Origin of the sequence: Streptomyces sp. NPDC051018, assembly GCF_044456085.1 — a bacterium.
In the GTDB taxonomy this organism is placed as follows: domain Bacteria; phylum Actinomycetota; class Actinomycetes; order Streptomycetales; family Streptomycetaceae; genus Streptomyces.
In genome coordinates, this window is the sequence record NZ_JBITFN010000034.1 from 1 (window position 1) to 54,337 (window position 54,337).

Here is a 54,337-nt window from a genome sequence, read left to right on the forward strand (position 1 = left end):
GGGAACCCGAAATGGGCAGCTGCCACGCCCTCGCCTTCGACCCCGACGGCACCATCCACGCCGCCGCCGACCCCCGCCGCCTCGGCCGCGCCGCAGGCACATAGGGCACTTCTGAAACACCCCGGCGCGGGACCGGAAACGTACACCGGCGCCCGGCGCGGCACCGGCGGTGACCCGGACGTCCACCGGCTCCGCGGCGCCTGGCATCAGTCACCGCATTTCCTCACCCCGTACACCCAACCGCTCGAAAGGGCTGCTTCCATGACGACCGAACACATCCGTGACGACGGTACGCACCGGCCACTGACCGAACGGGTCCGGGTCCGCCGCCGAGCCGAGCGGGGCTCCTACGATCCCGCCCAGGTGAACGCCATCCTGGACGAGGCGCTGATCTGCCGTGTCGCCTTCGTCGACGACGGGCGGCCGTATGTGCTGCCGACCCTGCACACCCGTATCGACGACACCCTCTACTTCCACGCCTCCCAGCAGAACCGGATGTTCAAGCGGATGCTCGAAGCGCCGGTCTGCGTGGAGGCCACGGTGATCGACTCGCTCGTGCTGGGCCGTTCGCTGTTCCAGAACTCGATGAACTTCCGCTCCGTCGTCGCCCTCGGAAACCCGTACGAGGTGACCGGAGCGGACGCGAAGCTACGGGCGATGGTGGCCCTGATGGAGCGTGTGGTGCCCGGACGCGCCGATGAGGTGCGCCCGCTCACCGACGCGGAACTGCGCAGCGTACGCGTCCTCGCGCTGACGCTGGAGGAGTGCTCGGCGAAGATACGCAGCGGCCCGCCCGGCGACAAGGAGAGCGACTTCGGACTTCCGGTCTGGGCCGGTGAACTGCCGCTGAGGATCGTCCCGGGGGAACCGGTCGACGACCCCGACCTCAGGCCCGGAAACCCGGCGCGGGAGCACATCCGCTCCTGGGGAAGCAGCCGTTCGGGTGTCTGAGCGGGAAACCACCGGCGTCGGCACGCGCGGCGGCGCCCCGGCCCGGCAGAAGGAGACGACAGTGCACAGCTACGGAACCTACCCGTTCGGACTGACGGGGGATCAGGAGGCCCGCGCGGGGCGCCTGCACCGGGACAGCGTGGTCTGCGACCTGCTGTTCCAGGGGCCGTGCTCACCGGATGTGTGGACCGGGGAACTGATCGCCGAGATCGACGCCCTGGGATCGGACGACCTCTACTCGGTGGCCTTCTTCCTCAAGGAACGTGCCATCGCGGGCAGATACCCCGAGTACAAGGAACTCTTCGACGCCTCCGGTGTCACCACCGCGGTGACGGGCGGATACGTACTGAAGGACAAGGCGTCTGTGCTCGACGCGGCACATCTGCTCGCCCGTGAGCTGGAGGCGTTCCCCTGGCTGCGCCGGGCGCGTACGGCCGCCGACATCCGTGCCGCGCACGCGGCCGGCGAGCAGGCCGTGTGGGGTCTCGTACAGACGAACATGCTCGGCCCCGGCGATCTGGATCTCATCGACGCGGCCCATGCCCTGGGTGTCCTGCACACCCTGGACTGCGCCTACAACGTCATGAACTTCATCGGGGCCGGGTGCACCGAGCGCTACGACCCCGGGCTGAGCCATTTCGGCCAGCGGTTCGTCCGCCGGTGCAACGACGTCGGCGTCATCGTCGACACGGCCCACACCGGCCGCCGCACGACCCTCGACGTCTGCGAGGTGTCCACGGCCCCCGTCATCGCCACCCACACCTCCGCCGAGGCCGTGTACCGCCACGACCGCGCCAAGAGCGATGACGAGATCCGTGCGATCGCCGCCACGGGCGGGGTGATCGGTGTCTACGCCGTACCGTTCTTCCTCGCGTCCCCCGACGCGGCGAACCCCACGATCGAGCTGGTCCTGGACCATATGGAGCACATCAGCGCGCTCGTCGGCCCGGAGCATGTCGCCATCGGTACGGACTGGCCGCTGGCCCTTCCGTATCACGTCCAGGAAGCCGCCTTCTCGAACAAACTGGAGGAGTTCGGCTTCCGGCCGGAACACCAGATCGACAAGGTGACCCGGACCCTGGACGGTTTCCGCGATTACCGGGACATGATCAACATCACCCGGGGACTGGTCGCGAGGAACTGGACCGACGAGCAGATCCGGGGAGTCCTCGGCGAGAACTTCCTGCGGGTCTTCGAGGCCGTCAACGGCTGAGCGGCCACCCGGAAAGGGTGCCCCGGCTCCGTATCGCCGATCCGGCCCGCCGACCTGCCCGGCGGGGGAGCGGGATCCGCCGCCTCATCCGGCTGCGGCCGGGCCATGCGGCGGGCGGTCGCCCCGACGGCCGGCTCCCGTGACACGCCCCTGCGGCGCCGTGCTCCGGGCCCCGCGGGTGTGCCGGGAGCGATGCCCGGCGTGCGCGGAGACTCCGGACGTGTGGATCCCGGCGGTCCGGGACACGGGCCGTCCTGTGAAGGGGCCTCCGTACCGGGCCGTACATCTGCCCGGCCGCCCGGCTCGGCCACGGCTGCCCGGGCGGCCGTGGCCGAGCCGGGCGGAGGGGAGAGCGGGGAGCGCCGACGCCAGAGCACGGGGACGGCTCACCGGACGGAGGGAAGCCCCCCCCGGAGAGCGCGCCCGGTGGCGGCACGGGCCCGACCACGGAAGCGACGGCCGTGCGGAGGGACCGGCAAGGCCCGGTGACCCGGAGACGTACGTACGGATGACGCGCGCGGGCCGGGACTCAGGCCGCGCGGTCGCGCATCGGGGGCATCCGCAGCGGACGCGAGCCCGGACCACCGACGTGGGAGAAGGGCTGCATCCGCCAGTCCAGCCCCTGAGGGAGCGTCAGCAGCAGTCCCATCTCCTGCTCCTGGGCCTCCAGGCTGTCGTCCGCGGGCTGCGCCCGGGACGCGGGGCGCCCGGTGCCCGCGCACACGGTCAGCCCGAACGGATTCCACGGGGTGGGGCACAGCGCGTGCTCCGGCAGTACGTCCTCGTCGGCGAGCAGCGCGATCGGCTGCGCGCAGTCCGGGCAGATCACCCGGTACATCTCGAAGGTGTCGTACTCATTCAGCTCGTCCAACTCGGCAGACCTCGCAGACTCCGCCGGATCAACAGGCTCCGGTTCGGTACGGCCGGTGTTCTTGACACTCTGCATGGAGAATCTCCCCCTCAGGTGGGCCCATCAGGCTCATGTGGCCTCGACCACAGCAAGCACTTCCCGCTGGGCCCGGTGGGTAACCGTCAGGTCACGATGGAGGTGGCGTAGAGCCTGTGGTGTTCGTCACATGCCCGCCGCAGATGCCCCGCGGATGGCGTACGAGTGTGCCGGAAGGGGCCGGTGCAATTAAGTTGATCCGCATGGAGGAGCTGGATCGTCAGATCGTGGAGTTGCTCGTCGCGGACGGGCGGATGAGCTACACCGACCTGGGCAAGGCCACCGGCCTGTCCACCTCGGCGGTGCATCAGCGTGTCCGCCGTCTGGAGCAGCGCGGTGTCATCCGCGGTTACGCGGCCGTCGTCGACCCCGAGGCCGTCGGGCTGCCGCTCACCGCGTTCATCTCGGTCAAGCCGTTCGACCCCAGCGCCCCCGACGACATCTCCGACCGCCTCGCGGGCGTGCCCGAGATCGAGGCGTGCCACAGCGTCGCCGGCGACGAGAACTACATCCTCAAGGTGCGTGTCTCGACCCCGCTCGAACTGGAGAACCTGCTCACCCGTATCCGTACGCTCGCCGGAGTCTCCACCCGCACCACCGTGGTGCTCTCCACCCCCTACGAGGCCCGCCCCCCGCGCGTCTGAGGCACTCCCTAGGCTGGTGCCATGAGCCAGAGCACCGCCCCCGCCGCCCGCGCCGCGGACCGCACCACCCTGCTGCGCGGCGGGGAAGTCCACAGCCCCGCCGATCCCTTCGCCACGGCGATGGTCGTCGAACGGGGGCACATCGCCTGGGTGGGGTCCGAAGGGGCGGCCGACGCCTTCGCCGACGGAGTCGACGAGACCGTCGATCTCGACGGCGCTCTCGTCACCCCCGCGTTCACCGACGCACATGTGCACACCACGGCCACCGGCCTCGCCCTCACGGGGCTCGACCTGTCGGGCGCGCGCACTCTCGCCGAGGCCCTCGTCCTCGTACGGGAGCACAGCGCCGCCCGTCCCTCGGACCGGGTCCTGATGGGCGGCGGCTGGGACGCGGCGAGCTGGCCGGAGCGGCGGCACCCCTCCCGGGCCGAGCTGGACGAGGCGACCGGCGGCCGTCCGCTCTATCTGCCCCGGATCGACGTGCACTCGGCCGTCGTCACGACCGCCCTGCTCGACCTGGTGCCCGGGGTCACCGGGCTGAACGGCTACCACCCGGACCGGCCGCTCACCGACGCTGCCCACCACGCCGTACGCAGTACGGCCCAGGGCGCCCTGACCCCCGCCCAGCGCGACGAGGCCCAGCGCGCCGCCCTCGACCGCGCCGCGTCGCTCGGTATCGGCACCGTCCACGAATGCGCCGGGCCCGATATCTCCGGCGAGGACGACTTCCTCGCCCTGCTGGCGCTCGCCGGGGCCCGGCCGGGTCCTCGTGTGGTCGGCTACTGGGCCGAGCAGATCGCAGATGCGAAGGGTGCCCGGCGCATCAGCGAACTCGGTGCCAGGGGTGCGGCGGGCGATCTGTTCGCCGACGGCTCCCTCGGCTCGCACACCGCCCACCTCCACGACCCGTACGCCGACGCGGACCACCGGGGCGCCGCCCGCCTCGACGCGGCCGCCGTCGCCGCCCATGTCACCGCCTGTACCGAGGCGGGGCTCCAGGCCGGTTTCCACGCCATCGGCGACGCGGCCCTCACCGCCGTGACGGAGGGAGTCCGGGCGGCCGCGCAGACCCTGGGCCTCGCCCGGGTGCGTGCGGCCCGGCACCGGGTCGAGCACGCGGAGATGCTCACCCCCGAGACCATCGCCGCCTTCGCCGAACTCGGGCTCACCGCCTCCGTGCAGCCCGCGTTCGACGCCGCCTGGGGCGGTGACGAGGGCATGTACGCCGAACGCCTCGGCGTGGAGCGGGCCCGCACCCTGAACCCGTACGCGGCTCTGCTGCGCGCCGGGGTGCCGCTCGCCCTCGGCTCCGACAGCCCGGTCACCCCCCTCGATCCCTGGGGCACCGTCCGGGCGGCGGCCTTCCACCGCACCCCCGGGCACCGGGTGTCCGTACGCGCGGCCTTCACCGCCCACACCCGGGGCGGCTGGCGGGCCGTCGGCCGTGACGACGCGGGAATCCTGGTGCCCGGCGCCCCCGCCGACTATGCGGTGTGGCGCACCGGGGAACTCGTCGTCCAGGCGCCCGACGACCGGGTCGCCCGCTGGTCGACCGATCCGCGTTCGGGCACTCCCGGCCTGCCCGATCTCACCCCCGGCGCCGAACTCCCGTTCTGCCTGCGCACGGTGGTCTCTGGACAAACTATCTTTGATCGTCCAAACGGGTGACGTACGGACATTTCGTACCGTCGATCGGGGGCGGAACGGTTCCGCCGCGACCTGCGGATCTTCGGTACTGGTCCGGCGAATTGGGCAAACCGCGCAGATCGCACCACTGTTGACATGGAGCGCCCACGGGCGGGTAGGTTCGGCCGAGTCCACCACAGGACGTCCGACCGGTGAAACCTCCGAGCAAGTCGTCGAACGCCGCTGGGCCATGGGCAGTGCGCCGCACCGGAGCACTGCCACTGGGAGCCAGGTCCAGCGCCCGCGCCTCGGGGGCGAGGGAAGGTTTCAGCCGGACGGCAGGTGTGACCCGGGTGGGGCCCGGCGTTCAGTAGACAACGGCTCTCGGTCGATCCGCAGCCAGCGGATCCCAGGCCGGCCCGAAGGACGCTGGGCCCCGATCCGTAACAACGGCCATTTCTCGCATTCCATACCCTTCGCCGCCGTGCCGCCCGGGTGGCCGACACCCCCGGCACTCATCGGCACTTCCCCGTGCCCGGCGATCGCTAAGGTTGGGTCCCTGCGCACGACACGAAGGGGCTGCAGTGAACGACGGCGGTAAGGGCGGAGCCCTCAGGCGGTACGGCCCGCTCGGACGAGTTCTGGTGATCATCCCGACCTACAACGAGGCCGGGAACATCAAGAAGATCGTCGCCCGGGTGCGTGCCGCCGTGCCCGACGCGGCTGTCCTCATCGCCGACGACAACAGCCCCGACGGCACCGGAAAGCTCGCCGACGAACTGGCGGCCACGGACGAGCAGGTCCATGTGCTCCACCGCAAGGGCAAGGAGGGCCTCGGCGCCGCCTATCTCGCCGGTTTCGCCTGGGGCATGGAGCACGACTACGGCGTACTGGTCGAGATGGACGCCGACGGCTCCCACCGGCCCGAGGAACTGCCCCGGCTGCTGACCGCGCTCAAGGGCGCCGACCTGGTCATCGGCTCGCGCTGGGTCCCCGGCGGACGGGTCGTGAACTGGCCCAGGCGCCGCGAGTACCTCTCCCGCGGCGCCAGTACGTACTCCCGGCTGCTGCTCGGCCTCGACGTCCGCGATGTGACCGCGGGCTTCCGCGCCTTCCGCGCGGACACCCTGCGGGGACTCGGACTCTCCGAGGTCACCTCCCAGGGATACTGCTTCCAGGTCGACCTCACACGCCGCGCCGTGGGGCTCGGTTATCACGTGGTGGAGGTACCCATCACCTTCGTGGAGCGCGAACTCGGCGACTCCAAGATGAACCGGGACATCGCCGTGGAGGCGCTCTGGCGGATCGCGGGCTGGGGGGTCTCGGGCCGCGCGGGCCGCGTCCGCGGGCGCCGCGCCCCCTGACCCGTACGCTCCCGGCGATCACCCGCCCCCTCCGCTTCCACGGCCCTGCAGGCACACTGGGAACATGACGACCGGCACTCCGCCCCCGACGGCCCCCAAGCGCTCGCGTGCCCGCCGCTTTGTCCCGCTCGGACTGGCCGCCTGGCTGGTCCTGGAGATCTGGCTGCTGATCCTCGTCGGTGAGACCGCCGGGGGAGTGGCGGTCCTCGCCCTCCTCATCGGCGGCGCGGTGCTCGGCGGCACGGTCATCAAGCACGCGGGCCGCAATGCCTTCCGCACCCTGTCCGAGACGCTGCAACAGCAGCAGGACGGCCGGATGCCGTCCCCCGAGTCCTCCGGCAGCACCGGCAACGGCTTTCTGATGCTCGGCGGTCTGCTGCTGATGATCCCCGGCCTGATCTCGGACGCGGCGGGTCTGCTCCTGCTGATTCCGCCGGTCCGCACCCGGCTCGGCCGTTACGCCGAGCGCTCACTGGAGCGCCGTATGCGCGAAGCTCCTCCCGGCACCTTCGGGGACGCCTTCCAGCAGGCCCGTATCCACCGCCCGGACGGCAAGATCGTCCAAGGCGAGGTCATCCCCCAGGACCCCCCGCCCCCGCCGCCACCGGACGCCCCTCAGCGCCCGCTGCCGTAGCGCCCGCGGCCGGCTGGTCCCGTCCGCGATCGGCGCGGGGGAGCGCCTTGGGGCAGCCGGTCCCGTCGTCCCTTGTGCCCTGCGGCGGACGGGATCGCGCCGGAGAGCCTGGGCAGGACAGTCCCGCCTCCCCGACCGCCCCTGCCCGGTCTTTCCGGGGCCTCTCCCGAGCCTTTGGCCCGGACAGCCCGAGAACCTGCTGTTCATACGCGGAGAAGCCGAGGCAGGCTTCTCCGCGCCGCCCGATGGGATGCCGCACGCTCCGAGACCGGGCCCTCGCGGGGCTCCGCCCCGGACCCCGCTCCTCAAACGCCGGAGGGCCTGAAATGGGTCCCCCACGCCCGGAAGCCGGGGGTGCCACCGGTTCCGGAACACCCGCCCTCTGCGCCCGAAGCCCGAGACGCTGGACCGGCAGATCGCCCACCGAAGCCCGGGCGGCCGGATGCGGCCGGAGCCGGAGCCGGAGTGCGGGGCGCCCGCGAGCGTGGCAGGACGGGACGACCGTCTGCCCGAGGCGCGCCGTCGGGCGACTCGGCCCGCGTCCCCCACCGTGCTGCCCCGGGACCCCGCCCGGACATACCCGTGGGCCGCTCCACACCAGGTGTGAAGCGGCCCACGGCTTGGTCAGTCGCTCTGCTTTCGGCCGTCATCGCCCGCCCCGTGCCACGCACACGGTGACAGAAGATACGGCCGCGAGGGTCAGGCCGACTTGCGGCTGTCCCTCGGGTGCACGGCGATGTTCATGGCGCCGGAGCGCAGGACCGCCAGCCTCTCGGCCAGCACCTCCTCCAGCTCCTCGCGTGTGCGCCGCTCCATCAGCATGTCCCAGTGTGTGCGCGCCGGCTTGCCCTTCTTCTCCTCGGGGCCGTCCCCGTCCACCAGGAGTGCCTGGGCGCCGCACGCCTTGCACTCCCACTCCGGCGGAATTTCTGCCTCGACCGAGAACGGCATCTCAAACCGATGTCCGTTCTGGCATGCGTACTCCACCGCCTGGCGCGGGGCCAGATCGATGCCGCGGTCCGTCTCGTAGCTGGTAACCACGAGGCGCGTGCCGCGGAGAGCTCGCTCACTCATGAATCGTGCCTCCCGGGCTTGTCGCCCACAGGACAGGTGTCGCTGTCGTCGTCATCCGGTCAACGTCCGGTCGGCCGTAAAGATTCCCGTTCCGGGTCATGCGTCGCCCGTCGTGCCGCTGGTTTCCCATACGTGGGGGTACCCACCAGTGCCCGGTTTGTCACATCTGACAGAAAGTGTCACCCAGGGACTTCGCTTTCTTCGTGCGCAGTAACGGTCCGCCTGGCAGGCCAAACGCGTACACTACCGCCCTTTCACTTCGGCGTCTAAATTCGGTCCGGTACAGGATTGCCCGCCGCGGCCACCGCCCTCCGTACCGGGACCCGTGCGAGCAGCAGGAATCCCAGGGCGAAGAAGGCCACGAGGGAGATGATCGCGTCGCGATAGCTGCCGGTCAGCTGGTAGGCGAGGCCGAAAACGAGCGGTCCGAGCCAGCTGAGCCCGCGGTCGCTCATCTCGTACGCCGAGAAGTACTCCGCCTCCTTGCCGTGCGGCACCAGATGTGAGAAGAGCGACCGGGAGAGGGCCTGGCTCCCGCCGAGCACCAGCCCGATCGCCGACGCCAGCGCGAAGAACCAGAGGGGGGCCTCGGCCGGCAGGAAGTACCCCGCGACGAGGATCAGCGTCCAGACGGCGAGCGAGGCGAGGATCGTCCGCTTCGCGCCGTGGGTCCGGGCCAGCCGCCCCATGAGCAGCGCCCCCGCCACCGCGAGCACCTGCACCAGCAGGACCGCCACGATCAGGGTCGTCTGTCCGAGGCCCAGCTCCTTGGAGCCGTAGATCGACGCCTGGGAGATGACGGTCTGGATGCCGTCGTTGTAGACCAGGTACGCCAGCAGGAACGACAGCGTCAGCGGATGCCGCCGCATGTCCCTGATCGTCGCCGCCAGCTGCCGCCAGCCGGAACCGGCCGGGCTCCCGGCGCCGGGCGCGATCCGCCGGTCCCGCAGCCGCCGCAGCGGGATCAGCGTGAAAGCGCCCCACCACACGCCGGCCGACGCCAGACAGATCCGGACCGCCGCCGACTCGGACAGCCCGAACCCCTCGTGGTTCGTATAGAGGATCAGATTGAGCACCAGCACCAGGGCGCCGGAGGTGTACCCGAAGGCCCAGCCCCGCGAGGAGACCGCGTCCCGCTCGTCGGGCCCGGCGATCTGCGGCAGATAGGCGTTGTAGACGACCATCGACACCGACAGGGACGCGTTCGCGACGATCAGCAGAAACGCGCCCAGCAGATAGCGGTCGCCGCCGAGGAGGAACATCCCGGCCGTCGCGGCGGCCCCGGTGTACGCCGCTGCCGCCAGCATCGGCTTCTTGCGGCCCGTACGGTCCGCCCGCGCGCCCGCCAGGGGCATCAGCAGCACGGCCACCACCAGCGACGCCGAGACCGAGTAGGCGAAGACCGAACCCGCCCGCACCGGAATACCCAGCGGATGCACGAAGCCGTCCGCGTCCGCCGCGGCCTCGGCCACCGAGGTGAGATACGGCCCGAGGAAGACGGTGAGCACGCTCGTCGAGTACACGGAGCAGGCGAAGTCGTAGAAGTACCAGCCGTGCTGCTCGCGCCGGCGCTCCCCCGCGCCGGCCGCCGGCTCGGCGGTCTCGGCAGCCATCAGCGCCCCCCTCGCTCGTCCTGTGGTGCAGACGCGCGGGTCAGACCCAGTCTCCGCGGTCGGCGAGTACCGTGCGCAGCGTCTCCAGTTGATCGGTCATGATGCCATCCACGCCCAGTTCCAGAAGCCGGGTCATGCGATCCCGGTCGTTGACCGTCCAGACATGTACCTGAAGTCCCCTTTGGTGCGCTGCCCGGACGAATCCGCGGTCCACCACGCGGATGCCGTTCTGGGTCTCGGGGACCTGGGCGCACACCGCGCCAACCCGGACCGCCACCGGGATTCCGACCGAGCGCAGCCGCATGCCCAGCACCCCGCGCACCCCGTACGAGGTCGCCAGACGCGGGCCCGCGAGCCGAGCGGCCCGTGCCACCCGGCCCTCCGAGAACGAGCCCACGCACACCCGGTCCCACAGTCCCGCCCTGCGGACGAGGTCCACGAGGGGGATCAGCGCGGACTCCGCCTTGAGGTCCACGTTCCAGCGGGCGCCGGGGAACTCCTCCAGCAGCTCCTCGAAGAGCGGCAGCGGCTCCCGGCCCGCGATCCTGGCCCGGCGTATCTCGCTCCACGGCAGCTCCGCGATCCGGCCCCGCGCGTCCGTGACCCGGTCGAGGGTGGTGTCGTGGAAGGCGACCAGCCTGCCGTCGGCGGTGGTGTGCACATCCGTCTCGAAGTAGCGGTAGCCGAGGGAGGCGGCCCGCCGGAACGCGGCCACGGTGTTCTCCAGCCCGTCCGCCGTGCCGCCGCGATGGGCGAACGGCAGTACGGAGGGATGGTCCAGAAAGGGATGCCGGGGGCGCCGTACACGAGTCACCGCCGAAGTATCGCCCGCTTCGGTGTCGCGCGGGTGACCACCGTGCTGCGGCCGCCCTGATCGGGGATGGCGAAGACGCGCAGGAACAGCTGGGCCAGCGGTCCGATCGCGAGCGCGTACGCGATCGTGCCGACCCCCAGGGAGCCGCCCAGAACGAATCCGGTCGCCACCACGGCCACCTCGATCCCCGTACGCACCAGCCGGATCGAACGTCCCGTGAGCCGGTGCAGACCCGTCATCAGACCGTCGCGCGGGCCGGGACCGAAGCGCGCGGCGATGTAGAGGCCCGTCGCCACCCCGTTCAGCACGATGCCCGCGATCATCAGCGTGACGCGCAGGGCGATTCCCCGCGCGTCCGGGACCAGGGCGAGGGTGGCGTCCATCGCGATGCCGACGACGAAGACATTGGAGACCGTGCCGAGCCCCGGCCGCTGCCGGATCGGGATCCACAGCAGCAGTACGGCGGCGCCGACGACGATCGACACGACACCGATCGTCAGCCCGGTGCGTTCGGACAGCCCCTGGTGCAGGACGCCCCACGGCTCCAGACCGAGTTCCGCGCGGACCAGGAGCGCCGCGCTCACGCCGTAGAGCACCAGACCGACGGAGAGCTGTGACAGCCTGCGGGCGGTGCGGCCGGAGCCGCGTGTCTCCCCGGCTTCCTCCGGCGCCCCCGGTGTCAGAGGTTGCCCCTGTGCCGTCTGTGCCGTCTTCCCGGAATCCCGCGGACCCTGGTCGGTGGACGGGACCGCAGGGCCCGTGATCTCAGCGGAGCCGGCCGGGCCCGCGGACTCGGTGTCTGGCACAGCGATGGCTCCTCTGGCGGTGGTGGACTGACTCATGACACTCTGTGGCCATGGAACACAGTGCAACCATGGCCAATTCGAGGAAGGTGGACTGATTTCCATGAGTCGTTGGACCTCGGCGGTGGGTGCGGCGCAGCTCGCCCGGCAGCTCACCGCCCAGCAGCCCCGCCCGGCCGGGCCCGGCACCCGTAAGCCGCCCGCCTACCGCGCGCTCGCCGACGGCATCCGGCTGCTCGTCCTCGAAGGCCGTGTCCCGGTCGCCGCCCGGCTGCCCGCCGAACGCGAACTGGCGCTGGCACTGACCGTCAGCCGTACGACCGTCGCCGCCGCCTACGAAGCCCTGCGGACCGAGGGCTTCCTCGAATCCCGCAGGGGCGCCGGCAGCTGGACCGCCGTACCGGCCGGGAATCCCCTGCCCGCACGCGGTCTGGAACCCCTGCCGCCCGAATCCCTCGGTTCCATGATCGACCTCGGCTGCGCGGCGCTGCCGGCGCCCGAGCCCTGGCTCACCCGGGCCGTACAGGGCGCGCTGGAGGAACTGGCGCCGTACGCCCACACCCACGGCGACTATCCGGCGGGCATCCCGGCACTGCGGCAGATGCTCGCCGACCGCTACACCGAGCGCGGCATCCCCACCATGCCCGAGCAGATCATGGTTACCACGGGGGCCATGGGTGCCATGGACGCCATCTGCCATCTCTTCGCCGGACGCGGTGAGCGCATCGCCGTCGAGTCCCCCTCGTACGCCAATATCCTCCAGCTGATGCGTGAGGCCGGGGCCCGGCTGGTGCCGGTCGCCATGGAGGAGGGGCTCGGCGGCTGGGACCTGCCCCGCTGGCGCCAGGTGCTCAGGGACGCGGCTCCCCGGCTCGCGTACGTCGTCGCCGACTTCCACAACCCGACCGGGGCACTGGCCGACGACGACCGGCGCCGGCGGCTCGTCGACGCGGCACGTTCCGCCGGCACGGTCCTCGTCGTCGACGAGACCATGTCCGAGCTGTACTTCGACGACGACATCACGATGCCCCGGCCCGTCTGCGCCTTCGACCCGGCGGGCAGCACCGTCGTCACGGTCGGCTCGGCCAGCAAGGCGTTCTGGGCGGGCATGCGCATCGGCTGGGTCCGCGCGGCGCCCGATGTGATCCGCTCCCTGGTCGCCGCCCGCGCCTACGCGGACCTCGGCACGCCCGTCCTGGAACAGCTGGCGATCCACTGGCTGATGCGGACCGGGAGCTGGGAGGAGGCGGTCGCCATCCGCCGCGGCCAGGCCCGGGAGAACCGTGACGCGCTGGTGGCGGCGGTGCGCCGGGAGCTGCCCGGTTGGGAGTTCGCCGTTCCGGGCGGCGGGCTGACCCTGTGGGTCCGTACCGGAGGGCTGTCGGGCTCCCGGCTGGCGGAGGTCGGCGAGCGGGTGGGGGTACGGGTGCCGTCGGGGCCGCGCTTCGGGGTCGACGGCGCCTTCGAGGGCTTTGTACGGCTGCCGTTCACGGTCGGCGGGCCGGTCGCGGAGGAGGCGGCGGTCCGGCTGGCCGCGGCGGCACGGCTGGTGGAGACGGGAGCGACGACGGGGACCGAGGCGCCGCGCACCTTCGTCGCGTAACCGGGGTTTCCGGCAACCGGGCTTCCCGTCGTCGCAGCCTTCCGGGCGACCGGCCTTTCGCGTGGCCGGGCTCTTGTGCGACCGGGGCGCGTGCGCCGTTCGAGCCGTTGGAGCCGTTGAAGCCGCGCAAAGGGGCATGCGCGCCGGTGCATCTGAGGTCGAGGGGTACCACGGAACCGGCCGTCCCCCTGGAGGAACAGCCGGTTTCCGTACGGCGGGCGCCGGCGCGCCGGGCGTGAGCCCCCGGTCTCAGCCTTCCGCCGGCACCGGGTCCTGCGGCTCCGCCGGCGGCCCCACCGTCCCGCGCTGTTCCGGGGCCGTGGGGACACGCTCCGGCAGCAGCTCCAGTACGGCCCGCCGGTGCGCCTCGCTCGTGGCGTCGTCGTACGGGTCCGGGGTGGCCGGCACCTGGAGCCTGAGCACCGGTCCGGTGCCGAGCCGGGCGTAACCGCGCCCCGGCGGTACATCGGGAGTCGGTGTGGTGCCGGGGGCCGCCCCGAGCACGGCCTCGATCTCCCCGAAGCCCACCGGGCCGAGCGCCACCCGGGCGCGGGTGTGCGTGCGTACGGCCTCCGACAGGGTGTCCAGGCTGTCGAACTGCTCGGCCACCACCACCGTGACCTGCGCGGCCCGGCCGTGACGCAGCGGCACCTGGAGCAGCTCCTGGGGGTCGGGGTGCCCGTCGGCGGCGGCGAGATGGCCGAGGATGCCGGGCCGGTCCACCAGGATCCACAGCGGACGCCTGGTGTCGTCCGGGACGGGGAGGCCGCCCTGCCGGGCGCGGTTCGCGGCGATCAGCCGCCGCTCGGTCTCGTGCGCCGCCCATTCCAGGCTCGCCAGCGCCCCGCCCAGCGCGCATTCGACGGCCAGCACGCCCGAGCGGCCGGCCAGACAGGCGTACTCGCCGGTTCCGCTTCCCTCGATGATCAGCACATCCCCGTACGGGAGCGCCTGGAGGGCGATCGAGCGCAGCAGGGTCGTGGTGCCGCTCCCGGGATCGCCGACCGCGAGAAGATGCGGCTCGGTGGAGCGGTGTCCGGTGCGCCAGACCACCGGAGGCGCGTCCCGGGTCTCCTCACCGGTCGTCACGGGAATGGTCCGCTGCACCGCTCCGGCATCGGTGAAGCCCAGCACGGTCTCACCGGGGACGGTGACGAAGCGCTGGGCGGCGATGGAGGTCGGCAGGGCGGGCAGGACGCTCATCAGCAGCTGGTTCCCCTCCTCGTCCCAGGTGAAGCGGTACTCCCGGCCGCGGCCCGACTTGGCGTGCAGCAACTGCTCGATCCGGGACCTGGGCTCCTCCTCGCCGTCGGGGAAGTACGCGGGGTAGGCGATGCGCAGCGCGATGAGACGGCCGTTGCCGTCGAACACGGGGTCGCTGAAGGCGGCGGTCCACTCGCCGCCGTGGGTGAAGACCGAGGCAGGGTCCTCGGGTACCGAGAAGTAGGGCACCAGGGCGTCGTAGAGCGACTGGAGCCGCCCGGCCTCCGCCTCGTTCGGGCCGGTCGTGACCGGGGTGCGCACCCGCCCCTTCCAGGCGGCCGCGCCCATCAGCGCGATCAGGGCCATCAGGGGCCCGTACGGGATGAACGCGACCGCCACCAGGCCGGCCGCCACCATGAAGAGCGTGGGACCACGCTTCTCCTTGGGGGTGTCGGCCCATTTCCGGCGGGCGGTGCCCGTCAGCTCCCGCAGGCCACGGGAGACCGTGATCAGCGGATGGAGGACGTCTGTGGCGCTGTCGGCGGCCGTACGCGCGATCTCCCGGCCTCGGGTGATCTGCGCGGTTCCGCTGCTGAGAATGCGGGGGAGGGGTCGCCGACCCACATCGTTCTCCTGAAGGTGCCGGGGCTGGATGCGCGGGGAAGGGCGGAGGGGATCAGAACTTGATCCCGCCCAGAAGGCTGGCGAGGCTCTGGCTGCCTGCCGTGATGCTGGGGGCGATGGCGGTGCCCGCCAGGAAGAAACCGAAGAGGGCGCAGGCGAGGGCGTGGGACGCCTTGAGGCCGTCCTTCTTGAAGAAGAGGAAGACGATGATCGCGAGCAGGACCACGCCTGAGATGGACAGGATCATGAGGGGCTCTCCTGGGTGAGGGGACAGTCACCATCAGTACTTCCAACCTCACCGCATGTACATATGCGATTAAAGGTGCAAATGGGTGAAAATTTCGGCAATTCACTTGAACGGCGGATGAGAAATCAGCCTCCGAGGGGCACGCTCACCGGTCGCGAGGCACAGTTCCTCCCGGCCGCACGGACCGGGCCGACCGCGAGGACGCGAATCCCCTGGTCGGGTGGGAGAAGGCGCGGATCTCTCCATGTCGGTGGGATATGTCCCCTGCGCGGGCGGCGCCCGTCGAGGGCGGGCCTCACCCGTGGCGGGACCCGGGCAGTACCCTGTCCGTTGCCCGTACGGCCGATCCCGCCGTACGCCCAGGTCATGGCCGTGACCCTACGCACAGGTCATTGCCGTGAAACGTGCAGCGAAAGGCGGTCCGTCCATGAGCGAGGCCCCCGATCCCGAGGTGGTCGAACTCGCGACCAAGGTCTTCGACCTGGCGCGCCAGGGAGAGACCGAGGCCCTCGCCGCGTACGTCGACGCCGGAGTCCCCGCGAACCTCACCAATGACCGCGGCGACACCCTCCTGATGCTCGCCGCCTACCACGGTCACGCCGCCTCGGTCGCGGCCCTCGCCGTGCGCGGGGCCGATCCCGACCGCGCCAACGACCGCGGTCAGACACCCCTCGCCGGCGCGGTCTTCAAGGGCGAGGACGCCGTCGTCCGGGTCCTGCTGGAGCACGGGGCCGATCCCTCCGCGGGAACGCCCTCCGCCGTGGATACCGCCCGGATGTTCGGGAAGACGGAACTACTGGAGCTGTTCGGCGACGGCTGACGCCGGCGGGGCGGCACGGGGAGGAGCCCGTGTGCCCCCGCCGGCTCCGCACGGCCGCGGAGCGGTATCCGGCCGGTTCCGGCACCCTCCGGGACCCTTCCGGAGAGGCCCGGGACAGGGGCGTCGTAAATGTGGTCGCGGTGGCGATATGGGTGGGTCATCATGACGTCGGGCCTTGTCCTGGACATCACCGGGAGTTCCCCTGAGGCCCACCGACGAGAGGCAGGAAGATGGTCTACGCCGAGCGGAAGACGCGGACGACGACGGGCGGCTCCCCATGCAGCAGCGCGGCCTAGGCACTACCAGTCCCCGGTTGCGTCGAGAGCTTGATGTGAGGCTTTCCCCATGTTCGATCCAGTCATAGCGCCGAGCGGCACGCTGCTCGGCCTGCTGCAGCGGGGCCGCGGCGACGGCACCCTGCACGCGCTGGCAGCGCCACGCGCGGAAGCGCTCGCCGCCCTCAACCACTGCGTGCTCAACGACCCCCGCCACGACTGGCAGGTCGAGAACCGCTCCCTCTACTACGCACGTCTCTATCTGGACCTCCACGGCGGCCTGGAGGAGATCGAGCGGCACCTGAGCGATGTCGACGACCACCTCGACACCGACGAGGCCAGAACAGGCCTCGCGCTCGCGGTGCTCGGCCACCTCGCGTCCTACGGCAGACGGGACGCCCTGGCTCTGCTGCGGAACTACGCCGCCCGCGGCTCCAACTGGGCCTGGGCCCTGGACGAGCTGGCGCTGCGTGACGACGACGCGGGGCTGCGCTCCCTCGCCACCCCGATCCTCGCCCGCTTCCCGGCCACCCCCGAGGGCGAGGCCGAACTGGCCACCGCCGTGCGGGACGCCTTCGAGCCACGGCCGTGGCGGCTGTGGGCCGACGATCCGCGCGAGGCGGTCGGCGCCCGGGTGCGCGCCGCGCGCGAAGCGGGCTCCTTCGACCGCTGGCAGCGCCAGATGCGGCCGACCGGGCCACGGCCCGGCTGGAGTGTCCAGGCCGTCTTCGACTGGGCCGACCAGGCCGTCGAGCGCGGCACCGAACTCCATGTGCCGGCGGCCCGCTGTCTGTCGGCGGTCGCGGGCGAGGGTGACCGGCCCGCCATCGTGACCGCGGCACGCGAGGGCGGTGACGGGGCGCGCTGCGCCGCACTCCACTATCTCGCCGAGTCACAGGACCCCGTCGTCCTCGATCTGATCGAGGCCGCGGTCTCCTCGGGCTCGCGCACCGTCGCCGACGCGGCGATCTCCGCCTTCGAGCGGATGTGCGGCGAGGAGGCCGTCGACCGGGCCCGGGGCTGGGTGCACCGACCCGATCCGCTCGGGGCGTCCGCCGCCGCCGTGCTCGCCTGCCGGGGCGCCGCGGGCGACGCCCACCTCGTCCTCGGCGCGGTCCGTGAGACCGTACGCGCGGACGGACCCGACTCCCCTCTCCTCGGGACACTCGTGGACGGCACGGGGCGCCTCGGCATCGCCTGCGCGGCACCCGTCCTGCGCCATGTCTACCGGGAGACCACCTCCTCCGGGCTCAGAGGACGGGCGGCCCGCGCGCTGGCCGCCACCGACGCCTCCTTCGCCACCGGATTCGCCGTCGAATGCCTGTGGGACTGCGAGGAGACCACCCGCGAGATCGCCGCGTGGCACGCCGCGACGGGCGACATCCGCGTCGCCGAACGATTGCGCAGGCTCGCCGCGGACCCGGCCGAGGAGGCCGAGGTGCATGCGGCGGTACGCAGCAGGATGGGCCCGGACACCCCGGCCGTATGACGCGACCGGCCACCCCCGCTCCCGTGGGCGAGACATCGCCCACGGGGGGGGCGGGTCCGGGGACGGTGCAGGGCCCGGCACCCCCTGACGGAGGCCGGGATCCCCTGACGGCGCCCGGAGGCGGTTCCGGTCCTGCCTCCGTCGGCCCACTGGCTGAAGGTGCCGGGGGTGTTGGCTGTCTTGGGCTCGGCGGTCGGCGAGGGGTTTCTGAGGGCCTGGGGTGCGTGGCGGGTGCCGGCGCACTGGCCCGCTGCCGGGTCGGTGCGGTCCGTTGTCCGGTTGGGTGTCTGACGCAGGAGCCGGGTCCGGTGCCTTCGGGCTGGCCCGGCTGCGGTCCCGGGCCGCCGGGCGCCGGCACCCTCACCGAAGGCGCAGGGCACCTGGGCCCCTCCTCCTGGCCGGAGGCTCACGACAGGGCGGCCGATGGGGCCGATGCCGCTGGCCTGAGTACATGGCCCCGCTGCGTTTGGTGCGGACCCGGCGGTCGGCGGCGGGGGATCGGGGGCGGTCCGGGCCCGTACCGCATGCCGTCAGCGGTACGACATCGCCGCCGCCCTCCGTATTCGCTCAGGCGCGGTCGGCCGCCCGCGGACCACACGGCGCTCCGGGCGCGGCTGCGCCCAGGGGCGTACGGCACCGAGCCCGCCCTCGGCTCCGGTGGGACGAGCGGCCGCCGTGACGGAGGTGGTTCTCCGGTCCGGGACCGGCCGCTGACGCAGGGCACCCATGCGACCATCCCGACCATCCCCACCGGGCCACCGGGCCACCGGGACCGACCGGGCCACCGGGACCGCCGGGGCGAATGCGCGGCTCCGCTTCCGCCCGCCGCCGTGTCGTGCGGGGTTCCGCTTGCGAGAATGGGGCCATGAGCGGGCGCTGGGAGTTCTGGATCGACCGCGGCGGAACCTTCACCGACATCGTGGGCCGGCGCCCCGATGGCCGGCTCGTCACCCGCAAGCTGCTCTCGCACGACCCCGAGCGCTACCGGGACGCCGCCGTCGCCGGAATCCGCCTTCTGCTCGGTCTCGGCCCCGGTGAACCCGTACCGGCCGAGCGGGTCGCCTCCGTGAAGATGGGCACGACCGTCGCCACCAACGCGCTGCTGGAACGGCGGGGCGAGCCGACGGTCCTCGTCATCACGGAGGGCTTCGGCGACGCCCTCCGTATCGCCTACCAGAACCGGCCCGAAATCTTCGACCGCCGGATCGTACTTCCCGAGGCCGTGTACGAGCGGGTCGTCGAGGTCCCCGAACGCGTCGACGCCCGGGGCACCGTCGTCCGGCCCCTCGATCTGCCCGCCGTCGCGGAACGGCTCTCCCGGGCGTACGAGGACGGCTTCCGCAGCGCCGCCGTCGTCCTGATGCACGGCTACCGCCACCCCGGCCACGAGAGGCGTATCGCCGAGGCCGCCCATGACCTCGGATTCACCCAGGTCAGCTGTTCCCACGAGGTCAGCCCGCTGATCAAACTGATCCCGCGCGGGGACACCACCGTCGTCGACGCGTATCTCTCGCCGATCCTCCGGCGGTACGTCGACGAGGTCGCGGCCGAACTCCGGGGCATCCGGCTGATGTTCATGCAGTCCAACGGCGGGCTGCGGGAAGCCGCGCACTTCCGGGGCAAGGACGCCGTGCTCTCCGGACCCGCGGGCGGTGTCGTCGGTATGGCCCGCACCGCCGGACGGGCCGGATTCGGGCGGGTCGTCGGCTTCGACATGGGCGGCACCTCGACCGATGTCTCCCACTACGCGGGCGAGTTCGAGCGGGAACTCGGCACCCAGGTCGCGGGTGTACGGATGCGCGCGCCCATGATGAACATCCACACCGTCGCCGCGGGCGGCGGCTCCGTCCTCCACTTCGACGGCCGCCGCTACCGGGTGGGACCGGACTCGGCCGGGGCCGTCCCCGGACCGGCCTGCTACCGGCGCGGCGGACCGCTGACCGTGACCGACGCCAATGTGATGCTCGGCCGGATCCAGCCGGAGCACTTTCCCGCGGTCTTCGGCCCCGGCGGCGACCAGCCACTCGACGCCCGGATCGTCCATGAGCGCTTCACGGCGCTCGCCGCCCGCGTACGCGAGGAGACCGGGACCGACCGCACCCCCGAGGACGTCGCGGCGGGCTTCCTGGAGATCGCCGTCCTCAATATGGCCAACGCGGTCAAGAAGATCTCCGTCCAGCGCGGGCACGACATCACCCGCTACGCCCTCAACTCCTTCGGCGGCGCGGGCGGCCAGCACGCCTGCGCCGTCGCCGACGCGCTCGGTGTCGACTCGGTGATCGTCCCGCCGCTCGCCGGGGTGCTGTCCGCCTACGGCATCGGCCTCGCCGACGCGACCGCCATGCGCGAACAGTCCGTCGAGGCGGAGCTGGGCGAGGAGTCCATGACCCGGGTCCGCGACCTCTGCGACGGACTGGCCGGGCGCACCCGCTCCGAACTGCGCGCCGACGGCATCCCGGACACGGCGATCACCACCCGCGCGCGCGTACTGCTCCGCTACGCGGGCACGGACGCGGCCCTTCCGGTGCCGCTGGACACCGCTACGGCCATGAAGCACGCCTTCGAAACGGCCCACCGCCGCCGCTACGCGTTCACCATGGACAAACCGCTCGTCGTCGAGGCGGTCTCCGTGGAAGCGGTCGGTACGGCGGGAGAGCACGGCAGCCATGTCATCGAGGAGGTCGCCCCTGAAGGCGAGTTCACGCCACGGGCCCTGGTGCCGATGTTCGTGGACGGCGGGCGCCGGGAGGTGCCGCTGTACCGGCGCGCCGATCTGGGGCCCGGTGACGCCGTCCGGGGCCCGGCGATCATCGCGGAGCCCGACGCCACCACCGTCGTCGACCCCGGCTGGCGCGCCGAGGCGGGCGACGGCGGGCATCTGCTGCTGACCCGCGCCACGGCCCGACCCGGCCGGGTCGCCGTCGGCACCGATGTGGACCCGGTCCTCCTGGAGGTCTTCAACAACCTCTTCATGGCCATCGCCGAGCAGATGGGCGTACGCCTGGAGAACACCGCGCACTCCGTGAACATCAAGGAACGCCTCGACTTCTCCTGCGCCCTGTTCGACGCCGAGGGCAATCTGATCGCCAACGCTCCCCATATCCCCGTCCACCTCGGATCGATGGGCGAATCGATCAAGGAAGTACTGCGGCGCAACCGGGACGGACTGCGGCCGGGAGACGTGTACGCCATCAACGACCCCTATCACGGCGGCACGCATCTGCCCGATGTGACGGTGGTGACGCCCGTGTTCGGGGACGGTGACGAGGAACTCCGCTTCCTGGTCGCCTCGCGGGGCCATCACGCCGAGATCGGGGGCATCACCCCCGGCTCGATGCCCGCCTTCAGCACCACGATCGACGAGGAGGGTGTCCTCTTCGACAACTGGCTCCTCGTACGCGACGGGCGGCTGCGGGAGGAGGAGACCCGGGAACTGCTCACCGGCGCGGCCCATCCCTCCCGTGCCCCCGACACCAACATCGCCGATCTGCGCGCCCAGATCGCCGCCAACGAGAAGGGGATCGCGGAGCTGCGCCGTATGGTCGACCAGTTCGGCCTGAAGGTCGTGCAGGCGTACATGCGGCACGTACGCGACAACGCCGAGGAGTCCGTCCGCCGCATCATCGCCGGGCTGAACGACGGCCGGTACCGCTACGAGACCGACAGCGGCGCCGTGATCACGGTGGCCCTGAGCGTGGACCGCGGCGCCCGCAGCGCCGTACTGGACTTCACCGGCACCTCGCCGCAGCAGCCGGGGAACGCCAACGCCCCCACCTCCGTGGTGATGGCGGCCGTGCTCTATGTCTTCCGGACCCTGGTCGGCGAGGACATCCCGCTCAACAGCGGCTGTCTGGAACCCCTGGAGGTACGCGTCCCCGCCGGATCCATGCTCGCGCCCGAGTATCCCGCGGCGACCGTCGCGGGCAATGTGGAGACCTCGCAGGCCGTCACCGGCGCGCTCTACGCGGCCCTCGGCGTCCAGGCCGAGGGTTCCGGAACGATGAACAATCTGACCTTCGGCAACGACCGGGTCCAGTACTACGAGACCGTCGCCAGCGGCTCCGGCGCCGGCGACGGCTTCGACGGGGCGGACGCCGTGCAGACCCATATGACCAACTCCCGGCTCACCGATCCCGAAGTGCTGGAGTGGCGCTTTCCGGTGCGGGTGGACGCCTTCTCCGTGCGCGGAGGCAGCGGTGGTACGGGGCGGTGGCGCGGCGGCGACGGAGTCGTGCGCCGGATCCGCTTCCTCCAGCCCATGACCGTGGCGCTGCTCACCGGACACCGCAGGGTCGCGCCGTACGGAATGGCGGGGGGCGGCCCGGGCGCGCTCGGCGAGAACCGTGTGGAACGCAGCGACGGTTCCCTCACCCGCCTGGGAGGCGCCGACGCGACCGATGTCGGTGTCGACGACGTCCTGGTCGTCCGCACCCCGGGCGGCGGCGGGTACGGACAGCACCGACGGTAGCCGCGCGGCCGGGACGGACCGCCGCCGCACCGCGGGGTGCGGACGGCCGGGGAGCGAACGGCCCCGTGCGGCGCCCGTGCTCTGCGGCCGGGAGGGCGTGCCGAGACAGGTGCGAGCCGGGGACGGGAGAACGGGTGCCGTGTTCATCTCACCGGCACAAACCGGATCGGGGTGCCCGGCACCGCCTGTGCCGCCGCCCCGAGATCCCGCTCGTCGACGACCGCGACCACCGGATAGCCGCCGGTGGTCGGATGATCGGCGAGAAAGACCACCGGACAGCCGTCCGGCGGCACCTGAACCGCCCCCAGCACCATCCCCTCACTGGGCAGTTCACCGCCCCGCGCCCGCTCCAGGGCGGGACCCTCGGTGCGCAGCCCGATTCGGTTGCTCGCCGCCGACACCCGGTACGCCCCCGAGACCAGGGTGCGCAGCGCCCCCCGCGTGAACCAGTCGGCGCGGGGCCCGAACCGGATCCGCAGCGCCAGTTCCGACGGCGCCCCGGGCCAGGGCACCGCCTCACCCACCGGGGGAGGCGGGCCCTCCGGAGTCCCGAGAGGCAGCACGGCGCCCTCGGACAGCGGCGGGGGGCCCAGCCCGGAGAGCAGATCGGTGGAGCGGCTCCCGAGGACGGGGTCGACCGCGATGCCACCCGCGAACGCCAGATACGTCCGCACCCCCGACGCGGCACGGCCCGCCTCCAGCAGCGACCCGGCCGCCACCCGCACCGGTGCGCCCCAGGCCACCGGGCGGCCGTCGACCGTGACGGGGCACGGCGCGCCGCCCACGGCGACGACCACCGCCCGGCGCGGCCTGACGGCACAGCCGTTCAGCGTGGTCTCCAGCACGGCCGCGCCCTCGGGATTGCCCACCAGCCGGTTGACGAGCCCGGCGGCGGACGGATCGAGTGCCCCCGAGCGCGGTACCCCGAGATGCGCGTGTCCCGGGCGCCCCCGATCCTGCACGGTCGTCAGCGCTCCGGCCCGGACGACCGCGATGGCTCCATCGGTCATGAGGGCTCCGGTACAAAACGCACCCGGGTCCCCGGGGAGAGCAGCGCGGCGGGCTCACGCTCCGGATTCCACAACTCCGTGCCGGTGGTGCCGATCAGCTGCCAGCCACCGGGGGAGGCGCGGGGATACACCCCCGTGTACGGCCCGGCGAGTCCCAGGGAGCCGGGCGGGACCGAGGTGCGCGGAGTGGCCCGGCGCGGCACCGCGTACCGCTGGGGAAGTCCCGTGAGATAGCCGAAGCCGGGGGCGAACCCGCAGAAGGCGACGCGGAACTCGGCGGCCGAGTGAACCGCCGCGACCTCGTCCTCCGGCACCCCCCACAGCGCGGCGACCTCCGCGAGATCGGGCCCGTCGTAGCGCACGGGCAACTCGATCGTGTTCTCCGCCCGCGCGGGAAGCGGTGGGATCTCCCACTCCCCGAGTTCCCGGGCGAACCGCCCGGGCGCGTCCAGCCCGTTGAGCAGTACGGTCCTGGCGGCGGGCACGATCTCCCGTACGGCCGGGAGGGTCCCGTGTGCGCGGCGGCGCAGCAGCTCGGCGTGGAGCGCCCCGGCCTCCTCCCCGTCCGCCAGCTCCACGAGCAGTGCCCGGTCGCCGACGGCCATCGTCCGCATACTCATACGAACGCCTCCACCCGGACTCCCGCGCTCTCCAGCTGCCGCCGTACCAGCCGTGCCAGTGACACCGCGCCCGGTGTGTCACCGTGCAGACACAGGGACCGCGGGCGCACGGGCACATGTCTGCCGCAGCGCGAGGTGACCACGCCGAACCGGGCCATGCTCACCGACCGTTCGACCACGGTGGTGGGATCGGTGAGCACCGAGCCCTCCTCGGAACGCGGCACCAGGGTGCCGTCCGCTGAGTACGCGCGGTCCGCGAATGCCTCGGTGATCGCCGGCAGCCCCGCCTTCTCGGCCATCGTGTGCAGCTCGGATCCGGGGAGCCCCAGCAGCGGCAGCCGCTCGCCCGACAGCAGCACCCCGTCGACGACGGCTGCTGCCTGCTCCTCGTCCCGGACGACCCGGTTGTAGAGCGCGCCATGCGGTTTGACGTACGAGACGCGGGTACCGGCCGCCCTGGCGAAGACCTCCAGCGCACCGATCTGGTAGGCGATCTCGGCCGCCAGCTCGTCCGGGGGTACATCCATCGGCCGCCGTCCGAACCCGGCGAGGTCGCGGTACGAGACCTGGGCGCCGATCCGTACCGACCGCTCTGCCGCGAGCCGGCACACCCGGCGCATGGTGGGCGCGTCCCCGGCGTGGAAGCCGCAGGCCACATTGGCGCTGGTGACGACGGACAACAGCTGTTCGTCGTCGGTCAGCCGCCAGTGGCCGAAGCCTTCGCCGAGGTCGGCGTTGAGATCGATGGACGCCCAGGTCATGTGCCCCTCCTGTTCACAGTTGCTCCGTGCCCCGGGTCTCGGGAGGACCGAGCAGCGCCAGGACAGCGAGACGGTAGCCGACGAATCCGCGGCCGGGTGCGCCGCCCACGCCCCAGCCGCCGGAGCCCGGCCGAGCCCGCGCCGGCGAAAGCCCCGTCAACCGCCCGCAGTCCGTCCGCCGTTCGCCTCCCGACCTGCCGTGCGGCCGTCCCGCAGCACGTCGAGCACCCGCCGTTCCGCCGCGTGGACGGCCCGTGGCTCCCGGCCCGGCGGGGGCCCGGACCGCCGCCCGCTTCCTGTATCGATCCGTACGCATGCGCACCTCCCGGGAGCATCGACCGCTGACTGTGCCTGTCCTCGGCAAAGCTAGAGGATCGTTCAACGATCCGACAAGGGGCGCGTTGGCTCGTTCTTCCATCTACGATTGACTCCGTGCGCCGGATTGAAGCGGCCGGTGCCGGGGAGAGGGTCATTGTGGGGACGACGGAACCCGAGGCGGAACAGGGCGGTGCAGCAGGCGGGCTCGCGGACGACCGCGTGCTCCTGGGCCGCACCAGCACGGCGGAACGGGTCGCGGACATCCTCCGCACCCGGATCGCGGAGGGGTACTTCCCGCCAGGGGAGCGGCTCTCCGAGGACGCCATCGGCAAGGCCCTCGGCGTCTCGCGCAACACCCTCCGGGAGGCGTTCAGGCTGCTGACCCATGAGCGGCTGCTCGTCCACCGGCTCAACCGCGGGGTCTTCGTCCGTATGCTCGCCGTCCAGGACGTCACCGATATCTTCCGCACCCGCCGGCTCGTCGAGTGCGCCGTCGTCCACGGCCTCGGCGACCCGCCCTATCCGCTGGACCGCCTCGAAGCGGCCGTCGACGGCGGAGAGCGGTCCGAACGCGAGCAGGACTGGCGGGGTGTCTCCACCGCCAACATCCACTTCCACCGCGAACTCGTCGCTCTCGCGGGCAGTGCCCGCACCGACGAGCTGATGCGGGGTGTCCTCGCCGAACTGCGGCTCGCCTTCCATGTCGTCGACGATTCCCAGCTGCTGCACCAGCCGTATCTGGTCCGCAACCGCGCGATCCTCGAAGCCCTGCGGGCGGGTGACCGGACAGCCGCCGAGCGGCTGCTCGCCGACTATCTGGACGATTCGGGTGCGCAGTTGGTGGAGGCCTACGCGGGCCTGGTCGAGGACGAGAACGCGAACGGGGCGTAGACGGCCGGTCCGCCGGGTCACGGGACCCGGACGGGAGTGGGCCGCGAGCGCGGTCGGGACCGCGTACGGCGGCCCGAGGACCTGCGGAAGGGACGGCCCGAAGTCCGCGTACGGGCAGCGGGGCGCGCGGGATTGCGGGACGGGCAGGGTTCCGGCACGCGGTCTCCGGTCCTGCCCCGTAACCGTCCGTGCCGGGGTCCCCGCGGCCTGCCCGAGCGCGCCGCGTCCCCGGCCGGTGTGTCCCCGTGGTGGGGTGCGGGGAGGGGGCCACGGCTCGGCGGGACAGACGGGGACGGCGCCCGGGGGTCGCTTCTGCGCCGTTTCGACCGTTGTCAGTGCGAGGACCTAATCTGTGCAACGTGACTTCGCCTGTCTCGACGGAATTCATTCCGCCCCAGCTCAGCGCGGGGCCGCGGCCCGCGCAGGGCCCGGCCGCCGACGAAGGGCTCGCGCGGCGCCTCCGCGCGCTCGCCTGCACCGCGCCGCTGCACGACCTGGACGCCCGCAAGGCCAACCTCGCGGGTGAGTACACCGTGTACGCGATGGCGGAGGTGGCCCTCGCCGCCATCGATCTCGTCACGCTGAACATGGACTTCGACACCGGTGCCGACCACGACCAGATAGTCGCCAGACTCCTGCCCAGAATCGCCGCCCAGGCCCCACGGCGCCCCGCCGCCGAGCATGAGCGCGTCGCCCGCTGGGTCCTGGAGAACCTGATCAACGTGGGCAGCGTGGACCGCGGATTCCGCGCTGTGTACGGCACCTTCGGCCCCGACGGTGTCTACACCCGCCGTGACTACGACTTCAAACTCATCGAGGAAGTCCCCGGCTACGGCGGCAGCGTCTATCTCCGGACGACCGACGAGGCCGTCAACGTCCTGGTGGGCGCGCTCGACACGGATGTCACCAGCGCGCAGATCGCCGCCGAGGTCAAGCTGGAGGTGCTGATCAGCCGCGGCAGGCTGGCGGACGCCCAGCTTGCGGCCGAACAGGCCCGCTACCGCACCGTGCAGTACGCCGAGACCCTGCGCCGCACGCTGGAGGCCACCCGCCGCAACGTCCGTGCCGTGGACTGGCTCCACGCGGTGCCCGACATGATCGCCGAGGCCCTCGACCATGTCGCCGACCGCTACCGCCACGAGAACGCGATCCTCACCAATATCCGCAAGGCGCGTGACGAGGCCGAGGACCCCGAGCACAAGCGCCGCGCCGCCGAGCTCGTCGACATCGTCAAGGACTGCATCCGCCGCCACACCCAGCTCCAGTCCCGCCTGCTGGAGGCCGGCCCCCTCTTCCGCGCCGAACAGGACCGCCAGGCGTTCGCCCGGCCCACCGCGCGCGCCGGCCTGGACCTGTACGGACAACTGGTCGCGCCCCTGCTCCCGCTCCCGCTGGAGTCGGCGATCCGCGTCACCGACGCCTTCTTCGCCCGGGGCACCGGACTGCGCACCCCCTCGTCCGTCCGGATCGGTGATCTCGTCGAGCTGCTGCTGACCCCACCGGTGGAGCGCGAACACCTCGGCGCGGAGATGCCCGAGCCCGATCTGATCGCGACCCCCGACGACAGCCGCTTCAGCGAGGAGCAGCTGGCGAGCGCCATGGAGCTCCTCGACCTGGAGCACGACGCACCGCGCAGACTCTCCGGTCTGCTCGCCGAGGCGCGCCGCCGCGATCCCGAACTGCCGTACCTGGTGGCCCTCCTCGCCGTCCACGCGGCGAGCCCTCCGGTCGGCACGGCGTACCGGCAGGGCGAGGAGCGCCTCCTGTTCGCCGTCGACGACGGCACCGAGCTCGACGATGCGGAGTTCGGCGGTGCCGACCTCATCGTGGGCACGGCGCTCCTGGACGCGGTGGGCATGGCGGCGGACCGTACGGAGGCGGCATGATCCGGCCCGTCCGGGCACGGCTCCGTACCGGTGCCCCACCCCCGGGCGACCCCTTCCGGCCGTCCCCCGGCCAGGGGAACGGCGCGCCCGTGCTGTCCCGCGCCCGGCCCGGCGCCCCGGCTCCCCGGAGCGCGGCCGACGCCCCGGTGACGGCCGTCGCCGCGGGCCCGGACGCCCCGGTGCGCCGTACCAACGAGCCCGCCCGCACCACCTTTCCCGTAGGCGGCATCCGCGTCCCCCACCAGCGCGCCCCCCACCGCGTCCGCCCCGAGGAGCCCCGATGAGCGACCACCTCCACACCACCGCGACCGACCCGTGGCGGACCGCGGACCCGCAGGAGCGGACGGCACCCGCCCCCACCGCCGTCACACCCGCCGACGCGGCCGACGCGGCACGGCTCGTCTCCTTCGGGCTCCAGCCCAGACTGGTTCCGGCCCGCGACGCCGAATACGCCGAGCTGCTGCGCCGCTACCGCGAGGACGCGGCGTTCGCCCGGCTCGCCGACGCCGTCGCCACCGGACTCGGACTCGTCGTCCTGGAGGTGTCCACCCGCGCGGGCATGGCCGTCACCGCGGGCGAGGACTCCGTCTTCGCCGTCCGCATGGGGGACTACGCGCGCCGTGCCGCCCCCGACTCCGCGGACCGCTTCCTCCACGGCCTGGCCCATCTCGCGGTCGCCGCCATGGCGTTCCCCCGCCCGGAGGACCTGGCGGACGACGCCTACATCGGGCGCATCACCGTCAACGGCGTGGACGCGTTCATACGCCAGGCCTGCCAACGCCTGGAGGAGCGCGCCGACGCCCAGGGCGAGAACACCGACCCCGCCACCGATGCTCCGGGCCTGGAGGCCGCCTGGCGGATCTACGCCAGACGGAGTGCCACCGGAGCCACCAAGGACGCCCGCCGGCTCGCCGGTTCCACGACCGGGATCGTCGGCAAGGCCGTCGCCTTCCTCACGGACTCCGGATTCCTCCAGCGGACCGGCGACGACGCCGGCGGCGCGTACCGCACCACCGCCCGCTACCAGCTGCAGGTACGTGACATGGCGGGCAGCGCCGCCATGGCCGAGCTGCTCGAACTCGGTGTCGTACCGGTCACCGACGGCAGTGCCACCCTGCTGCTGCCACCCGACGCGGACGACCTGGAGCTGCCGGCCGGCGCGGGACTGCCCTTCCACACCTGATCCCGGACCGCCCCCGACGACCGCCCCGTAACCCCGCACTCCGGACAACCGCAGCATCCAACGGAAAACCCCGGGTCAGCGCGGATCGCAGCCGGAATCCGGGGACCCGCCTCACCCGTCCGCCGTATCCACCGGCATCCGACCGCCCCGCCCGCCCGACCGCCCGATATCGAGCCCGACCCGCCCCGACCGACAAACACGACCGACAACCACGTCCGACTGCCCTGACCGACCAGCCCCGGCCAACCCGCACGAGCCGCGAACCCCGCGGTCCCGTCCCTGTCCGACCTGCCGACGACGAGAGTCCGCCGCCATGTACGAGCTGTCCCGTGTCCGCCTCTACTCCATCGGTCCCGCCGGTGCGCGCTACGCCGACACCGTGCTGGATCTGCGCGGGGTCGGCGAGCCGGTGCCCCACCCCGCGCCCGCACAGGCGGAGTTCTTCGAGGAGGAGCCGGCCGGCCCGCCGCGACGCCCCGCCCCCGCGGGCGTGCTCTTCCTGGAGAACGGCGGCGGCAAGTCCGTCCTGCTCAAGCTGATTTTCTCCGTGATGCTGCCCGGCCACCGCAACACCCTCGGCGGCGCCAGCTCCGGCGTACTGCGCAAGTTCCTCCTGGCGGACGACTGCGGACATGTCGCCCTGGAGTGGCAGCACACCCTCACCGGCGAACTCGTCGTCGTCGGCAAGGTCAGTGAGTGGCGCGGACGCCAGATCTCCAGCGACCCCCGGAAGTTCGCCGAAGCCTGGTACTCGTTCCGCCCGGGCCCCGGTCTCAGCCTCGACTCCCTCCCGGTCGCCGAGTCCACCGCCGTACGGCGCCCGGCCGACGGAGCCTCCGGCGCGCGGGGCCGCCGCCGCACGATGAAGGGCTTCCGCGACGCGATCACCGAGGCCGGCAAGGCGTATCCGCACCTCGACATCCACTGGGAGGAGATCCACGACCGCTGGAACGAGCATCTCGGCGATCTGGGCCTCGACCCCGAACTCTTCCGCTACCAGCGCGAGATGAACGCCGACGAGGGCGAGGCCGCCGGACTCTTCGCCGTGAAGAAGGACTCCGACTTCACCGATCTGCTGCTGCGCGCCGTCACGGACACCCGGGACACCGACGGCCTCGCCGACCTCGTCGGCAGCTTCGGCAACAAGCTCGGCCGCCGCGCCGAACTGACCGCGGAACGCGAGTTCACGGCCGGTTCCGTCGATCTGCTGCACCGGATCGTCGAATCGGCGGAAACCCGTACCCGCGCCCGGGAGATCCACGCGGGCGCCGAACGGCGTACGCGCACCCTCGCCCGCAGGCTCTCCGCACGCGCCCGGGACGAGCGGAGCCGTACCGCCGAACTGGCGCATCAGGTCACGGCCGCCGCCCACACCGTCACCGAAGCCGAGCGGGCACGTGGCCGCAGCTCCCTCATCGCGGCCGAACTGGCCTACCGGCACGCCTCCCTGGCCCTGACCGCCGCCGAGAAGGGCGCCGCCGCCCAGCGCCGCGAGCTGACCGACGCCCGTACGCTGCACTCCGCGTGGCAGGCCGCGGAGGCCGTCCTGCGGCACCGGGCGGCCGCCGACCGGTCCGCCCGTGTCGCCGCCGCCATCCGCGAGGCCGAACGGGACGCTGCCCCGGCGCTCGCCGCCCGCGCCAGGGCAGCGGCCGATCTTGTACGGGCCCTGCACTCGGCGGCCGAGAAGGGCGAGCGGGCGGCCAATGAGCAGGAGGAGCGGTCCGCCGCACTCCAGGAGTCGGGCGAGGCGGCCCACCGCGACGCGACGGCCGCCGCCACCGAGGCCCAGCGCGCCCGCAGTGAGATCGGTCATCTGCGCCAGCGGCTGTCCGAGGTCGAACAGGAGACCGCCGAGGCGGTACGGGCCGGCTGGCTCGACGACACCGCACCGGACGCCGACCCCGCGAGGGCGGCGCTCGCGGCGAGCGACGCGGAGAAGACCGCCGTCGCGGCCTGGGACACGGCCCGTGAGGCGGGGCGTGCCACGGCGGAGCGCGCGAAGGAGGCGTCCGCGGCCGAGGCCCGCTCCGAACTGGCCGCCGCCCGCGCCGCCGACGCGGCCCGGGCCGCCGAGCAGGCCTATGAGGCGGAACGACGGGCGGCGGACTCGATCGCGGAGGACACACGCCTCGCGGAACTGCTCAGTCTGCCGTCCCCGGCCGTGGCCCCCGTCCCCGTACCGCCCCCACGCCGGGGCGCCGCGACGGCCACCGGGGACACCGGCCGGGCGACGGAGGGTCCGGCTCCCGATGCCCGCGGGACCGCCGCACACGCGGAGGAGCCCGCCGCCGGGGTGGGGGAGCACGAGCCCGGTCACGGCTCGGAGTCCACGGACGGCACCGGCCCCGGGCCCGCCGTCGCGGCCGGTGGCACCCCGGGAATCCGGGCCCCGCACGGCCACTTCCACGGCACCGGACCCGGCCACGGCACCGGGGAGCGGACCGGAGAGCCCGGTGAGTCCCCCACCGCGTCACCGCCGTCCGCGGCCGGCGGAGACCGGCACGGCGGGCCGGGCACACCGCCCGACTCCACCGCGCCCGCCCCACCCACCGGACCCCCGCCGTTCACCACGAGCCCCCGCCCCCGGGTGCCCGAAGGCCCTCTTTCGGCCGAGGAGGTGGACCGTTACGCCGACGAACTGCGGGAGCTGCTCGACCAGTACGTCGCCTCCGCCGAACGCCAGCTCTTCGACCTGCGCACCGCCGCCGCCGACGACGCCCGGATCCTCGGCGCGCTCGGCGACGGGGGACTGCTGCCCGCGGGCCCCGACGTCCTCGCGACGGTCGAGTACCTGGGGGAGCACGGCATCCCCGCGCTCCCCGGCTGGCGCTACCTCGCACAGGCCGTCGCCCCCGCCGACCACGCCGCCGTGCTCGCCGCGCGCCCGGAGCTGGTCGACGGTGTGGTGATCACCGATCCCGATTCCCATCTGCGCGCGCGGGAGGTTCTCACCGGGGCCGCCCTGCTGCCCCGTTCCGCGGTGGCCGTCGGCACCGCCGCCGCACTGCTCGCCCCCGTGCCCGCCACGGGGACCGGCGAGGCCGACGAGACGGGCGTCTTCCTCGTACCGCCGAACCCGGCCATGCACGACGAGCACGCCGCCGACGAGGAGCGGCACGCGCTGCGCGCCCGCACCACCGCCAGGGACGAGGAGATCCGGGTGCTCGCGGCCCGGCTCGCCGCCGACCGCTCCCTCGCCGCCCGTCTCGGGTCCTGGCGCGCGGACTGCCCGCCGGGCACCCTCGCCGAACTCGACCTGGAGGCGCGTTCCGCCTGGGAGGCCGCCGAGGAGACGCGGGCCGAGCTGGCCGAGGCCCGTACCGTACGGGCGGAGGCCGAGGAGGCCGCAGCCGACGCGGCCCGGGTGCGTGAGGAGCGCCAGGAGGCGGCCCAGCGGGCACGGCGCGCCGCCGACGCCCTCGCGGGCCTCGCCTTCCGGCTCCGGGAGCGCGCGGGCTGGCAGGTCAAGCTGCGTGAACTGGCCGATGAGGCCGCCGAGTCCGAGGTGCGGGCCGCCACCTGCCTGGAGCGGGCGAAGGCCGCCGACGAGGACCGCAGGGCGGCCCAGCGCGCGGGCGACGACGCCCGCCGTACGGCACGGGCCCTGCGCGCCGAGCGGGCCGAGATCGCCGGTGCCCCCGAGGACCTCCCTGACCAGGACCCGTCGGGCCCCCGGACCACCGCCCTTCCCGCCCTGCGCGAGGCGTATCGCGCGGCGTCACAGCTGTACGAGAAGGTGGGCGTCGGCGCCGACCTCCGCGCCGAACAGGCCCGGGCCGAGAGCGACGAGAGCGCCGCCGTCGCCGAGCTGGACCGGCTCACCAACAGGGTCCGCACCCGTGCCGCCCAGCTCCTCGAAGGCACCGACGGCGCCGACGGCCCCTCCCGGCAGGCGGCGGCCGCCCGCGCGGAGTCACTGGTGCAGATGCTGGAGTCGCGCGCGACGGAGGCGAGCGAGAAGCTCGGCAGGCTCCGGGGCGAGGCCGAACGTCTCGCCCCCGCCGACGGCGGGTCCCACACCGACCTCCCCGACGAACTGGTGCCCGCCGACGCCGGGCAGGCCCAGACCCTGCTCCGTACGGCCACGGCCGAACTCGCCTCCCGCACGGACGCGCTGGAGACCGCCCGGGACGTCCACACCCGGCTGCTCCAGGCCCACCGGGCGGCCGAGGACGCCGCGGGCGGATTCGACGAGACCGCCGGGCTCCTGCGTGACCTCCTGCGCGAGCAGCGGGACGAGGACGAGACGACGGGGGCCGAGCCGCCCGAGCCGTACCCGGGCGGTCTCGTGGAGGCGCGCCAGTCCGCCGCCGAGGCCCGCCGCTCCCTGCGCGGCTGCGCCACCGACCTCTCCACCGCCGAGTCCGCCGTACGGGAGGCGGCCGATGTCCTCGTACGGCACGCGAACTCCACACGGTACGAACAGGTGCGCACCCCCGCGCGCCAGCAGATCCGGGAGCTTCCGGCGGCCGCCCTGCCGGAGCACGCGGCGAAGTGGGCCGAGGCGTTCGCGCCCCGGTTGCGCGTACTGACCGACGAGCTGGCACAGCTGGAGCGCAACCGCGACACGATCGTCGACCGGCTGCGCGGTCTGGTGGAGTCGGCGCTGACGACCCTGCGCTCGGCCCAGCGCCTCTCCCGGCTGCCCGAGGGCCTGGGGGAGTGGTCCGGGCAGGAGTTCCTGCGGATCCGCTTCGAGGAACCGGACCAGGCGACACTCGCCGAACGGCTCGGCGAGGTCATCGACGACGCGACCCGCGCGGCCGTACGGAAGAACGGGGCGGCGGCGTACGGCGAGGGCCGCCGGGACGGGATGTCGCTCCTGCTGCGGGGTGTCCAGGCCGCGCTTCAGCCCGGCGGCATCGCCGTGGAGATCCTCAAACCGGACGCGGTACTGCGCGCCGAGCGCGTGCCGGTCGGGCAGATGGGCGATGTCTTCTCCGGCGGTCAGCTGCTCACCGCCGCCATCGCCCTGTACTGCACGATGGCCGCGCTCCGCAGCAACGACCGGGGCCGCGACCGCCACCGCCACGCGGGCACCCTGTTCCTCGACAACCCGATCGGCCGGGCCAACGCCACCTATCTGCTGGAGCTCCAGCGCGCGGTCTCCGACGCGCTCGGCGTCCAGCTGCTCTATACGACGGGGCTGTTCGACACCACCGCGCTCGCGGAGTTCCCGCTGGTGATCCGGCTCCGCAACGACGCGGATCTGCGGGCCGGGCTGAAGTACATCAGCGTCGAGGAGCATCTGCGGCCCGGTCTGCCCCAGCCGGACCCGTCGGACGAGACGGTTCACGGGGAGATCACGGCGACTCGGATGTTCAGACGAACCACCGCCTCCGCGGAGGCCCGTCCCGTCCCTGCCCCCTCCGAGCCCGCCGGGCGGCCGGTCTCCGGCCCCGGCCCGGAGCAGGGCACCGGTGTGCCGTCCCGAGGCGGGCCTGGGCCTCAGGCACCCGGGGATCGCTCACCGGTGGAGGCTTCCGGTTCCGTGCCCCCGCGGCCGGGCACGGACAACACCGCCCCGGCCGGAGCCGAGTAGGCGTGCGCCGCTTCGGAGGTCTCGCTCCGGAGCGAGACCTCCGAAGCGCCCGGCAGAGCCGGGGACGCTCTGACAGCGCCGTGGACGCTCGGACGACGAAGCCTGCGGCTCGAACTGCCGCACGGCCTCGCAGCGTTCCGCCACCGGGTGGCCGCTCCGCCGCCCGGCCGGAAACCATCGAAGCCGTCTCGTCCCCTCCCGCCCGGGCCGTGTCGCCCCCGGCACCGGATAGGCGCGGCGCCGTGGTCGGGAGCTCGCAGAGGTCCCGTACAAGGCGACCTCCGCCGGACGACCGCACACCGGATGCAGCAACCCCGTCCCAAGGCCGGTCGGCACTCCTGTCACGGCACGGCCTTCCGCCGGATCTCAGCCGCCCGGCGGCCCGTGCATGAGAGCCCCGGCAAACCGTTCCTTGTCAGTGAGCAGGAGTGTGTCTTGGACCCAAGCCTGTGCACTGCGGACATCCCGAACGGTTCTGGATGTCCTGGTCTCCCGCTTTCGCTCTGTATCTGGCTGCACGGATCGTGTCCGTGGTCCGGGAATACGGGGGCGGGTTCCCTCACGCCTTGGGGTGCCCGGTCGGGCCTGGACGGTCCGGTGCCCCGCACGATCACTCCGGTCGTGTGGGGGCGGTGCCGTACGTCGCCGGATCGGGTGCCCTTGGGCGCGTCGGCCGATCGCGATGCTCGCGGCATCGTGACGGGAGGTCTTTCGGTTCTTCGAGGTGAGGGCTTCTGCCAGTGCTGGGCGCCCCAGCGACTGGTGTAGGCCGGGTCCACGGCGATGATCGCGATACCGGTCCGGTCGGCCATCGAGGTGAGGCGGGCACGGAGTTTTCCGGTGGGGATGCCGGAGATGATCTGCCGGAAGCGGCGCCGGCGGCCGTGCTTCTCGCGGGTCTTCTCGGCGGTGAAGTCCAGGTCTTCGACGGCGATGGCCTTCACGCCACAGGTCTTGGCCCAGTTCAGCAGGCGCGTCAGGGTGTGGCGGACCTGGGCGTCGCGTTGGTCGGCGTTGCCGGACAGGTCGTAGGAGAAGCTGCGCGGCTGGCCGGTCGGGTTACCGTGGGTGTCGAGGCGCCAGGCGGCGAGGTGGTCGGCGTTGGTGTCGACGCCGATCACCCCGTCGGCCAGGGCGGACTTGATCGGGATGGTCTTCGTCGGGGCGTACTGCCAGGACGCGGTGATGTACCAGCGGTCCCGGTCTGTGTCGAAGTGGATGCGGTACGCGACGGCCCGGTTGGCTTCGATGCGGTCGGCCCACTCGGGGCCGCGGTGCGGGAAGGAGACCTTGCACGCGAGGATGTACCGGCCGTGCCGGGCGTTGGCCAGATGAGCCAGCGGGGCGGGCAGCTTGACCGACACATCCCCGTCCGGGGTGATGCGGATCGTTTCGTTGCCGAACCGCTTCCCGCTCTCGCCGTCGGCGGCCAGGAACCAGCGCTCTGCCTCCCAGCGTTCCCGCCACTGCTCGGTGGTGAGCTGGGCGGCAGCCAGGTTGTGCCTACCCCGGGCGAGCCGCTTGCCGCCCCGCACCACGCGCACGCGGCCGTTCTCACGGTCAGCGCGTTCGCGCTCCAGCCGGTCTTCGAGCACGCGCAGGCGGCGGGTCTTGTGGAACCACTCGCCCTCGGAACGGTAGCCGCCGGGGGCCTTCTTCGTGCCGCTCGCGCCGATCGGCTGCGACAGGCGGTGCGCGATCGTCCTGATCCCGGCTTCGAGATTCTGGATGTGCGCAAGCTGGCCGCGACGCGAGAGCGCCCACTGATCGTGACTGGCTTTGGTGACAGCTCCGGCCCAGCGCGCCGACGACTGAGGCGTCAGCGAGCGTTTCCGCGCAGCCCACGTATCAGTGGAGTGCTCCAGACCATCCCGGCAGCGGGCAGCAAGGTCCTTCGACGCGAGCGAACCCATGTGCGCGCCGACCAGACGGAGAACCTCCTCATCCTCGGTCGTCAGGTGCTTGAGTCGGTCCCGGATCGCCACACCGGCGGGGCCCGGGGCCACGAACGACGGCGCGATCTCGCGGAGTGCGGAGTCAGCCATGCTCGGCGGCCTCCAACGCCTTGCGGGCACGGTTCTTCGCCGAACGGCGGCCATACAGGCGGGCGCAGAACGACGTCAGCACCTCCACCATGTCACGCACCAGGTCGTCTTCGACCTCGCCGTCATCCAGGACGACGAGGCGGCGGCCGTGTGCGGACAGGGCAGCCTCGACGAGTTCGACGTTCATGCGGCCGAGCCGGTCCTTGTGCTCCACGACCACGCAGGTCACGTCCGGATCGGCCAGCAGGCGACGGACCTTGCTGCGACTGCCGTTCATACCCGAGCCGATCTCGCACTCGACCCGGACGACCTTGCCGCCCGCCTTGGCCGCCCACGCAGACAACCGGGCCGACTGCCGCTCCAGATCGCCCCTCTGGCCGTGCGAGGAGACACGGGCATACAGTCCCAGGCCGCCCACCGCTCCCCGAGCAGCGCCGGTCTCGATGTTCACCAGGATCGTGCGCGGCCCGACCCGCTGAGCCGGTACCGGCAACGTCCCCTCACGGAACCAGCGATACGCGGTCTGCGGATGCACACCCTGCGTCTTTGCCCATTCCGTCAGATTCACGCTCAGACAACGACACTCACTCAAACATGGTTACGCTCACCTACCCGATCTCAACAACCAGCAGGTGAAGACCCCCTCGGCACCTTCCAAGCCTCCGGGAAGCCGGGCAGCACGGGTGCACCTCGCTGCTGAGCCGGTCCGGCTCGGCGCGACGGCGGCGGGCGGCGGGCCCGGTGGGCGCCTACGCCCCCAGGGTGCCCAGCCTCGCCCCCGACCGGGTCCGTTCCGGCGCCGGTGCACTCCCACCGGCGCCGGAAACGCCCTCAGACCTCGGCCTCCGAGAGCTGGGTACGCGGCTCCCGCCTCCGTATTCGCGCGTCCCGGCGGGCAGTCGCGCGCGCCGCACGCCTCGCGCGGCGGTGCTCACGCCGGAGCCGGCGGGCACTGCTGCTCGGCTCGGACACCACACCGTGGCGCTGCCGCCACACCTGACGGGTCACCCAGACATCGAGCACGGCCCAGGTGGCGACGACGGTGCTGGCGACACTGCTGAGGACCATGGGAAACGCGAGCCAGGACCCGGTGAGCGTGCAGAGGAAGGCGACCATCGCCTGGATCAGCGTCAGCGAGACGATGAGGACCGCGCGGACCGCCGCCTTACGGACCGGATCCGCCATGGGCCGCCGTGCCGCCGGCTCCTCCACCCACAGCTGCCGAGGCGCCGGTCCCTCGCCCGCCGACGGGCTATCACCGCGGGAAATACCCGTGGCCGCGCGCCCGTCACCGGGCCGCCCGGCCCCCGTCGGCCGACTGCCGCCAGGGCGTCCGCCATCGGGCTTGTCCCCGGGCCGGCCGTCCCCCGGCCGCCCGGCGTCCGCGGAGCGGGCCTCACCACGCCCCTGGTCCCCCGCTGAACGGGCACCACCGAGCCGTCCGGCTCCCTTCTGTGTGCTCCCGCCCCGACGGTCCGCTGTGGTTCCGTCCCGACGGTCCGCCGTGCTCTCTCCCCGATGACCGGCACCCGTCGCCCCTGTCCGGCCGTGAGGCGCGGTGTCCTTCGGGCGGGCGCCTTCGCGGCGCTCCTGCGCCGCCGAGCGCGCCTCGCCCCGACGCCCCTCCGTGTCCATGGTCTTCGTCACTCCCCACATCCCCCATGTTCGTCCCGGCTTCAGGGTGGCTGCCCGGAATCCGTGGTTCTACTCCAGCCCCGCATAGGAACCGACCGCTTGTGGTGGCACAACCGCACCACCCCGTAAGGCAGTTGAGAAAGACGGACGATGCCGACACCTCGGACGAACCTCGCACATCCGGCAGGTCCCCAACAGCCCCGTACATAAGGACGAATGAGAAGCCCCGAAGATTCCCGTGATCGCCGCCCGAATCGAATGATTCCAGCCATCTCCTGTCCGCCCCCGGAACGCCCTACCGGCCGCTGTCCTGCGACACGCCCGTAATCTCAGCACCTTGAATACCGGGACATCCTGTGATCAACGCATCATCCCCAGGCTGAAAAACATCCGGAAGTGTCTTCGAGTTGGCTGTGCGGCAGTAGTAGGCTCGCGCCGTTTATTGACGGAGGAACACCGCCAAGGGGGCGGGTCCAGCAGGGGGAGGCCATGCGCTTTCGCGGGAAGTCCATCCGCCGGAAGATCGTGGCGTTGTTGTTGGTGCCGCTCGTCTCCCTGACGGCCCTCTGGGGCTTCGCCACCTTACTGACCGGTCAGGAAGCCCGTGAGCTTCTCGACGTCAGCGCGGTGGTCGAGGAAGTCGGCCACCCCGTGTCGGACGTCCTCGACGTCCTCCAGCACGAGCGCCGCCAGACCGTCGTCTATCTCGCCGACCGCAGATCGTCCACGGCCCTCCCCGAGCTGCGCGAGGCGCGGACGGCCACCGACAAGGCCGTCAACCGGGCCAAGGAGAGCGCCCGGAAGGCCGAGGCGGGCGGCAAGCTGGACACCGAGGGGCAGCAGGAGCTGACCTCCTTCGTGGCGGCATTCGGCGAACTCGGCACCCTGCGGCGTTCGGTCGAGTCGGGCGCCGTCAACCGGGCCAGGGCGCTGGAGTACTACAACGACATCGCCGACCCGGGATTCGCCTTCCTGAACGCCCTCCACACCTCCGGCGACGTCCACATGGAGCGTCAGGGCCGCGGCCTCGTCGGTGTCGCCCGCGCGACGGAGATGCTCTCCCGCGAGGACGCGCTGATCGCCTCCGCGCTGACCGCGGGCAAGATCACCGCCAAGGAGCTGCGCGAGCTCTCCGACCACGTCGCCCACCGCAAGCTGTACTACGAGATCAACCTCGAGGTGCTGCCCGCCAAGGAACGCGGGATATACGAGCAGTTCTGGGCCGGCCCCGAGACCGCGCCGCTGCGCGACGCCGAGGAGCGCCTCATATCCGGCGGCCCGGTCGGCAGGGCGAGCGCCTCCGACGTCCAGGAATGGCAGTCGGCCGTCACCCCGGTGCTCGACGAACTCCGCCGCGAGGCCCTGGCCGCCGGCGAGCGCCATCAGGACCGCGTCGACCCCACCGCGTTCGGAGTCTTCGTCAAGGCCGGTATCGCGGGCGTGCTGGGCTTCCTCGCCCTCCTCGTCTCGATCGTCATCTCCGTACGCATCGGCCGTCAGCTGGTCCGCGATCTCTCCCGGCTCCGCAAGGAGGCCCACGAGGTCTCCGGCGTACGCCTCCCCAGTGTGATGCGCCGTCTCGCCGCCGGCGAGCAGATCGACGTCGAGACCGAGGCACCGCGCCTGGAGTACGACAAGGACGAGATCGGCCAGGCGGGCCAGGCCCTCAACACCCTCCAGCGCGCGGCCGTCGAGGCCGCCGTACGCCAGGCCGACATGCGGCGCGGGGTCTCCGAGGTCTTCGTCAACCTCGCCCGCCGCAACCAGGTCCTGCTCCACCGCCAGCTCACCCTCCTCGACACGATGGAGCGCAGGACCGAGGACACCGAGGAACTGGCGGACCTGTTCCGGCTGGACCACCTCACCACGCGTATGCGCCGGCACGCCGAGGGCCTGGTCATCCTCTCCGGAGCCGCCCCCTCCCGCCAGTGGCGCAAGCCGATCCAGCTGATGGACGTCGTCCGCGCGGCTGTCGCCGAGGTCGAGGACTACGAGCGCGTCGAGGTACGCCGGCTCCCGAGGATCGGCGTCGGCGGCCCCGCGGTCGCCGACCTCACCCACCTCATCGCCGAACTGCTGGAGAACGCGACGGTGTTCTCACCGCCGCACACCGCGGTCCAGGTGCACGGTGAGCGCGTGGCCAACGGCTTCACCCTCGAAATCCACGACCGGGGGCTCGGCATGGCGCCCGAGATCCTCCTCGACGCCAACCTCCGCCTCGCCGAAACCCCCGAGTTCGAGCTGTCGGACACCGACCGGCTCGGGCTGTTCGTGGTCAGCCGTCTCGCGCAGCGCCAGAACGTACGGGTCTCGCTGCAGCCCTCTCCGTACGGAGGGACCACCGCGGTCGTCTTCATCCCGGCGACCCTGCTCACCGACGCGCCGGAGACCGAGGGCACGGGCTTCCGGCTCGACCGCAAGAACGAGAGCCCGGCCGCCCGGCGGGCGGGCGACGGCAGGCTTACGGCCCTCTCCCACGGCTCCGGCAGGCTGAACGGCTCCGCGCTGCTCGGCGGGCCGGTCGAGCTGGAGGGACCCGTCGACCCCCTGGGCTTCAGCGGAGCCGAGACCCTCGGCTCGGACCTCGACTCCCGTGGCCCGGGACGTGATTCCGCCGCTCCGGGGCGGGGCTCCCGTACCCCGCGCGAGCCCCTCGGACCGGGACGGAACTCCACCGGAGGGCGGGCCTTCCCGGCCGGGCCTCCCGTCGGCCGCGACCCGCTCGCCGACCTCGACGACAACGAGAGCGAGCGCGGCGGGATCTTCCGGGCGAGGGCGCGTGACCGCCGCCGTCCCGCCCCCGAGGAACAGCACCAGCAGGCGCTGGATCCGGCGCCGGAACGGATGGCAGGAGCCGTGCCGCTGCCGCGTCGCAAGAAGCCGCCCACCCTGGTGACCGACCATGGACGCAGGGTCGACGAACCGGGCCGTACCCACCCGGCCCCGCCCCCGGATTCCACGTCCGGCTCCGACGCGGTGCCCGCGCCGCCCCCGATGATCGGCGGTCTGCCCCGCAGGGTCCGCCAGGCCAGCCTCGCCCCCCAGCTCAGGGACGGTTCGGAGACGGGCCCCGGCGGGAACCGGATTGACGGCGCCGGCAACGGGCAGGAGCCCGAACGCGACGCCGAGGAAGTACGCAGCCGGATGGCTTCCATGCAACGGGGCTGGCAGCGGGGCCGGCGCCAGAACGCACAGGGTGCCGTTGACCCCGACCAGTCAACCGGTACGGACACCGGCAACGGCCGGACGGCACCACGAACCACATCGGAGGGGGACGGTCGATGACCGCACCGCATGCCGCAGCACACACTCTCGGCGGACACCCGGGAACCCAGGGATCCGGCGAGCTCAACTGGCTGCTCGACGAGCTGGTCGACCGTGTCGGCAGTATTCGCAAGGCCCTTGTCCTCTCCAGCGACGGCCTGGCGACCGGTGCCTCGCGCGAGCTGACCCGGGAGGACAGCGAGCATCTCGCCGCCGTCGCCTCCGGATTCCACAGTCTGGCCAAGGGCGTCGGCCGCCACTTCGAGGTGGGCAGGGTCCGCCAGACCGTGGTGGAACTGGACGGCGCGTTCCTCTTTGTCACCGCGGCCGGAGACGGCAGCTGTCTGGCCGTCCTCTCCGACGCCGACTCGGACGTCGGCCAGGTCGCGTACGAGATGACGCTCATGGTCAAGAGGGTCGGGATCCATCTCTCCACCGCACCCCGGTCCGGTCATGCCCCCGGAGGGTGATGCCCGGCATGAGTGACTCGGTTCATCGCTCCAAGCACCGACACCACTTTTTCGACGCCGACGCGGGCCCGGTGGTCCGTCCGTACGCGATGACCCGTGGCCGTACGAGCAGTACGGCGCAGCACCGGCTCGACCTGATCGCCCTGGTCGTGACGGAACCCACGGCCGGTCACCCAGGTCATGACCAGTCGCTCTCTCCCGAGCACGTAGAAATCGTCGAGCGTTGCGGCGATTCCCCGCAGTCGATCGCCGAGCTCGCGGCCGGCCTCAACCTCCCCGTCGGGGTGGTACGGGTGCTGGTCGGCGATCTCGTCGAGGACGCGCTGGTCCATGTAACCCGTCCCGTTCCGCCGGCCGAACTGCCGGATGTGAGCATTCTCCGCGAGGTGATCAATGGTCTTCGGGCGCTCTAGCAGCCGGAAGCCGGTCGAGCCCGTGACACTGAAGATCCTGGTCGCGGGCGGATTCGGCGTGGGCAAGACCACTCTGGTGGGCGCGGTGAGCGAGATCAGACCCCTGCGCACCGAGGAGTCGCTGAGCGAGGTGGGGCGTCCCGTGGACGACACCTCGGGGGTCGAGAACAAGACCACCACCACCGTCGCCATGGACTTCGGGCGCATCACGCTCCGCGAGGACCTGGTGCTCTATCTCTTCGGCACCCCCGGGCAGGACCGTTTCTGGTTCCTCTGGGACGAGCTGGCACAGGGCGCGCTGGGCGCGGTGGTCCTGGCGGACACCCGCCGGCTGGAGGACTCCTTCGCGGCCGTGGACTACTTCGAGCGCCGGGACATCCCGTTCACGGTCGCCGTCAACTGCTTCGAGGGGGCGAGCCGCTTCCCGGTCGAGTCGGTCCGGGCCGCGCTCGACCTCGACTCCGAGGTCCCGCTGATGATGTGTGACGCGCGCGACCGCGAGTCGGTGAAGATGGTGCTGGTGGCGGTCGTGGAGCACGCGCTGGCCCGGGTGGACGCCCAGCGGCAGCACGCCACCACCTGACCGGACGGCGGACCCGGCCCGTATCCCCGCCGGGCGGGGATACGGGCCGGACGCCTGTGGAGAGACGGGCCGGACGGACGGGCCCTCCGACGGCACCGCGCGCCCGCCCGGTACGCGCTCAGAGCTCAGCGCACGGCGACGACCGCCGATCCATGCCCGAACAGGCCCTGGTTGGCGGTGATCCCGACCCGGGCGCCGGGTACCTGGCGCTCCCCGGCCGTGCCCCGCAGCTGCCAGGTCAGTTCGCAGACCTGGGCGATGGCCTGGGCGGGCACGGCCTCCCCGAAGGACGCGAGCCCGCCGCTGGGGTTCACGGGGATCCTTCCGCCGAGCGCGGTCGCCCCCTCCCGTACGAGCTTCGCGCCCTCCCCGGCCGGGCAGAGCCCGATGTCCTCGTACCACTCCAGCTCCAGAGCGGTGGACAGGTCGTACACCTCGGCGAGCGAGAGATCGCCGGGTCCGACGCCCGCCTCCTCGTAGGCGGCCCGTGCGATCGAGGTCCGGAAGGGGACCGGGGAGGGGTCCACCGCGGCCGCCGAGTCGGTCGCGATGTCCGGCAGGTCGAGGACGGTCCGCGGATAGTCCGGTGTGACGGTCGAGACGGCGCGGATACGCACCGGGGCGGCCGCCCCGTGCCGGCGTGCGAACTCCATGCTGGAGAGCACCAGGGCTGCCGCGCCGTCGGAGGTCGCGCAGATGTCGAGCAGCCGCAGCGGATCGGCGACCACGGCGGAGGCTGCGACGTCCTCGGCGGTGACGGTCCGGCGGTAGCGGGCCCGGGGGTTGAGGGCGCCGGCCGCCGCGTTCTTCACCTTGACGAGGGCGAAGTCGTCGGGCGTGTCCCCGTACTCGGCCATCCGGCGGCGGGCGTAGAGGCCGAAGTAGGCGGGGTTCGTCGCGCCGAGCAGCCGGAAGCGCAGCCAGTCGGGGTCGTCGGGACGGTCCCCGCCCGCGGGGGCGAAGAACCCCTTGGGCGCCGCGTCCGCGCCCACCACCAGCACCACATCGGCGAGCCCCGCCAGAATCTGGGCACGGGCGGTGCCGATCGCCTGGGCTCCGGAGGCGCAGGCCGCGTACACACTGGTGACGCGCGCGCCCTGCCAGCCCAGTGCCCTGGCGAAGGTCGCACCGGCCACATAGCCGGGATACCCCCCGCGTACGGTGTCGGCGCCGACCAGGGAGTCCACCTGCCGCCAGTCGAGTCCGGCGTCGTCGAGAGCGGCCCGCGCGGCGATCGTGCCATAACGGACAAAACTATGGCCCCATTTGCCCCAGGGGTGCATTCCGGCCCCGAGGATCGCGACCTCACCGGGTGTGCCGCTCATCGGCCCGCCCCCACCGGCCGCCAGTGCCAGGTGGTCCAGCGCCCCGCTCTCTCCTCACCGGCCGCGCCGGGCCCTTGACTCCCCTGGGCTCCCTCAGTCCCCTCGGTCACTTCAGTCCCCGCGAGCACTCCGGGTACCACCTCGACCTCCATGCCGACCGCGAGATCCGCCACGGATATCCCGGGCGCGGCCTGCCCGAGCACCACCATCCGCTCGGCCTCCAGCTCGACGGCGACCAGGGTGTACGGCTCCCACTCGGCGCCGGGGTCGGAGACATAGGGCGCGGGCGGGCGGTAGCGGCTGTCGGTGTACGACCACACCCGCCCCCGCCGGGAGAGCCCGACCTCGGACAGTTCGCCGCTCGAACAGGCGGGATTGCGGCAGAAGGAGTGCTCGGGCGGGAAGAAGACCGATGAACAGGCCGTACAGCGCGTGCCGAGCAGCCGGAAGTCCTCCTCCCCGCCGTCATGCGTGAACCAGCCGGCCACCACGGGTGTGCGCGTCACGGGTCCTCCCCGGGCCAAGATCTGACGTTCCGTCAGAAGTGTAGGCAGTGTGTCATGGTTCAGCCGTTCTCCGCGAGCCACGCGGCGGCGGTCTCCGCCAGCTCGGCGTCCCGCCCCGCCAGCATCATCCGGATCATCCGGGCGTCACCGCGCAGCGACCAGACCGGATGGCCGAAGGTCGCGGGGTTGTTCCCCTCGATGAGGAAATGCGCGGGCCAGGCGGTTCCGTACCCGATGAGCGGCAGCGCCGCGAGGTAACGTTTCCGCCCGCGCGCCAGGCCATAGGCGCTGACCGCGAGCCCGGTCAGCGTCCCCGTCAGATGGACCCATCGGGTCGCCGCCCGGGAGTGCATGGCGACGTAGTAGGGCCAGAATTCCTCGTACGTGTCAAAGGTCCGCTCCATGCCCGGCACCGTAACTCCGCGCATCGACCAGGGGCCAGGACCGGCGAAGCCCCATCCATGCAACGAGCACGGAACGGGTGCGACGGATCCCGCCCGCGCCGCGGAGCCGATCGGATACAGTCCGCGCGTGACCGGGAACTCCCACTGCGGCAACTGCGGGGCGCCGTACGGCTCCGTCTCCGGCTGGCCCCGCACCTGTCCGGCCTGCGGGGACACCGCGTACCGCAATCCGCTGCCGGTCGCCGTCGCCCTCCAGCCCGCGTACGACGACCGGGGCACGGGACTGGTCGTCATCACCCGCGCCATCGAGCCCCGGGCGGGACTGAACGCGCTGCCCGGCGGCTTTGTCGACTTCGGCGAGGACTGGCGGCACGCGGTCGTGCGCGAACTCCGGGAGGAGACCGGGATCGAGGCCGGACAGGGCGAGGTCCGTCTCGCCGACGCGCTCAGCGCCCCCGGCGGCCATCTCCTGATCTTCGGCCTGCTGCCCGCACGTCCGGCCGCGGAGCTGCCACCCCCGGCCCCGACGGACGAGACGACAGGCCGGCATCTGCTGTACGCGCCCGAGGAACTGGCGTTCCCCCTGCACACCACGGCCGTACGCAACTGGTTCGAGGGCCACTACGGCTGACACCGGCCCCGGTCCGGCCCCGCGGAACGGCCCTCAGCCCTGACCCCGTACCCGCACCCGCCGTCTCACCGGCCCGGACCCCTCACCCTTGACCCGTCTCACCACCACCTGCCCGTCCACCAGCCTGCTCGTGTACCGTTCGATCTCCGGCCGTGCCCACCCGTCGCCGCTGTCGGGGACCACCAGCCCGCCGCCCTTGCGCCCCTCGGTCGGAGCCCAGGCTTCCAGTTCCAGCCCGCCGTCCGCACCTCGCACGGGGATCACCGAACCGCCGCGCGCCAGCACCGGCATCCGCGACAGCGGCGCCGGGACCGTCACCCGCCCCGGCCCGTCGTACGCCTCACCCGTGGCCGTGTCGTACCAGCGGCCGCGCGGCAGCCGCACCGTGCGCCGGATCCCGCCCGGCTCCAGCACCGGTGCCACCAGCAGCGCGTCACCCAGCAAGAACGCGTCCTCGCAGTCGCGCAGCGCCCGGTCCCGGGGCGCCGACCACCACACCGGCCGGACATACGGCGCACCCGTGAGCCGTGCCAGATGGGACAGCGTCACCCAGTACGGCAGCAGCCGCTCCCGCGCCGCGAGCGCCGCCCGCGCGTGCTCCAGGACCACCGGTCCGAACTCCCACGGCTCCCTGCGCCCCGCGCCGATCGCCGCATGCGTACGGAACAGCGGCAGATACGCCCCCAGCTGGAACCAGCGCAGATACAGCTCCGGTGACGGACTGCCGTCGAAACCGCCCACGTCCGGTCCCGAGTAGGGCACCCCGCACAGTCCCAGCCCCAGCGCCAGCGAGAGCGACGCCCGCAGCCCGGACCAGCCCGTGGACACGTCCCCGGACCAGGTGCCTCCGTACCGCTGCATCCCCGCCCACCCCGAGCGGGAGAAGAGGAACGGCCGCTCGTCGGGCCGCAGCCGCCGCAGACCGTGGTATCCGGCGCGCGCCATCGCGAGGGCGTACACATTGTGGGCCTCGCGGTGATCACCTCCCCGCCCCTCCAGGGCGTGCCGGGCGGACCGGGGCAGCGTCGTGCCGCCGAACGGCGCGAACGACACGGGCTCGTTCATGTCGTGCCACACCCCGGAGAACCCCTGCGCCAGGCGCTCCGCGTACAACTCCCCCCACCAGCGGCGCACCGCCGGATCGGTGAAGTCCGGATAGACGCACTCACCCGGCCACACCTCACCGCGCACCTCCCGCCCGCGCCCGTCCCGGACGAAGACCCCGGCCCGGCACCCGTCCGCGTACACCCCGTTGCCGGGATCCGCCTTCACCGCCGGATCGACGATCGACACCAGCCGTACGCCGTCGGCACGCAGATCCTCCGCCAGCCCCGGCAGATCCGGGAACCGCTCCCGGTCGACGGTGAAGACCTGATGGGCGTCGTGATGATCGATGTCCAGATGGACGGCCGACAGCGGAAGATCCCGTTCCCGGTAGCCCGCGACGATCCGCCGCACTTCCTCCTCGCTGCCGAATCCCCAGCGGGCGTGCTGGGGCCCCAGCGCCCATGACGGCGGTACCACCGCCGGGCCCGTCAGCCGGGACCAGCGGGACAGCACCCGCGCGGGCGTGCCCACGATCACCCAGCAGCGCAGCGGCCCGCCCTCCATGCGCAGTTCGCTGGTGCCGGGGCGGTCGTGCCCGGACCCCTCGCCCTCCTCGCCCTCCCGCAGGGTCACCCGGCCCTCCCACGAGTTGTCGTGGAAGGCCAGATGCGTGCCCGCGTCGGCGACGACCAGCTGCGCCGGCATGGTGATGTACAGCGGATCGTCCGCGGGACCGAAGGAGCCCCCGGGGTCGGTGTTCCACAGCCGGTAGGTGCCGTCGCGCAGCCGTGGCCCCGACGCCCGGCCGCCCAGCCCGAAGAACCGCGCGTCGGCGGCCACCTCCGTCCGCTGCGTCCACCGGGCGGGACCGCCCCGCAGCGGCTCCCACCAGCGCGGCGGCAGATCGCGCCGCAGAACGACCCCGCCCGGCGTCCGGACCTCGATCGCGCCGTTGCGCGACACTTCCACCGTCACCCGCTCCGAGACCACCCGCCAGCCGCCGTCCTTGTCCGGCTCCAGCCCGGCGCGCGGATCGGGTTCGGGAGGGGCGCCGGACACCGCGTACGACGGACCGGGCCCGGCACCGTCCCAGCCCCAGAACACCGCGCCGCCCGTCACGACACAGATCCGCAGCTCGGAACGGTCGAACCGGACGACACCACCCCCGGGCAGCGGCTCCGCACCGACGACGGGGCCCGGCACCCGTGCGCGCTCCTCTCCCCGCGCCGGCAGCCCCCGCGCGTCCGTACGCCGAAGCCGCCACGCCGATCGGGCGGCGCGCAGCCCCTGCCGAGTTGCGAGGTTCCTCACCGAGCGCACCAGCTCACGACGGTCCATGCGGCTCAGCCTGCCATCAGGTCGGGCGTGCCCGGGAATCGTTCAACTCCCGTTCACCCGCTGTGAGCCGGGATGACGGCCGGCGCGGACGCCCGGGGAGTGCTCTGGTGCGAAAGACGATCACATGGCATCGTCCGTGTCAGTCCATGTCCGTCCCCCTCAGCCGTTCCGTCCTCTTCAATCCCTTGAGCCCCTTCAATCCCTACAGTCCCTTTCTGCAGTCGGTCCCGGGCACACTCCTCCGCGCGGGACGCACACACCACGCGCAGCGCCCCACCGGACCGGGTCAGGCCGGCAGGGGCCGGCAGAGCCACCCGGGAGCCGCACAGTGACCGCAGTGAACCCCAGCGCGAACCCTGTCCCTCTGTGGCAGCCGGACGCCGACCGGATCGCCGCCGCGAGGATCACCCGTTTCCAGCGGTGGGCCGCCGAGCACCACGGCGCCCCCGCCGACGGCGGTTACCTGGCGCTGCACCGCTGGTCCGTCGACCAGCCGGACACCTTCTGGCGCGCGGTCGCCGAATGGTTCGACGTCCGCTTCTCCAGCCCGTACGAGCAGGTGCTCGCCGATCGCTCCATGCCCGGCGCCCGCTGGTTCCCCGGCGCCACGCTCAACTACGCGGAGCACGCGCTCCGGGCCGCGGCCGACCGCCCGGACGAACCGGCCCTCCTCCAGGTGGACGAGACCCAGGAACCCGCCGCGATCAGCTGGGCCGAACTGCGCCGCCGCGTCGGCGCGCTCGCCGCCAGGCTGCGCGCGCTGGGTGTACGCCCCGGCGACCGCGTCAGCGGCTATCTGCCCAACATCCCGGAAGCCGTCGCCGCGTTCCTCGCCACCGCGGCCGTCGGCGGAGTCTGGACCTCCTGCGCCCCCGACTTCGGCGCCCGCAGCGTCCTCGACCGCTTCCAGCAGGTCGAGCCCGTCGTCCTCTTCACCGTCGACGGCTACCGCTACGGCGGCAAGGAGCACGACCGCACAGGCACCGTCGCCGAACTGCGCCGCGAACTGCCCACCCTCCGCGCGGTCGTCCATGTCCCGCTGCTCGGCACCGAGGCACCCGAAGGCGCGCTCGACTGGTCCGACGTCACCTCCGGCACCGCCGAACCCGTCTTCGAGCAGGTGCCCTTCGACCACCCGCTCTGGGTGCTCTACTCCTCCGGTACGACCGGTCTGCCCAAGGCCATCGTCCAGTCGCAGGGCGGCATCCTGCTGGAACACCTCAAGCAGCTCGGCCTGCACTGCGACCTCGGCCCCGGCGACCGGTTCTTCTGGTACACCTCCACCGGCTGGATGATGTGGAACTTCCTCGTCTCCGGCCTGCTCACCGGCACCACGGTCGTCCTGTACGACGGCAGCCCCGGCTACCCCGACACCGGCGCCCAGTGGCGGATCGCCGAACGCACCAGGGCGACCCTCTTCGGCACCTCCGCCGCCTATGTCATGGCCTGCCGCAAGGCCGGGGTCCATCCCGCCCGCGACCACGACCTCTCCCGGGTGACCTGCGTCGCCACCACCGGATCCCCCCTCCCGCCCGACGGCTTCCGCTGGCTCCACGACGAGTTCGCCGACAGCGGCGCCGACCTGTGGATCGCCTCCGTCAGCGGCGGTACGGACGTGTGCAGCTGCTTCGCCGGAGCGGTGCCCACCCTCCCCGTACACATCGGCGAACTCCAGGCCGCATGCCTCGGCACCGACCTCCGCGCCTGGAGCCCGGACGGCACCGCGCTCATCGGCGAGGTCGGCGAACTCGTGGTCGCCGCCCCCATGCCGTCGATGCCGATCCGGTTCTGGAACGACCCCGACGGCAGCCGCTACCGCGAGAGCTACTTCGAGATGTTCCCCGGCGTCTGGCGGCACGGGGACTGGATCACCATCACCGACCGCGGCTCCGTCGTCATCCACGGCCGCTCCGACTCCACCCTGAACCGCCAGGGCGTACGGATGGGCTCGGCCGACATCTACGAAGTCGTCGAACGCCTCCCCGAGATCCGGGAGTCCCTGGTCATCGGCCTGGAGGAAGCGGACGGCGGCTACTGGATGCCCCTGTTCGTCCAGCTCGCCGACGGCGCCGACCTCGACGACGGCCTGCGCGACCGGATCAGACGCGCCATCCGTGAACAACTCTCCCCGCGCCATGTCCCCGACGACATCATCGAGATCCCCGCCGTCCCGCACACCCTCACCGGCAAGCGCCTCGAAGTCCCGGTCAAGCGGCTGCTCCAGGGCACAGCACTCACCAAGGCGGTCAACCCCGGCTCCGTCGACAACGTCGGACTGCTCGCCTTCTACGAAGACCTCGCCCGCAGCCGGAAGCGGTGACGGGACCCAGGCGGCGTTTGTCAGTGGCGACGGCTACGGTGAGTAGTCACTGATCGACGGAACGCAGGGGGACACCATGGTGTACGAGAACACACCCGCCGGACAGGACCACCGCACCATGCGGGGAAGGCGGAAGAAGCCCGGCGGCCGGGCAGCGGGCCGCCCCCGGAAGCGGACCTCGCCCCGGCGCGCCCTGCGCCGGGAAGTCCCCGGCACGGTGGGCGTCCTGGCCGACGCGTACGACTTCGAAGCCATGCGCGCCTACCGCAGCTTCGCCTTCGACGACCACGCGAGCTATCTGCGGGGGATCGAATCCCTGCTCAAGGCCCTCGCGGCCGCCCATCTGCACCTCACGGTCGCCCTGTTCGACCCGGAGGACTTCGCCGCCTACTGCTCCGACGAGGGCATCGATCCCGACACACCGCTCAGCCGGGGCCGCTACACCGCGGTCGTCGCGGGCCGCGGTTCCGCCCTCACCTATACCGGTCAGCCCCTCGACCAACTGCTTCCCCAGCTGATCGACAAGGCCGTCCGCCAGGCCACCTGGGAGTACGCGGCCACGCTGCTGGCCGGCATCGGCGAGTGCGCGGACTGCGGCCAGGACATCGGCCGGGCCTCCTTCGACCGGGCCTCCCACATCCTGATGTGCCTGCTGGAGCAGGCCGGGCCCGGCCGGCACCATCTCGTCTGCAGCGTCGCGGCCCCCGAGGAGCAACTGCTCGCCGCCCTGCACGCCGAGGGAGACTCCGGGCCACCGGCCGCCGGGATCGAAGCGGTCGAGGGCACCGAGTTCGTGACCGTCCTCGCCACCGGCATCGCACTGGGCAGCCCCGGGGGAGTCGTCCTGCGCACCAGCACGAGCGGCGAACCGGACCGCCTGCACGGCTGGCGGCTGGACCGGAGCGACCTCGTCCCGCTCAGCGAGGCCGAGGTGTTCAGTGCCTACTGCACCGACGCCACCACCGGCGAACCGCTCTCACCCGAGCCCGGCGTCGAGTATCGCGCGGGCTTCCCCCTGACCACCGACGACCCCGACCCTCACCACTGAACGGTACGGAGAGGGCCCCGGCAGCGTCCGCCGAGGCCCTCCCGACAACCGCTCAACGGTGACTACTCACCCGACAGCACCGCCCGCGCGGCCACCCGGGCCTCCTCGGCGGTGTCCGTGGCACGCGCCGCGGCCGCCGCCCGCTCGCACTGGGCCAGCGTGTACTTCGCCAGCGTCGCCCGCACATACGGGATCGACGCGGCACCCATCGACAGGGAGGTGACACCGAGACCGGTGAGCACACAGGCCAGCAGCGGATCGGAGGCCGCCTCACCACAGACACCGCAGCTCTTGCCCTCCGCCTTCGCGGCCTCGGCCGACAGCGCGACCAGGTCGAGCAGTGCCGGCTGCCATGGATCCTGGAGCCGCGACACCGCCCCCACCTGCCGGTCGGCAGCGAAGGTGTACTGGGCCAGATCATTGGTACCGAGCGAAAGGAACTCGACCTCCTGGAGAATCGCGCGCGCCCGCAGGGCGGCGGACGGAATCTCCACCATTGCGCCGAACTTCACCCGCAGCCCGGCCTCCCGGCACGCGTCCGCGAACGCCCTGGCGTCGGTACGGTCCGCCACCATCGGCGCCATGACCTCCAGGTACACCGGCAGCCCCTCGGCCGCCTTCGCCAGAGCCGACAGCTGAGTCCCCAGCACCTCCGGGTGATCCAGCAGACTCCGCAACCCCCGGACCCCCAGCGCCGGATTGGGCTCATCGGCCGGGGTCAGAAACGCGAGCGGCTTGTCCGCGCCCGCGTCCAGCACCCGGACGACCACCCGTCCCTCCGGAAACGCCTCCAGCACCTGGCGGTACGCCTCGACCTGCGTCTCCTTTGACGGCGCCCGCTCACTGTCGTCCAGGAACAGAAACTCCGTACGGAACAGCCCGACGCCCTCGGCACCGGCCTCCACCGCCGCCGGCACATCACCGGGACCTCCGATATTGGCGAGCAACGGCACCTTGTGCCCGTCCGACGTCGCCCCCGGGCCGCTCGACGCCGCCAGCGCCGCCTTGCGCTGCGCCGCCGCGCTCTCCAGCTCCGACCGCTTCCCGGCGCTCGGCTCGACGAAGATCTCACCCGTGCTGCCGTCGACCGCGATCAGCGTGCCCTCGGCCAGCTCACCGGCGCCCGGCAGCGCGACCACGGCCGGCACCCCGAGCGCCCGCGCCAGAATCGCACTGTGACTGGTCGGACCGCCCTCCTCGGTCACAAAGCCCAGCACCAGCGCCGGATCCAGCAGCGCCGTGTCGGCCGGCGCGAGATCCCGTGCGATCAGTACATACGGCTCATCACTGTCGGGGACACCCGGCATCGGCACACCGAGCAGCCGCGCGACGATCCGGTTCCGTACATCGTCGAGATCCGCGACCCGCCCCGCCAGATACTCACCCGCGCCCGCCAGCAGAGCCCGGTACGAAGCGAACGCGTCGTACACCGCACGCTCTGCTGTGCTGCCGACGGCGACCCGACGCTCCACATCGGCCATCAACTCCGGGTCCTGCGCCATCAGGGCCTGGGCCTCGAGCACGGCCTGCGCCTCACCACCGGCCAGATTGCCCCGGGCAACCAGATCGGCGGCCACCGCATCCACCGCCTGCCGGGCCCGCCCCTGCTCGCGCTCCGTGTCCTGCGCCGGGTTCTGCTTGACCGGAGGCTCCAGCACCGCCGTACCCATGTGCCGGACCTCGCCGATCGCCACGCCGTGACTCACCCCGACGCCTCGCAGCGTTGTCTCCATTTCACCCGTCTCCGATCGAGCGACGGTCGGTGCCGCCGCGGTGGATGTCGAACTGGCCGTCACCACGGCTCCGGCATCACTGCCAGGAGAAGAGGGTGTCCCCGGTCTTCACATCGCCGTCCTCACGGAGTCCGGAGAGCGCGTCGGCGGTGGCCTCCAGCGCCACGACCGGGCAGATCGGCGACTTCCCGGCCTCCTCGACCGCGGTCGGGCTCCAGCGCACCACGGCCTGGCCACGGGTGACGGTGTCCCCCTTGTTGACGAGCAGCTCGAATCCCTCACCGTTGAGCTGCACGGTGTCGATGCCCAGATGAGTCAGGACCCCATGGCCGTCGCCGTCGACGACGACAAAGGCGTGTGGATGCAGCGAGACGATCACACCGTCCACGGGGGAGACGGCCTCGGACGGCTCCCGCACGGGATCGATCGCGGTACCGGGCCCGACCATCGCACCGGCGAAGACCGGATCAGGCACCGCGGCGAGTCCGATGGCGCGCCCGGCAAGAGGGGACGTCACTGTGGTCATGGAGCCTCCCTGGGGGTGGAGATTCGTCACTGCGCCGTCCCTTCCTGTCCCGGACGGCGCATCGTTCAGAAGCGTATGTCAGATGAAGTCCCGGTTCCGCCCGAAAGTTACTGGTTGACAGACCCCGCGACGCACCGGAATCGATTTGCCTCGCCTCTCGGCGACCGGTACTCTCGTACCCCTGCCTGGCCCCAACGCGACGTTGAGTCGGGGGTCGGCAGCGACCTATCAAGCCGAGATCCTAACTGGTCTACACCTCTGCATGCTCGCAGAGCGGTGGTCAGGGAGGTCGAAAAAGCCTGATAAGGTTTGAAATGTCGAAGGGGAAAGCCCGGAGGGCCTGGTGAGGGTCTGATGGAAGCGTCCGTTCCTTGAGAACTCAACAGCGTGCTAAAAGTCAACGCCAGATATGTTGATACCCCGT

Annotated in this window: 40 protein-coding genes and 1 pseudogene; 22 read left to right on the forward strand and 19 right to left on the reverse strand. The window is 72.4% G+C overall.

The window, feature by feature from the left end; genetic code table 11:
* The first annotated feature begins 261 nt into the window (after positions 1-261).
* A complete protein-coding gene (locus ACIBCM_RS33915; RefSeq protein ID WP_399250079.1) occupies positions 262-951 on the forward strand; it encodes a pyridoxamine 5'-phosphate oxidase family protein in 690 nt (229 codons plus the stop codon).
* Between the two features lie 61 nt (positions 952-1,012).
* Positions 1,013-2,164 (forward strand): dipeptidase, encoded by a 1,152-nt coding sequence (locus ACIBCM_RS33920; protein WP_399250081.1) that lies wholly within the window; start codon positions 1,013-1,015, stop codon positions 2,162-2,164.
* A gap of 529 nt (positions 2,165-2,693) precedes the next feature.
* Here the strand turns inward: ACIBCM_RS33920 and ACIBCM_RS33925 are convergent.
* Complete coding sequence (locus ACIBCM_RS33925) at positions 2,694-3,110, reverse strand: hypothetical protein (RefSeq protein ID WP_399250083.1); 417 nt, start codon at positions 3,108-3,110, stop codon at positions 2,694-2,696.
* A gap of 203 nt (positions 3,111-3,313) precedes the next feature.
* Between ACIBCM_RS33925 and ACIBCM_RS33930 the strand changes: the two genes are divergently transcribed.
* The 4 genes from ACIBCM_RS33930 (at position 3,314) to fxsA (ending at position 7,378) form a co-directional block, all read left to right on the forward strand.
* Complete coding sequence (locus tag ACIBCM_RS33930; protein WP_399250085.1) at positions 3,314-3,754, forward strand: Lrp/AsnC family transcriptional regulator; 441 nt, start codon at positions 3,314-3,316, stop codon at positions 3,752-3,754.
* Positions 3,755-3,775: 21 nt separating this feature from the next.
* On the forward strand, positions 3,776-5,422 hold the full coding sequence (locus ACIBCM_RS33935; RefSeq protein ID WP_399250087.1) for an amidohydrolase: 1,647 nt from the start codon (positions 3,776-3,778) through the stop codon (positions 5,420-5,422).
* A 542-nt stretch (positions 5,423-5,964) separates the two neighbouring features.
* Positions 5,965-6,744, forward strand: a complete 780-nt coding sequence (locus ACIBCM_RS33940; protein WP_399250088.1) for a polyprenol monophosphomannose synthase — start codon at positions 5,965-5,967, stop codon at positions 6,742-6,744.
* Positions 6,745-6,808: 64 nt separating this feature from the next.
* Entirely contained in the window at positions 6,809-7,378 is a 570-nt protein-coding gene (fxsA, locus tag ACIBCM_RS33945; protein WP_399250090.1) for an FxsA family membrane protein, read from the forward strand.
* 699 nt (positions 7,379-8,077) lie between these two features.
* Here the strand turns inward: fxsA and ACIBCM_RS33950 are convergent.
* The 4 genes from ACIBCM_RS33950 to ACIBCM_RS33965 form a co-directional block, all read right to left on the reverse strand.
* A complete protein-coding gene (locus tag ACIBCM_RS33950) occupies positions 8,078-8,452 on the reverse strand; it encodes an RNA polymerase-binding protein RbpA (protein WP_003959706.1) in 375 nt (124 codons plus the stop codon).
* Positions 8,453-8,718: 266 nt separating this feature from the next.
* Positions 8,719-10,065 carry an MFS transporter gene (locus ACIBCM_RS33955; RefSeq protein ID WP_399250092.1) on the reverse strand — a complete coding sequence of 449 codons (1,347 nt, stop codon included), beginning with the start codon at positions 10,063-10,065 and terminating at the stop codon, positions 8,719-8,721.
* Positions 10,066-10,105: 40 nt separating this feature from the next.
* Positions 10,106-10,879 carry a glycerophosphodiester phosphodiesterase family protein gene (locus tag ACIBCM_RS33960; protein WP_399250093.1) on the reverse strand — a complete coding sequence of 258 codons (774 nt, stop codon included), beginning with the start codon at positions 10,877-10,879 and terminating at the stop codon, positions 10,106-10,108.
* Positions 10,876-11,562: a YitT family protein gene (locus ACIBCM_RS33965; RefSeq protein ID WP_399250148.1), complete on the reverse strand. Its 687-nt coding sequence runs from the start codon at positions 11,560-11,562 to the stop codon at positions 10,876-10,878. The genes ACIBCM_RS33960 and ACIBCM_RS33965 overlap by 4 nt, the downstream gene beginning before the upstream one ends.
* Positions 11,563-11,785: 223 nt before the next feature.
* Between ACIBCM_RS33965 and ACIBCM_RS33970 the strand changes: the two genes are divergently transcribed.
* Positions 11,786-13,285 carry a PLP-dependent aminotransferase family protein gene (locus ACIBCM_RS33970; protein WP_399250095.1) on the forward strand — a complete coding sequence of 500 codons (1,500 nt, stop codon included), beginning with the start codon at positions 11,786-11,788 and terminating at the stop codon, positions 13,283-13,285.
* 249 nt (positions 13,286-13,534) lie between these two features.
* Here ACIBCM_RS33970 and ACIBCM_RS33975 read toward each other — a convergent pair whose 3' ends face one another.
* A complete protein-coding gene (locus tag ACIBCM_RS33975) occupies positions 13,535-15,112 on the reverse strand; it encodes a hypothetical protein (RefSeq protein ID WP_399250097.1) in 1,578 nt (525 codons plus the stop codon).
* A 52-nt stretch (positions 15,113-15,164) separates the two neighbouring features.
* Complete coding sequence (locus ACIBCM_RS33980; protein ID WP_399250099.1) at positions 15,165-15,359, reverse strand: hypothetical protein; 195 nt, start codon at positions 15,357-15,359, stop codon at positions 15,165-15,167.
* 427 nt (positions 15,360-15,786) lie between these two features.
* Between ACIBCM_RS33980 and ACIBCM_RS33985 the strand changes: the two genes are divergently transcribed.
* From ACIBCM_RS33985 to ACIBCM_RS33995, 3 genes are all read left to right on the forward strand, one after another.
* Entirely contained in the window at positions 15,787-16,179 is a 393-nt protein-coding gene (locus ACIBCM_RS33985; RefSeq protein WP_399250101.1) for an ankyrin repeat domain-containing protein, read from the forward strand.
* A gap of 345 nt (positions 16,180-16,524) precedes the next feature.
* Positions 16,525-17,943, forward strand: coding sequence for a HEAT repeat domain-containing protein (locus tag ACIBCM_RS33990; protein WP_399250103.1), 1,419 nt, complete (start codon positions 16,525-16,527; stop codon positions 17,941-17,943).
* 865 nt (positions 17,944-18,808) lie between these two features.
* A complete protein-coding gene (locus ACIBCM_RS33995) occupies positions 18,809-22,411 on the forward strand; it encodes a hydantoinase B/oxoprolinase family protein (protein WP_399250105.1) in 3,603 nt (1,200 codons plus the stop codon).
* 143 nt (positions 22,412-22,554) lie between these two features.
* On the opposite strand, the gene ACIBCM_RS34000 is transcribed toward ACIBCM_RS33995, so the two are convergent.
* From ACIBCM_RS34000 to ACIBCM_RS34010, 3 genes are read right to left on the reverse strand one after another with little or no spacing between them, the layout of a single operon-like run.
* A complete protein-coding gene (locus tag ACIBCM_RS34000) occupies positions 22,555-23,421 on the reverse strand; it encodes a biotin-dependent carboxyltransferase family protein (RefSeq protein ID WP_399250107.1) in 867 nt (288 codons plus the stop codon).
* On the reverse strand, positions 23,418-24,035 hold the full coding sequence (locus tag ACIBCM_RS34005; protein ID WP_399250150.1) for an allophanate hydrolase subunit 1: 618 nt from the start codon (positions 24,033-24,035) through the stop codon (positions 23,418-23,420). The genes ACIBCM_RS34000 and ACIBCM_RS34005 overlap by 4 nt, the downstream gene beginning before the upstream one ends.
* Positions 24,036-24,037: 2 nt before the next feature.
* The gene (locus ACIBCM_RS34010; RefSeq protein ID WP_399250109.1) at positions 24,038-24,802 is read right to left on the reverse strand and encodes a LamB/YcsF family protein; all 765 of its coding nucleotides are present in this window, start codon (positions 24,800-24,802) and stop codon (positions 24,038-24,040) included.
* Between the two features lie 474 nt (positions 24,803-25,276).
* Between ACIBCM_RS34010 and ACIBCM_RS34015 the strand changes: the two genes are divergently transcribed.
* The 5 genes from ACIBCM_RS34015 to ACIBCM_RS34035 all read left to right on the forward strand — a co-directional run bounded on the left by ACIBCM_RS34015 (position 25,277) and on the right by ACIBCM_RS34035 (position 34,625).
* Entirely contained in the window at positions 25,277-26,011 is a 735-nt protein-coding gene (locus ACIBCM_RS34015) for a GntR family transcriptional regulator (RefSeq protein WP_399250152.1), read from the forward strand.
* Positions 26,012-26,370: 359 nt separating this feature from the next.
* Positions 26,371-27,897 carry a hypothetical protein gene (locus ACIBCM_RS34020; RefSeq protein WP_399250112.1) on the forward strand — a complete coding sequence of 509 codons (1,527 nt, stop codon included), beginning with the start codon at positions 26,371-26,373 and terminating at the stop codon, positions 27,895-27,897.
* On the forward strand, positions 27,894-28,181 hold the full coding sequence (locus ACIBCM_RS34025; RefSeq protein ID WP_399250113.1) for a hypothetical protein: 288 nt from the start codon (positions 27,894-27,896) through the stop codon (positions 28,179-28,181). Before ACIBCM_RS34020 ends, ACIBCM_RS34025 begins: the two co-directional genes overlap by 4 nt.
* Positions 28,178-29,080, forward strand: a complete 903-nt coding sequence (locus ACIBCM_RS34030; RefSeq protein ID WP_399250116.1) for a hypothetical protein — start codon at positions 28,178-28,180, stop codon at positions 29,078-29,080. Before ACIBCM_RS34025 ends, ACIBCM_RS34030 begins: the two co-directional genes overlap by 4 nt.
* Positions 29,081-29,393: 313 nt before the next feature.
* Positions 29,394-34,625, forward strand: a complete 5,232-nt coding sequence (locus ACIBCM_RS34035; RefSeq protein ID WP_399250119.1) for a hypothetical protein — start codon at positions 29,394-29,396, stop codon at positions 34,623-34,625.
* A gap of 366 nt (positions 34,626-34,991) precedes the next feature.
* Here the strand turns inward: ACIBCM_RS34035 and ACIBCM_RS34040 are convergent.
* The 3 genes and pseudogenes from ACIBCM_RS34040 to ACIBCM_RS34050 all read right to left on the reverse strand — a co-directional run bounded on the left by ACIBCM_RS34040 (position 34,992) and on the right by ACIBCM_RS34050 (position 37,939).
* Positions 34,992-36,670: pseudogene (locus ACIBCM_RS34040) on the reverse strand (IS200/IS605 family accessory protein TnpB-related protein).
* Positions 36,663-37,238, reverse strand: a complete 576-nt coding sequence (locus ACIBCM_RS34045; RefSeq protein ID WP_399250121.1) for an IS607 family transposase — start codon at positions 37,236-37,238, stop codon at positions 36,663-36,665. Before ACIBCM_RS34045 ends, ACIBCM_RS34040 begins: the two are co-directional and overlap by 8 nt.
* Before the next feature lie 263 nt (positions 37,239-37,501).
* Entirely contained in the window at positions 37,502-37,939 is a 438-nt protein-coding gene (locus tag ACIBCM_RS34050; RefSeq protein ID WP_399250154.1) for a hypothetical protein, read from the reverse strand.
* An 855-nt stretch (positions 37,940-38,794) separates the two neighbouring features.
* Between ACIBCM_RS34050 and ACIBCM_RS34055 the strand changes: the two genes are divergently transcribed.
* Genes ACIBCM_RS34055 through ACIBCM_RS34070 form a run of 4 tightly spaced genes read left to right on the forward strand, consistent with a single transcriptional unit; the run spans position 38,795 to position 43,035 of the window.
* The gene (locus ACIBCM_RS34055) at positions 38,795-41,590 is read left to right on the forward strand and encodes a nitrate- and nitrite sensing domain-containing protein (protein WP_399250123.1); all 2,796 of its coding nucleotides are present in this window, start codon (positions 38,795-38,797) and stop codon (positions 41,588-41,590) included.
* Positions 41,587-42,039 (forward strand): roadblock/LC7 domain-containing protein, encoded by a 453-nt coding sequence (locus ACIBCM_RS34060; RefSeq protein WP_399250125.1) that lies wholly within the window; start codon positions 41,587-41,589, stop codon positions 42,037-42,039. The genes ACIBCM_RS34055 and ACIBCM_RS34060 overlap by 4 nt, the downstream gene beginning before the upstream one ends.
* A gap of 8 nt (positions 42,040-42,047) precedes the next feature.
* The gene (locus ACIBCM_RS34065; RefSeq protein WP_399250129.1) at positions 42,048-42,452 is read left to right on the forward strand and encodes a DUF742 domain-containing protein; all 405 of its coding nucleotides are present in this window, start codon (positions 42,048-42,050) and stop codon (positions 42,450-42,452) included.
* Positions 42,433-43,035 (forward strand): GTP-binding protein, encoded by a 603-nt coding sequence (locus ACIBCM_RS34070; protein WP_399250131.1) that lies wholly within the window; start codon positions 42,433-42,435, stop codon positions 43,033-43,035. The genes ACIBCM_RS34065 and ACIBCM_RS34070 overlap by 20 nt, the downstream gene beginning before the upstream one ends.
* Before the next feature lie 125 nt (positions 43,036-43,160).
* Here the strand turns inward: ACIBCM_RS34070 and ACIBCM_RS34075 are convergent, their stop codons facing one another.
* From ACIBCM_RS34075 to ACIBCM_RS34085, 3 genes are all read right to left on the reverse strand, one after another.
* Positions 43,161-44,360, reverse strand: coding sequence for a lipid-transfer protein (locus tag ACIBCM_RS34075; protein ID WP_399250133.1), 1,200 nt, complete (start codon positions 44,358-44,360; stop codon positions 43,161-43,163).
* A complete protein-coding gene (locus ACIBCM_RS34080) occupies positions 44,357-44,851 on the reverse strand; it encodes a Zn-ribbon domain-containing OB-fold protein (protein WP_399250156.1) in 495 nt (164 codons plus the stop codon). The genes ACIBCM_RS34075 and ACIBCM_RS34080 overlap by 4 nt, the downstream gene beginning before the upstream one ends.
* 74 nt (positions 44,852-44,925) lie before the next feature.
* Positions 44,926-45,270, reverse strand: a complete 345-nt coding sequence (locus ACIBCM_RS34085) for an Mpo1-like protein (RefSeq protein WP_399250135.1) — start codon at positions 45,268-45,270, stop codon at positions 44,926-44,928.
* 127 nt (positions 45,271-45,397) lie between these two features.
* Between ACIBCM_RS34085 and ACIBCM_RS34090 the strand changes: the two genes are divergently transcribed.
* Positions 45,398-45,901 (forward strand): NUDIX domain-containing protein, encoded by a 504-nt coding sequence (locus tag ACIBCM_RS34090; RefSeq protein WP_399250137.1) that lies wholly within the window; start codon positions 45,398-45,400, stop codon positions 45,899-45,901.
* 33 nt (positions 45,902-45,934) lie between these two features.
* Here ACIBCM_RS34090 and ACIBCM_RS34095 read toward each other — a convergent pair whose 3' ends face one another.
* Complete coding sequence (locus tag ACIBCM_RS34095; RefSeq protein ID WP_399250139.1) at positions 45,935-48,286, reverse strand: glycoside hydrolase family 31 protein; 2,352 nt, start codon at positions 48,284-48,286, stop codon at positions 45,935-45,937.
* A gap of 337 nt (positions 48,287-48,623) precedes the next feature.
* Here ACIBCM_RS34095 and ACIBCM_RS34100 point away from each other — a divergent pair, with 337 nt between their 5' ends.
* Positions 48,624-50,606: an acetoacetate--CoA ligase gene (locus ACIBCM_RS34100; protein ID WP_399250141.1), complete on the forward strand. Its 1,983-nt coding sequence runs from the start codon at positions 48,624-48,626 to the stop codon at positions 50,604-50,606.
* A gap of 76 nt (positions 50,607-50,682) precedes the next feature.
* Positions 50,683-51,654, forward strand: coding sequence for a hypothetical protein (locus ACIBCM_RS34105; RefSeq protein ID WP_399250143.1), 972 nt, complete (start codon positions 50,683-50,685; stop codon positions 51,652-51,654).
* A gap of 62 nt (positions 51,655-51,716) precedes the next feature.
* Here ACIBCM_RS34105 and ptsP read toward each other — a convergent pair whose 3' ends face one another.
* Positions 51,717-53,387 carry a phosphoenolpyruvate--protein phosphotransferase gene (ptsP, locus tag ACIBCM_RS34110; protein WP_399250145.1) on the reverse strand — a complete coding sequence of 557 codons (1,671 nt, stop codon included), beginning with the start codon at positions 53,385-53,387 and terminating at the stop codon, positions 51,717-51,719.
* Positions 53,388-53,463: 76 nt separating this feature from the next.
* The gene (locus ACIBCM_RS34115) at positions 53,464-53,913 is read right to left on the reverse strand and encodes a PTS glucose transporter subunit IIA (RefSeq protein WP_399250147.1); all 450 of its coding nucleotides are present in this window, start codon (positions 53,911-53,913) and stop codon (positions 53,464-53,466) included.
* Positions 53,914-54,337: the final 424 nt, after the last annotated feature.

Excerpts from the sequence above, each read along its gene's own strand:
- ACIBCM_RS34000 (WP_399250107.1), bottom strand. The coding sequence starts at position 23,421 with ATGACCGATGGAGCCATCGCGGTCGTCCGGGCCGGAGCGCTGACGACC.
- ACIBCM_RS34070 (WP_399250131.1), top strand. The coding sequence starts at position 42,433 with ATGGTCTTCGGGCGCTCTAGCAGCCGGAAGCCGGTCGAGCCCGTGACA.
- ACIBCM_RS34025 (WP_399250113.1), top strand. The coding sequence starts at position 27,894 with ATGATCCGGCCCGTCCGGGCACGGCTCCGTACCGGTGCCCCACCCCCG.
- ptsP (WP_399250145.1), bottom strand. The coding sequence starts at position 53,387 with ATGGAGACAACGCTGCGAGGCGTCGGGGTGAGTCACGGCGTGGCGATC.
- ACIBCM_RS34065 (WP_399250129.1), top strand. The coding sequence starts at position 42,048 with ATGAGTGACTCGGTTCATCGCTCCAAGCACCGACACCACTTTTTCGAC.
- ACIBCM_RS34075 (WP_399250133.1), bottom strand. The coding sequence starts at position 44,360 with ATGAGCGGCACACCCGGTGAGGTCGCGATCCTCGGGGCCGGAATGCAC.
- ACIBCM_RS33955 (WP_399250092.1), bottom strand. The coding sequence starts at position 10,065 with ATGGCTGCCGAGACCGCCGAGCCGGCGGCCGGCGCGGGGGAGCGCCGG.
- ACIBCM_RS34095 (WP_399250139.1), bottom strand. The coding sequence starts at position 48,286 with ATGGACCGTCGTGAGCTGGTGCGCTCGGTGAGGAACCTCGCAACTCGG.
- ACIBCM_RS34030 (WP_399250116.1), top strand. The coding sequence starts at position 28,178 with ATGAGCGACCACCTCCACACCACCGCGACCGACCCGTGGCGGACCGCG.
- ACIBCM_RS34010 (WP_399250109.1), bottom strand. The coding sequence starts at position 24,802 with ATGACCTGGGCGTCCATCGATCTCAACGCCGACCTCGGCGAAGGCTTC.
- ACIBCM_RS34115 (WP_399250147.1), bottom strand. The coding sequence starts at position 53,913 with ATGACCACAGTGACGTCCCCTCTTGCCGGGCGCGCCATCGGACTCGCC.
- ACIBCM_RS33995 (WP_399250105.1), top strand. The coding sequence starts at position 18,809 with ATGAGCGGGCGCTGGGAGTTCTGGATCGACCGCGGCGGAACCTTCACC.
- ACIBCM_RS34085 (WP_399250135.1), bottom strand. The coding sequence starts at position 45,270 with ATGGAGCGGACCTTTGACACGTACGAGGAATTCTGGCCCTACTACGTC.
- ACIBCM_RS34055 (WP_399250123.1), top strand. The coding sequence starts at position 38,795 with ATGCGCTTTCGCGGGAAGTCCATCCGCCGGAAGATCGTGGCGTTGTTG.
- ACIBCM_RS33970 (WP_399250095.1), top strand. The coding sequence starts at position 11,786 with ATGAGTCGTTGGACCTCGGCGGTGGGTGCGGCGCAGCTCGCCCGGCAG.
- ACIBCM_RS34005 (WP_399250150.1), bottom strand. The coding sequence starts at position 24,035 with ATGCGGACGATGGCCGTCGGCGACCGGGCACTGCTCGTGGAGCTGGCG.
- ACIBCM_RS33925 (WP_399250083.1), bottom strand. The coding sequence starts at position 3,110 with ATGCAGAGTGTCAAGAACACCGGCCGTACCGAACCGGAGCCTGTTGAT.
- ACIBCM_RS33950 (WP_003959706.1), bottom strand. The coding sequence starts at position 8,452 with ATGAGTGAGCGAGCTCTCCGCGGCACGCGCCTCGTGGTTACCAGCTAC.
- ACIBCM_RS33935 (WP_399250087.1), top strand. The coding sequence starts at position 3,776 with ATGAGCCAGAGCACCGCCCCCGCCGCCCGCGCCGCGGACCGCACCACC.
- ACIBCM_RS33930 (WP_399250085.1), top strand. The coding sequence starts at position 3,314 with ATGGAGGAGCTGGATCGTCAGATCGTGGAGTTGCTCGTCGCGGACGGG.
- ACIBCM_RS33990 (WP_399250103.1), top strand. The coding sequence starts at position 16,525 with ATGTTCGATCCAGTCATAGCGCCGAGCGGCACGCTGCTCGGCCTGCTG.
- ACIBCM_RS34035 (WP_399250119.1), top strand. The coding sequence starts at position 29,394 with ATGTACGAGCTGTCCCGTGTCCGCCTCTACTCCATCGGTCCCGCCGGT.
- ACIBCM_RS33915 (WP_399250079.1), top strand. The coding sequence starts at position 262 with ATGACGACCGAACACATCCGTGACGACGGTACGCACCGGCCACTGACC.
- fxsA (WP_399250090.1), top strand. The coding sequence starts at position 6,809 with ATGACGACCGGCACTCCGCCCCCGACGGCCCCCAAGCGCTCGCGTGCC.
- ACIBCM_RS34060 (WP_399250125.1), top strand. The coding sequence starts at position 41,587 with ATGACCGCACCGCATGCCGCAGCACACACTCTCGGCGGACACCCGGGA.
- ACIBCM_RS34105 (WP_399250143.1), top strand. The coding sequence starts at position 50,683 with ATGGTGTACGAGAACACACCCGCCGGACAGGACCACCGCACCATGCGG.
- ACIBCM_RS33985 (WP_399250101.1), top strand. The coding sequence starts at position 15,787 with ATGAGCGAGGCCCCCGATCCCGAGGTGGTCGAACTCGCGACCAAGGTC.
- ACIBCM_RS33980 (WP_399250099.1), bottom strand. The coding sequence starts at position 15,359 with ATGATCCTGTCCATCTCAGGCGTGGTCCTGCTCGCGATCATCGTCTTC.